This window comes from Larkinella sp. VNQ87 (genome assembly GCF_049445795.1).
Lineage (GTDB): Bacteria > Bacteroidota > Bacteroidia > Cytophagales > Spirosomataceae > Larkinella.
Genome location: NZ_JBMSDT010000006.1, coordinates 114,370 through 171,421, shown reverse-complemented (window position 1 = coordinate 171,421; position 57,052 = coordinate 114,370). Strand labels below are relative to the sequence as shown.

Below are 57,052 nucleotides of genomic sequence, written 5' to 3'. Positions count from 1 at the left end.
AACGTACACGCTCCTGACATTCCTTCTCGTAAGCGGTGCTCTGATCACAAAAGGGCAACCCAGCGGCTTGTCAGACCCTATCGTGATCACCGCCCAAAAAAAGAAAACCCGCGTATCCATCAATGGAACCGGAGACTTGCAGGTAAACGTCTCCCCAAAGGATATGGCGGCTTTTAAAACCGCCGGGCTCGTTCGGTATCGTGACTTCGGTGCCAAAGGCGATGGCAAAACCGATGATCTGGACGTTATCGCTGCGACCCACGCGTTTGCCAACCTGCACGGTCTTATGGTGAAAGCCGACGAGGGCGCCACCTACTACATTAGTGGCAAGGACCGCACAGCGATCATTCGCACGGACACGGATTTCGGCACAGCCGCCTTCCTGATTGACGACAGGGAGGTGCAAAACCGCAATGCGGCTGTTTTCACGGTCAGCTCCGATCTTAAACCGTTTAAGCTCGAACGGATTTCATCGCTTCGGCGAAACCAGGCGAAAATCGACGCGACCTTGCCGGGTCCCTGTCTGATCACGGTAACAAACTCGAACGTAAAGCACTACATCCGGTTTGGGCTCAACCAGAACAATGGATCGTCGCAGACCGATATTTTTGTCGTTGATAAAAACGGCAACGTCGATAGGAACGCTCCGATCATCTGGGATTTCGACCAGATCACGGACATCAACGCGCTGCCCATCGATGAAAAACCGCTGAAGATCACCGGGGGACGTTTTACGACGATTGCCAACAAAGCCGAATCGAAGTACACCTATTACAACCGAAACATCGCCATCCGACGATCTAATGTGCTGCTGGAAGGGCTCCAGCACCGCGTTACCGGCGAAGAAGACCACGGAGCACCCTACGGCGGCTTTATCAACATCGGTGACTGCTCCTATGTTACGGTCAAAAACACCCTGCTGACCGGCCACCGGACCTATAGCACCATTGGCGCGGCCGGTAAGCCGGTCACCATGGGCACCTACGACCTTTCTGTCAACCGTGCGCTGAACGTCTCTTTCGTGAATTGCAGCCAGACCAATGACATCAATGACAACACCTACTGGGGTATTCTGGGGTCTAACTTTTGTAAAAATCTTCTTTACGACCAGTGTACGCTCTCGCGGTTTGATGCCCACCAGGGCGTTGCCAATGCCACCATCCGCAATTCGACGCTGGGGCACATGGGGATCAACGCCATTGGCAGTGGCCTCCTACTCGTCGAGAACTCGACCATTCGGGGCAGGAGTATCGTCAACCTGCGTTCGGATTACGGAAGTACCTGGCAGGGCGAGTTGGTGATCCGCAACTGTGTTTTCGTACCGGCGGGTGGTAAACCGGTCAGCGCGGCCCTGATCGGCGGGTCTTACTCCGGGCAGCATGATTTCGGCTACACCTGCTACATGCCAGAGCGAATCACGATTGAGAATCTCCGCATCGACGACTCCCGGCACCCGGACAATTACCAAGGGCCCGCCATTTTCACTAACTTCAACCCGGAAAGGACGGACGATTCCTACCGGGAAAAATTCCCTTATGTCATTACGAAGGAAGTCATTCTCAGCAACGTAACGACGGCGAGCGGAAAACCGCTGCGAATCAGCGATAACCCGTACATGTTCCGGGAAGTAAAGGTGAAAACCGCCCCGTGACGAATTACAATCTGGCCGCCTGCTCTGTGCCTTCGGAGTTTGTCGGGTGTAAAGAGTGGTGAGGAAGGCTCTTACAAGTTGATTCAAAGCGGTGTTCCTCTTTCAGCTTAACAAACAATCGGTCTAGTATCCGGAGCCGAATTCCGATCGGCAGGAAACGCATTAACCGAACCAGCCACCGATTTGTACGTTTCGGAATGATCAATCCTTCGTTGTGAAACATGCCCTGAAGGCCAATCTGTGCGACCTCCCGGGTCGTCAGGGTAATGAAGCCCGCCCAAAAACCAAACAGTCGGGCACGTCGCCTGTGACGAGGATGATTCGTCAGGATCGGTCCGGGACACATGACACTCACAGCAACGTGCTTTTTCCACTCCCGGCGGAGTGCCAGCGAAAAACTGTACAGAAAATGCTTCGTTCCTGTATAAACCGCATAATAGGGCAACGGCAATGTGCCGGCCAAACTGCTCATATTAAGCACGTAAGAGGGCGAATTTCGAAACAAATCAGGCTGAAGCGCGTGGCAGAGTTCGCTGCTAAGCAGGGTATTTACGGCAATCAGGTTTCGAAGCTGGGCGGATGGCATGGCTTCAAACCGGCCGGTATAGCCAATGCCTGCGTTGTTAATCAAAATTCGAATAGCCAGACCCTGTTGGCGTACCCAGCCAACGATTGCCTGCCCAGCGCCAGCTTTCGTCAAATCAATTCCGAGGCAGAAACAACGAACCGGCGCAGCATGCTTAACGGCCTGAACGGTTACATCCAGTTGCGGATCAGGTAATGCAACGATGGCAATGTCATAGCCTTCGCGGGCGCAGGCAAGGGCAAATTCCCGCCCAATACCGTCGCTACCTCCTGTTATCAATGCACAATAGCGGCTCATACGTTGTTCATTTATGGTAATAATGACACCGCCCGGTGCTGGCAGCGATTTCAATCAACAGCCTCCGGTGCCGCAACGCACTGCTGGCAACAAAACCAGCGCGGTTGCGGCACCGGAGGCTGTCTGATGGAGGTTAGCGCGATGATGAATATTGATCCGCCCGATACGGATATTTCTCAAAAATCAGGTTAACCGCTTCTTTGATCTTGTTATCGGAGCGATCAAAACCGTTCGCATTGGTTAGACCCGACGCCAGCCCCCGCCAGACGACCTGCCCGGTTTTGGTATCCACCAGGTTGACGACGACCGATCCTGCTTTGACCTCAAAAGTGGTTACATCTTCCGGCTCGCGAACCTCTTTGGTGCCGAAATACGTAGTTCCGTAGCCGGTGTACCCCCGAATGGTCACGGGCTTTTCAAACACCCGAAAATTAACCAATAAATCCGGCGAGGTCCGGGTATAGGTGTAGCCCCGGCCATCCATGGCAAACTTAACCGCATTCCGAATACGGTCTTTCAAAACCAGGTCGTTCAGAAAATAGAACCCTTCATCCAGTTTGCTATCCACCTGCGAAGCCCAGGCGTAAGTTTTATACTTGCTAAAATCGGTGTTCAGCTTTTTATCGGCGTCCACCGTAATGTTCTGGGCCTGGGTCAGGCCAGCCACCAGCGCAAAGGCCGTGGCGATAATGAGCTTTTTCATAACGTGTTAAGTTGGTTAATGTGACAAAAATCCGGCAGCAAGCTAAAAATCAACTTAAGAGCAACTTAAAATTTCCTTAGTGTGGCAATTGCTCCCTTAGATGGCTATGGAGTTTCATCAGACAGGCCCCGAAACAGGCGAAATGCTGGTTTGTGCTTCTTATCATCTGAAAGGATTACGACGTAGCCGGGACGACTTCTGACCTGGCACCGGGTTGCCGGACGGGCTCCGGTTCGGTACGATCCTCGCTCTCTAAGCTATTTTTTACGTAGAGTTCATCGACGACAATCAACAGGACTGCTATCAGCGGTGAGGCAAACAATATACCTACCAGGCCGACTAAAAAGCCTAGTAATACCTGCCCAAAAAGCAATAACGCGGGCGGCAGCGAGACGAAGCGTTTATCGAGCAACGGGGTTAAAATGTAGCCTTCCAGTGCCTGGATACCCATGTACAGAGCAAACACATAAAGAGTCAGACTTGAGCTTTGTGGAAAAGCAACCAGCATGGCCGGGGCCACCGCTAAGTAGGGCCCCAGGTTAGGAATAAAGTTCAGGATGCCCGCCAGAATACCCAGCACAACAGCAAAGGGCACCCCCAGAATTGCCAGGCCCACACCTGTAGCAATACCGACCACGATCATGCTGATAGAACGGCTGATGAACCAGTTTTTGAGCGTTTCATAACACTGATCCAGGACATCCAGGATACGGCTGCGGAAGTCTGGCTTGAAGAGCCGGGTAAATCCATTGCGGTAAGTTTCCGGATCAGACGCCAGATAAATACCCGTGATGACGACGATCAGTACATTCACTAACGCACCCAGCGTCGAAGAAACAATTCCGGTCAGTTGTGATAAAACATTCTTTGTGGAGGAGGACGATAAAAACTTGGAGGGCTTTTGCGGAATGCCTTCCAGGAGCTGATTGCCCCACTCTGTCTGCATTAACCGGTCTCGAAGCCGGTTTAACGACTGCGGCAGCGACTGACTTAATTGGGTAGCCTGCTGACTGACAGTTGGTGCCAGCAGCCAGATAGCACCACCAATCAGCAGCAACAATGATACGGTCACCAGCGCTACGGAAGCCCGATACGACAAACGAGTCTTATCACTGACAACATGGCTTAGTGCACTGATAATGACCGCGAACAGGATGCCGCCAAACACCAGAAAGAAAAACTGAGCCGCGTACGCAGCCAACAGAAAGAAGGCGGTCAGGGTTAACCCAATAAACCAGAACAGGGTGGCCTTTGACGGATAAGAAGTGGCTTCTTTCATAAGTCAGATTGTTTTGTATCCGTTTGGCCGACTACCCTATCCAGGCTTGACCGCCCGACTGACGAACTGTTCCTGATCACGGAAAAGGAGCCATCGGTTTCCAAAACCACCGCTTGTACATCGGCTAATCGCTCAACATGCGCACTTCGAATGGCCGATAGCACTTCGCCTTCCACAATCCGTTGCTGACGCATCGTCTGCTTTAAAAACTCGCCCTGATAAAACAGAAGTGATGGTTCACTTTTAATTAATTGCCGGAACCTCTTCGACCGAACCGATAGCCAGGCAACGGCGTACTGCAAGCCGGTCAACGTCATGAATGCCATCAAGCCATCAGCCAGCCCCGTCTGACGCGATAACAGAATCGTCGCCAGTGTTGAACCCAACGCTACCGTGACCACCAGATCAAAAGCATTCATTTTCGAGAGCGTGCGTTTGCCCGAAATCCGTAAGGTGATAAGCAACCCCACGTAAGCCAGGGTACCGATCAGGGCCACCCGGGCGACGGCGTCCCATCCTTTAAAGAACCAGCTACTTATGTCATCCATACTTCTTTTGTTTTAAACATTGATAAGCGAGAGGTGACTCTAAATGCCAGGTTACTTAACATTTTGCCCTCATAATCTCACTGACGCGAAGTTTCCGACTCTTCGTGTCACGCCGAAGCCGACCTCTTTTATTGATTTTGACTAGTTAGTTGCGGCAGCACTTGAGCCGGCGTGTAAAGCATCACCAGCGTTCCTAATCGTTTGTTAGGCCCCGTAACCGGTGCCGAAAGTTCATAGGGCGTTTTGTCGTTGAAATAAACATCCTGCTGCTGAAGCAGGTAAGCCGGAAAGCGGTCTGTGAACAAGATACCCTGGTTCTTCTTGTTAGTCGAAATCGTTACCCGGCCAGCCGGATCAACCAGCAGCACCTCCTTGACACCTCGGTCTTTCACCAGCGTATTGAAGTACTCGCTGACCTCTCCCGGTTTGTTCTGTAACAGGGCATTACGAACAGCCCAGACAAATGTTTTCATACCAAACGTAAGCTGTTGGCGGTCATTGGCCAGTTGATTCTGTTGAATGGCCGATCGGAAAGTAGCTATTTCCTGCTCAAACCGGCTGTTGATCTGCCAGTTACGATAGGCTAGATAACCACCCCCGATTATCAGCAGGATAATGAGGCCATACAGCTTCACCATCGGGTTTAGGCCGGGCTTCAACCGTTGCCCCGTTCCCTGATCTTTTGAATTTTGTTCGGTAAGCATTGTCGTAAAGGATTAAAAGTTGAGTCGAACACCGGCCCGGCCTTGCGGTTCGGCGGCACCCGACCAGGCAGGATCGTCGCGTAAACCCAGCACATTGTGTCCAGTTAAGTAGCCACTAAACAACTATGCGGCAAGTCGCTACTACCTGTTCGAACCCCGGTAACCTTAACTAAAACTTAAATAGAACTTAGAATTTGGTTAGAGAAGTTTTTCTTCTGACAATACAACTGGCAGACCCATTTCAAGCATGAATCAGGTTTAAGAAGTGAGTTATCGGTTCCTGCCATTATCGTATGAAGGGTTGATCGTATTCAGTCCGCGTACCCAAGCCCCGGTGTAGTAGCAAGTTCGGTATCCCCGACAGTACCCGAATTGCCAGGCTACACCCGGAACGATCCGGAAAAGTTAGGAAACATCCCGATCTAACAGGTGGTTTAGACGACGGGAAGGCGCAGGAAAGTCTACTAGATGCCTCGTTCGCACCTGTCATTTGAAGATTGGCAAATACAAAATCCTTAAAATGGTAGTTATAAGGTAGAGTCTTGCTTTCAGGCTTGCTCACAAACTGCGAAAACCCTTTTACGTATGAACACCCGTATTCTCCGCGACGAAACCCCGAACACGATCAGAACCAGACCAGGTGTGAATTACCCCCGGGGCGCCCATTTTGATGGAGAAGGGGTCAATTTTGCGCTCTTTAGCGAAAACGCCACGGCGGTTTTTCTTTGTCTTTACGATTCGGCTAATCCCGAGCAGGAAATCACCCGGATTGAATTGATTGAGCGAACCGAGATGATCTGGCATATTTATGTGGAAGGACTAAAACCCGGCCAGTTGTACGGCTACCGCGTCGAGGGGCCACACGAACCCGCCAATGGCCATTATTTCAATAGCAGTAAGCTGTTGCTTGACCCCTACGCCCGGGCCATTCACGAACCCATTGTGCACGACAATGCCTTTTTAGGGTACGACTTTACCAGCCAGTCCGATGACCGGTATTTAATCCCCAACTACATCGACAGCGGTCCGGTTGTACCCAAAAGCGTGGTCGTCGACAACGAGTTCGATTGGGAAGACGATGCTCTCCTGGCAATCCCCTCCCATAAGTCCGTCATTTATGAACTACACGTCAAAGGTTTTACCCGGCAACACCCGGCTATTCCGCCCCATCTTCGCGGGTCTTATGCGGCTTTAGCCCATCCCGAAACTATTCGTTATTTCAAAAAACTGGGCATAACGGCCATTGAGCTAATGCCCGTTCACCAGTTTACCGGCGAAAGCTACTGGGGCTACAACTCCATCGGTTTCTTTGCGCCCCACAATGGCTATGCTTCTTCGGGAATGCGCGGGGAGCAGGTTATCGAATTCAAGCAGATGGTCAAAACCCTGCACCGGGCGGGCATTGAAGTCATTCTGGATGTCGTCTATAACCACACCGCCGAAGGAAACCGGTTTGGCCCAACGTTGATGTTCAAGGGAATCGACAGCCGCACCTATTACCGGGTCGTTGAGTCAAGACCGGAGTATTATCGGGACTACACGGGCACCGGCAATACGCTCGACCTGACCCACCCCCGGGTCCTGCAACTGGTGATGGACAGCCTGCGATACTGGGTGACCGAGATGCATGTAGACGGTTTTCGGTTTGATCTGGCCACCGCCCTGGCCCGCGACGAAGCGGAGGCTGGCCGGGTTTCGTCGTTTTTGGACACCGTGGCCCAGGACCCGATTCTGGCCCGGGTTAAACTGATTGCCGAACCCTGGGACATTCATGCGTATCAGGTGGGGCATTTCCCGGTTCGCTGGGGTGAGTGGAACGGGCGTTTCCGCGATACTGTCCGGTCGTTCTGGAAAAGCGACGAAGGTACGGCCCACGAAATGACCTACCGCTTGTTGGGAAGCCCCGATCTGTATGGCAACGACGGCCGCTCTCCGGCACACAGCATCAACCTCGTGACGGCCCATGATGGATTTACCCTGCATGACCTCGTAAGTTATAACGATAAACACAACGAAGCCAACGGCGAAGAGAACCGCGATGGCCACAACCACAATCTGAGTTGGAATCACGGGGTAGAAGGCCCGACTGACGACCCGGCGATTCTTGAACTGCGGGAACGACAGAAGCGTAACTTCCTGACTACCCTGTTTTTAAGCCAGGGGTTGCCTATGTTGCTGATGGGTGACGAATTTGGCCGGACCCAATCGGGTAACAACAACGCCTATTGCCAGGATAACGAGATTAGCTGGATGAACTGGCAGTGGGACAACCGTCAGCAGGCTTTGTTTGATTTCACCCGTCAGCTTATCGCCCTTCGCCAGGCGGTTCCGTTATTACACCGCCGTAAATTTTACCGGGCGGATGAAATTGTCTGGCTGCGAACCGATGGATTGCCGATGACTTCGGAGGATCACCACAACCCGCATACCCGTTGTATAGGCCTCCTCATGGATGGGGCGAAGGTTATAGAACACGCCAACGATGGTTCACTCATCGGCCGGCACAACGACAAACCGGAGTTGTTGCTCTGGATTTTGAACGCCTATTGGGAGGAAGTCTTGTTTCACCTTCCCCGCATAGCCTTTGCCGGTTGGGAGGTAATTGTCGACACGAGCACAGGGCGGATCCATCCTGAACAGGCGCTTCTGGCCGGAGGAAGCCATTTTAAACTGCCAGCTCGCTCCTCAGTTCTGTTGAGAGGCCATAGCTAACCCCTGAACTTTTCCTTTGTTTACTCTCCCATGAAAGCGACACCTCCTTTACCAACCATCATAGAGGAAATCTTACGGGTGGGTCAAAACCCGGCCGAAATCCTGAACCAGGTGGTGCAGGCCGTGGGAACGACTCTGAATGCCGACCGGTGTTTCCTGTACGTGCGACAACCCGATCAGGGGCGGGGACGAATCGCTTTTTGCTGGCGGAAAAACAAGGACATTCCCGATAAAAATACGATCCAGCCCAACTGGCAGCCCGACATTGATGACCTACCCACTAAAGAACCGTTGATTCGGGCCGGACTGGCAATGAAACCCTCGGTGTATGTCGATGATGTGGAAACCGCAGGCCCCGAGGTGCTCAACCGGCAGTTTGAACAGGAAACCTTCGGCCACCGGGCGCTGATTCATGCGCACATTCAGCGCGATCATCAATTGTGGGGCGTCCTGCAACCCTGCCTGTTTGGCCACCCCCGCCATTGGACCGACCAGGAAAAGGCGCAGATCGAGGCCATTCTCCCCCGTCTTCAGCCGGTGATAGCAGCCTTTGTAGGCCGTTGAACTCCGGTTCTGGCAGTTTTTCCGGAGGTAGCAGACGGAAACAGAACGTTCAATCGGTACGTGAAATTGGCCTTGGATTCGATCGGTCGGCTGTCCTGTAGTGCTGCCGCTGATTTGCAGCCAGGCGTAAAAAAAGTATATTTCGGGGACCGATTGCTTACTGGGAAACGTGCGCCGACCTGTCGACCACCGTTTTTGGGCGCTCCCGACGAAACCAGCTCATGAAGAAAAAAGAATTACAGGGCGTCAAGGAAATTGCCCGCCGGGCCAATGTTACCATCGCCACCGTCGACCGCGTGATTCACAACCGCCCCGGCGTTTCGGAAAAAACCCGCGAGAAAATCACCAAAATCATTGAGGAACTGAATTACCAGCCAAACCTGCTCGCCCGGCGGCTGGCGTCCGGCAAAATTATCAAACTGGCCGTGCTGATTCCCGCCGTGACGGCCGAAACTGAGTTCTGGGATGCGCCGTTACGCGGCATTCGTCGGGCCGAAACCGAAATCAGTCCGTACGGTTTGCAGGTCAGTATGTTCTTTTTTGATCTCAACGACAAATCGTCGTTTACGGCCCAGGCCCGGGCCATTCTGGCGTCGCCCGTCGACGGCGTGGTGCTGGCCCCGACGTTTGTTGCCGAAGCGCAGGCGTTTACCGAAGACTGCAACCGCCAACGGATTCCGTACGTCTTCATCGACACCACGATTCCCGGCCAGGCCAACCTTTCGTACATCGGTCCTCCGCTGTTTCAGAGCGGTTATCTGGCCGGAAAACTGAGTACGTATGCACTTCGGGAAGCGAGTCAGTTGCTGGTGGTCAATATTGCTACGGCCATCGAGAGTTATACCTACCAGCAAACCGAAGCCGGTTTTCGGGCTTACCTCGCCGATCATCACCTGCCGCACCCGGTTTTGCGGGTCGATATTCACCAGACTGACGAGCCTTCTGTTTTCCGCACCCTGCAACCTCTGTTCGGCGATTCGTCGACTATCGACGTGATTTTTGTGACCAACTCCCGCTCGTTTCTGGTCGCACGGTTTCTGGAAAAAACCGACCTCCCCCGCAAACCGCTGCTAATTGGCTACGATCTGGTGCAGGAAAACGCCGGGTACCTGACCAACGGCCTGATCGACTTTCTGATTTGCCACCAGCCCGAAGATCAGGGCTACCGGAGCATCATGACCCTGTACCAGTCGCTGGTTTTGGCGAAGCCCATCGACAAAGAGCAATACATGCCCATCGACATCGTGACGCGGGAAAATCAGGCTTTTTACCGCAACTGACGCCATTGCCCATCAATCCGGCTGGAAATTACGGTTGGTCAGAAACTCATAATCCGTCAGCGTGCGCAGAAAGGCGATGATGTCGGTTTTCTCGGCGGGCGTCAGCGCAATACCCGGTTTGCCGGTTTTCTTCAGCAACGGATCAAGTTGGGGCGTGTCCTGTACGTCGTTGATGTAATGCTCCATCACCTGCTCCAGCGTTAGAAACCGGCCGTCGTGCATGTAGGGCATGGTCCGTTCGACGTTCCGCAGGCTCGGTACCCGGAATTTGTTGTAATCGTCCAGGTTCAGCGTGATCTGGTAGCGGCCCAGGTCGTAGTCCTTGCTGTTGGCGAGTTGCATCCGCAGGCCGTTGTTGCGGAACGTCTGATCGGTAAACAGTTCTCCGCTGTGGCAACCCGCGCAATGCTGCTGAAACAGGGCCAGTCCCCGGGTTTCGGACTCGGTCAGGGTGCCGCCGGTTTCTTTCCGAACGTATTTGTCGTACTTTGAGTTGGCCGAAACCGCTGTCAGCATAAACTGCGAGAGGGCTTTTAAAAACCGCTCGGTCGTCACTTCGTAGGTACCAAAAGCGGCTTTGAACAAGGCCGGATACCGTCCGCTTTCCCGCACTTTCTTCAGTACATTCGCCAGCGAATCACCCATTTCGACGGGGTTTTGGATCGGCGCAATCGGCAGCAAATCCAGGTCGACAATGCCGCCGTCCCAGAAAAACGCTTTCTTCCAGGCCACATTCTGAATACCGGGCACATTGCGGGTACCGATTTTGTCGCCAATGCCGTGGCTCAGCGCGTGGTCGGTATGGGCGAAGGCTGCGGCTGGCTGATGGCAGAAAGCGCAACTAACGCTGCCGTCGCGCGACAGGATACCATCGTAAAATAGGGCTTTCCCGAGCGCAACGCCTTCGACGGTCAGCGGATTTTTGGAGAGATCATAATGCAACTCGCCAAAGTTGGCCGGTTTTTTCCAGTCATACGGCGTTGGTTTGAACTCAACGGGTTTGGGTTCCGGCTCCGTCGGATCGCCCTGGCCCGAATCGCTCTGACAGCCGACCGTAAAGCCATAAAAAACAATAGCCGCCAGTAAACCGGCATGTTGCCAGGATTTCATATCAATTCAACGGAATCTTTCTATCTCACTCAAACACAAACTTACGTCAATAAAACGAATGAGGTGCTGTAAACGTATGGCGATTCGATGTGCATCAGCAGGTTGACCTAGATCGCTTAATCGGTTTCTACAGACACAACCCGAAACATCCGCGCGTAATTATCAGCCACCCCTGTTGACAACGAAGATACCATGATGTCGGGATGGGCTGCAATGCTTACCTTCATGACCCCATCGAATACCTGTAGCACATCGGCCTGGATCAGAAGCCGGGGAATCGATCCGTTTTCCGAGACCCGAGCAATATTCGTACCCAAAGGAAGGTTGATCGTTCTAAGATTGTTTATGGTTTTGGTTCGATAGCCGCCAAACAATCCAATATGGTACAAAAAGACCCGGCCACTGGCCGTAGCAGGAGCCACCGGTGAGGTGCCTTCCAGTTTGAAATGGATATAGCCGGAATTCCAGTCCCAGTACATGCCACCGGTCATGCCGCCCGATGGGTCCAGAACGCCCGCTGAAGTCGGATATTGGTTACGTAATAGTTCAACGTATTTACGGTGAAATTTTCCCCGCTCCCATTCGTATACACACCGGTTCCCATTTGCAAATCCTGAGTACCAACCACGTTATCAAACGCCAATTGAAGCGATCCGGTTGGCCCGGTTGGCGACTCCAAATCCATGTTGTTACAGGCCCAGAAAATACCGATAAACAGGCCCGGCCAACCCAGCCCGTTCGCCAAAATTCGTTTTAGTGCTTTCATCGTTTTAAAGTTTGTTTATTCGTACTCCTGTTGAAGCGTTGCAATGTCGGCAACCAGCTTGCGAGTTCCTTCTTCGGTCGTTCCATCGTAGAGTCCCCGGATGTGCCGTTCCTTGTCCACCAGGATAAAATGTCCGCTGTGGATGTAACCACCCGGCGCCGTCGAGTCCTTTCCCACCGTAACCAGATAATGATGCTCGCCGATGTCGTAAATTTTTTCCCGGTCACCGGTTGCAAACTGCCACATCGGACCGGTTACGCCCATGTCGCGGGCATACCGTTTCAGAACGGCAGGCGTATCGTGATCCGGGTCGATCGAGTGCGACAGAATGCGAACATCCGGCGAGTTTCGGTAAGCCTGATACACCGTCAGCATGTTTTTTTTCATGATGGGGCATATCGTCGGGCAGCTCACAAAAAAGAAATCAGCTACGTAAATTTTTCCCGTAAAATCCTGTTCCGTAATGCGTTGTCCCTCCTGGTTGATCAACGAAAACGGGGGAATCACCGGATAAACCGTTTCCTGAACGTCTTTCCCGTTCACCCTTTTTTTCACAATTTCCGGCTCGCCGATGTAAGGCAATTTTTGGGTATCAACCCTGCAGCTCAGCGAGCCGAGTGTCATCCACATCAATAGCATCATTTGCAGTCCCGTTCTCATCTGTCCATGTAGTTTTCGGCGTCCGTGAGGCTTTTTCGCATCAATTGGCTCATCGTGCTTACCTTTTCCTGCTGCTGCTTCAGGTACTTCAAGGCCTGATCCTGATCCAGCACCTTGAGGGTATCGCCTTTGTACTGGTGCATCCAGTCCATCATCGCCCGGTCGGCCTCCTGTAGTTGCTGACTAATCCGCAACCCGGTTTGCCTGGCGGGGCCTTCGGTTTTTTCAATTTTCGCCGATACTTCTTTTTGAAGCCGCATGAGATCGCTTATGAGCGGCATGACGCTGTCATGAACCGCCAGCACCTGTTTTTCCAGAGCAGCTACGGGGCCGGTTGTTGCCTGAGCCGATGGCTCAGCCGGGTGGTGATGATGATGTTCTTCGGTCTTTTTGTTGGATTGACAGGCTCCATTAAGCAGGAGCCATAACGTCAAAAGCAAATAGTTGTACTTAGCCTTCATGGCTATTCGTTAGTTTAGTGTTCAAGTTATCATTCCTTAAAAGGTCCGCGCCAGGTGTATTCCGACCCGGCTGTGGGCCTGAACCAGTCCTTCGGAGCTTTGCAGGCTCAGCGGCACCTGCGCATTGACGCCCAGGATTCAGGAGCTCCGATACACATCCAGACCGAGCATCCCGGCCTGAAAGGTTGGGTTAGCCACCTGCGTTCCATCGTACTGATTATACCGGTATTCGCCGGTAGCGAGTTTGGCCCCTTCCCCAGCAGAAATGGCTGCCTGATGACCCGGCCACTGTCGGTACGTGTTGTCTTATCCAGCAATTTGTAGTTGAGTAAAACCGTCGCGTCGCCGATGCCCTGGTGCCGCCGAACATCCGCGCCCTGCGTTTGCCGGTTGACACCGACAGGGCAAGGGTAGCCGAAGACGGACACCACCGGCCACTCGGCCGCCGGGCTTCCGTCTTACAACAAAACCGATGGGGATTGACTCAACGAATTGGGGAAAACCGGGGCGGTTGTCGTAGTTTGGGTAAGTGGGCCGAATACCTGAGCAATTGGTAGAAGAAAATAGGCGGATTGGAAAGGACTGCCCCCTGTGGGTAAAAAGCAAACCGGGGAAGCGGTTGGGAAAAGAGTTGCATTACCGGGGTATTCTGTACCCGTTCGGTCGTTTGCTGATCTTGTTTTTGTTGCTGCGATTTAAGCCGTCGAGCCAGGTAACACTGCCCGTCGCAATGCAACTGGGGCCGATCCCGATTCTCGCAGAGAACCCGAGCAATATACTCCTTATTTAGCTGGAAATAGGCAATCGTCCCCCACTGACTAAACGTCGGCAGAAGGACGGTGCTTAACCAGACATAAAGAAATAAATTTCGGATCATGCGACCGGATTGCAGCGTTTATAAGAAAGAATTCCGATGGTGTGAAAGCAACAGGCAACATTCTGTAGCCAGGATTTCATGTTAATTCACCTTAACGTTACTAACACTAAACATCGTTGCGTAATTAGTCGCAATGTCGGCCGACAGGGGCGACACCATGATATTGGCGTTTTTGGCAATACTGAGCGGCTTGACCCCGTCAAAGACCTTCAACACGTCGGCCTTGATCGTAATGCGGGTGGTTCCGTCCATTACAACCCGGGCCGGTGTCGTGCTAAAGCTCAACGGAATCGTCCGCAGGTTATTGATGGTTTTGCTGCTGTAGCCGCCAAACAACCCGACATGGTACACGAAATTCCGCTTGCCGGTGGCATCAACTGGGGCCTGGGGCGATGTTCCTTCCAGTTTCAGAAAAATATAGCCCGAATTCCAGTCCCAGTACATCCCGGCCGCCGTGCCCGCCGGATCAAGGGCTCCGGTTCGTTTGTCGATGCCCATCGTATTCCGCAAACTATCCACGCCCAGCACAAAGGAAAGGCTGGTGTAATCGCCCGCCGGGATGTTCCGCAAGGCGAAGGTTTGGGAAGCCGGGTTGCTCTCTTCCACTAAAAAATAGCTGCTATCCTGCGGAATGACATACTCCGAACCGTCGGCTTTTTGCAACCTGATGTTACTGACAAAATAATTGAGTCGGCTGACCGAAAAACTTTCCCCGCTGCCGTTTTTATACACCGCGCTCGTATCCAGCCGTAAGTCCTGCGTACCGACTACATTATCGAACGTGAGGGAGACCGTGCCCTGCTCGGGTTCGAGCGGGTCGTTTTGGCAGGCAATCAGGATGGCGAGGAACAAAAACAGGCTCATGACGGAGAGAAAGAAGTAGTTTTTCATACCCAAACGTTGTTATCGTAGTTAAAGCGATTCGACCAGCCTACTTACTATAACGCGGTTTTGCTGGTCTTTCTGTTGTTCATAAGCCACCAAAACGCCTTTTTTTGTTGCCAGCACCACCGGATAAACCGCATTGACATCCGGGGGCGTCAGGTACCGAGTGGGCGTCGCGACCCCGTTGACCACCTTCCGCATCCCGATCCGGGAAATAAACCGGCTTTCACCGTTCGGATTTTTAATTTCCATCGACTCGTCCCAGACCCAGATCAACTGCCCGTCGACCGAGGTGATCTGCGGGTGTTTGGTCCGCTCCGACACCAGGCTGCTGACGAGTTGCCCGGCACCCAGCCGGGCCAGCTTGATCCCCGGCGTCTTGTCGCCCCCCGAAAACCAGGTTACAAACAGCTCATCGCCCACCTGCGCCACATCCGGACCGGTATGCGGACAGGCGTTGATTTTCCACTGATCGTTGTACACCAGGGCCGGTCGGCTAAACGTCCGCCCGCCATCGGTCGAAACGGCCTGGCTGATGTCGCGGGCACCGTTGTCGAGCAGATCCCGGTACGTTACATGAATGCGGTTTTGGGTATCCACAAACACGTTCGTGCGGCAGCATTGGCAGGCATTGTCGTCGACCAATACCTCGGGGCCAAAACCGCCCCCGGGCAGCGTTTGCGCAAACTTCACGGTCCGGCCCTCCCGGTTTGGCGCTTTTTCGTCCAGCCAGGCAATGCCCACTTCGCCGTTCGGCAGGCGGTTCAGGTTGCTGAACGAGTGCCCTTTGCCGGGCGTCGTATCCCGGTGGACGGCTTTGGGCTGGGTCCAGGTTTTGCCGCCATTGGTCGACAGCACGTAGAGCAGATCACTGGCGCGGGGAGCGTCGGGCGTTGGCTTCGACACCTCGAACGTAGCCAGCATAGTGCCATCTTTTTTAAAGGCGACCTTCGGCATTCCCTCGGCATGGACCGAAAACACCGCCGGGGTCGACACCCGGATTTTGGGGCCAAACGTCTGCCCGCCATCGCCCGAGACGGCCAGGTAAAAAGCCAGGGTTTCGTCCGCTTTTTCGGTCCAGCTCAACACCGGGCGGTTCCGGTGGTCGGTGGTCAGGCGCGGGGTGGCTCCCACAAACGCCGGGTTTGAAAGCCGCACGTCGGGGGCCGGTTTTTCACTGAAATTGAGAAGCAGCGCGGCTACGAGGATAATAATAGTTTTCATGGAAGTTGTCGTTTTTTTACCCCCACCCCGCTGAAGGGGGGTTAATGAATCCGGGTTTTTAAGCCCCCTTCAGGGGGGTGGGGGCAGAATCGATCACTTGGAAAAATTATATTGAATGCCCCCCACCAGCGTCCGGGGCGCAGCCGGGGTGTACGTGGTCCGGTCGGTCGGGTTGTTGCCCCGCGTTGCCGCCGTCGCGTAGAGTTCGTCAGTGGCATTCAGCAGATTTGCAAACACTTCAAACCGCCGGAACGTATAGCCGCCCCGCAGGTTGACGACGCTGATGCCCCGCCCGCCAAACGCGCCCCGGTCGCGGTACGAAACCGTGTTGATCTGGTTTTGGTACCAGGCGCTCACCCGCTGCCATTCGGCCGACAGCCGCAGGCCCTTCACCCAGCGTGGTTTGTAGGTCAGTTCGGTATTGGCCACCCAGCGGGGAGCCTGCGGCATGTCGAAGCCATTCACGTTTTTCACGGCATCCGAAGCACGCGTACTCAGGGCGAAATCAACAAACCGGTGAACGGCGTTGGTACCCCCAAACCGGAAAAACCATTCCCGGGTCGGGCGGTAGGTCAGGCTGTATTCGATGCCCCGGTGCAGCGTTTTTCCGGCCGACTGAAAATCCGTACTGTTGTCGGGCTGGCGGATGTTGAGCAGTTCGTTGCGGCCTTCCATCTGGTACAGAGCCACATCCAGGTACACCTTGCGGTTGAGCAGCGACGCCCAGCCGCCGATTTCGTAGTTGTTGAAATAGGCCGGTTGGAGGTTATAGTAAAACAGCGATTCACCCGGCGACACGTTGGTACGTTGGGTAAAAATGGACGTCAAACCGGGCGGAGAAAAGCCCCGGCTGTAGTTGGCATACAGCCCCCGGTCGCGACCCAGGTCATAGGTAACGCCCACTTTCGGCGTAAACTGGCGATAGGCTTTCCGGCCGCTGCTCTGGTCGAGGTAATTGTCGTACGAAAAACCCATCTGATCGAACCGCCCGCCCAGCGAAAGCCGGAGCGCCGACAGCGGATTCAGGTCGAGCTGGGCATAAACGGCCGAATTCAGGATGTTGGCGGCATAATCGGCCAGTTTCACATCCGGGCGCTCGCTGACCAGCCGGTACCGTTCCACCGATTTTTTATCGGGCCTCAACTGGGCTTCCAGGTCGATCTGGTAGGCGTTGTAATTCGTCGGCGAGGCATCGACCAGCAACCCGGCCATCAATCGGCCGTTCCAGAACGGCAACCGCTGGTTGTGCTGGGCCAGCAACCCGTAACTCCGAAACGCGTTGACGTTGATCTGGCCCGTTGCCTTCGTGGAACCGCTCGTCCAGCGAATGCCGTAACTCGGGTTCTGGCCGATGGAATTGTCCCGAAAAAAAGCCGTTACGTAGCTGTCGGAGCCGTTTTTCCACGCGTGATCGAGGGTCAACCGCGCCCGGACAGATTTCACCTTGCGGTACGTAAAATCGGTGGTGGAGGAATACTGTCGGTTGTAAAAGGCTACGCTGTCGACGCTGCCGCCGGTTTGGGAGTTGTAATCGTTGTACGAAACCGTGCCGGTCAGTCGGGTCTGGCCGGTAAAGGCGTACTCGGCCCGGGCATTGAACGACACTTTGTCGTAATCGGAGCGGGTTTGCCAGCTATTGCGCTGCCGGGCTACAAAACCGCCCGCGTAAACGCCCAATTTTTTGGTCAGCATCCCACCCCCTCCGAACTGAATCCGGCCATAATTCCACTGATCGCCCTGAAGGCCCAGCCGAAAAGTCGGCACGGCGGTCGGTCGCTGCGTGATGAAATTGAGCGCCCCCCCGACCGCTTCGGGGCCGTACAGCGACGAAGCCGGGCCTTTGACCACCTCCACCGAACTGATGGCGAAGACGTTCATCTCGATCAGCGCATTGTGATTGAATACGCCCATCGGCCGGATCGGTACGCCGTCTTCGAGGTATAGAAAATAGGCGCTTGTGCCGAACGGTTGCCGGATGCCCATGCCGTGCTGCTCGTTGTTGTAGTTGAGCATCACCACCCCTGGCGTTTTGTTGATCAGTTCAGCCAGCAGCGTCGGTTTGGTCTCGTCGATCAGCGTGGCCGACAAGCGGGAGATCGCCACAGGCGCTTCGGTCCGCTTTTGGGCCTCACGGTTGGCCGTCACGACAATCGTTTGCAGGCTTTCGACCACCGGTTCGAGTGCAACCCGCAGCGGCTGGTCGGTCGGTTTTACGGTTTGCGGTTTGTAGCCAACGGCCGAAATGAGCAGTGGGCCAGTGGTGGACGCCAGCGAAAACCGCCCGCTGGCATTGGTGGCGGTTCCCGTGGAACGGTCTTCGGTCGAGATCGTGACGCCTTCCAGCGGTTCTTTGGTCTGGGCGTCAAAAATGGTGCCCGAAACAGGCGATTGGGCCAACGCCCAAAGCGGGGCTATTGTTGCGAAAACCGCAACAGCCAGCCGGTATAGAAAATGCATTGTTTAGATACGTTTGATCACAAAGAATGGCGCGCTGGAACGAATCCAGCGGCTTTACGACGGGCACCTGCCGGGCAGGTGCAGCGGTGATCAAACCCTCGGGGGATGAAGCAAGGCTGCGAGCGAAGACGAATACGGTTTTAACACGTACCCGGGCAATTCCGTCACAGCGCAGACGACGGACGACGAAAAGGCGAAAACGGATGTAAATTCAAAAAACAGTTGAAAGTCAGGCGTTTTCTGTACGCGCTCGGTGGTGGCTTTATCCTGTTGTTCCTGCTGGGCGTGCAATTTTTTGGCTAAGTAGCATTGACCGTCGCAATGCAGCTCCGGTTTGGCGCGATTTTCGCACAGGACTTTCGCAATGTAGTCCTTGTTGGCATGGTAATACGCGATGGTTCCCCACTGACTGAACGTCGGCAGCAGGGTGGCAATCAACAGAACGTATGCCAGAACCGTGCGCATGGTTTTGAGAAGCTCGTGCAATAGTACAAAAAAATACCGAGACCCGACATAAGTTGCTTATTGACTAAATCGGTAATAATTTGTTAATTCGCATACCAGCCGTAGATTATATCGTAACTGCTTAACCAAACATGAAATTATTCCATAATGCACTAGTTCTTAGTGTGTTTTATTTTTCTTCGCTGATTGGTTATTCGCAGTTAGCCCCTGTTGAATCCAACGGGGAAGCATTGGCACGTTCTTCGACTTCCCCTTCATCGGTAACATCAGCCCGCGCAGCCCGTCAGCGGGTAGCGGTGATGGTTGGCATGGAGCAGCAATTGTTTCCCTCCTACCTGCTGGCCCGGGCCACGATGAAGCCCCAAAGCAACCACTACATGCTCGGCGATGGCGATGGCAACATCTCAGTGGTATTTCACAATCCAGGTCTGAACACCTCGGTTCGGGTGGAAGTAGCCCCGACCCCCTTCAGCGAAGCCGCCGTTTATGAAGGTGTTTTGCAGGAGCCCGACAAGGATTACGAGATCTCTCCCCGCATTCCCTGGAACTTTGAAAAACTGCGCGGTTTGCTGCAACCCACACCCGTTAATTTTACCGTAACGACGTATATCGATAATGTGAAGGTGAGTCACCGGACGGTGGTTGCCACGATGCGCTCGGTCAACGACTGCCCTTATTACTGGGAAGATGACGAGACCGGCACGGGCGACCTGGATCTGAATTACATGTACGTGGCCTACATCAACGAGGACGATCCGGTAGTGGATGAAGTCCTGACGCAGGCCCTTCAGAATGATATCGTCGACGGTTTCGACGGCTACCAGACCGGTGACAAGAAGCGCGTCGACGATCAGGTGTTTTCGATCTGGTACGCCCTGCAAAAACGCGGTATCAAGTACAGTTCCATTTCGACCAACTCCAGTACGGGCGTTTCGCAAAACCTCTACAGCCAGCGCATCCGGACCATCGACCAGACCTGGAACAACCGCCAGGCCAACTGCGTCGACGGTATGGTGCTGATGGCGTCGGTTTTGCGTTCGATTCACATCGACCCGGTTTTGGTGCTGATGGCCGATCACTGCGTGCTGGGCTATTACCGTGATGCCGAACACAAGGATTTGGCCTGTCTGGAAACGTCGATGATCGGCGATGTCGATTTGCGAAAAATGATGTCGATCCGGCGTCGGAAAGCCTCGCGCAAGCTGTTTGCTGAAGCCCGTCAACGCGCCCAGCGGCACTACCGCATTTCGAAAGAGCACTTCGACAAAGATCCCCGCTATCGGTTTATCGTCGTGGCCGATGTCCGGAAATCGGGCATCCGACCGATTGGGCGGTAGACAAATTCCCACTTGAAGTGGTTGGAACTCATTCGGCCATTATGTTCTCCCCGGCCCCTGGAACAAAAGCCTTTGATACCGGATTTCGGCCACGAGTTTGAGTCGATACTGGAGCCAAAACTTTTGCCAGCCTGTTGCCTGTTCCAAGGCAACTCCGTTTTCCTCAAACACCTGTCTCCGGATTTTCCGGCGAAGCAACACACCGGGCATACTTGCCAGAAAACCGGTTTTTATTGGCGTTTGTGTTGATTGATTAATTCGCATTGTTTGGGATAGTTTTCAACCGTAATCATCAACTCGGAATCTATGGATAAGATTGTTTCCGGAAGAAATCAAAAACCGGCCTGAAAAGAAGCAAGAATATCTCTTATTCCTTTCCAGACCGGTTTCTCATAAACCCTCAAGCGTCGCGGTACCGACGGAAAACCGTATACCGAAAACCGCCCCTACTGCACCGTAAATTGCTTATCGTCCAGACCAGTATTGACAACCAGCGACTGGGTTTCCATCTTCATCACCATCGGCCCGAAGTTCTGCGTCAGTGTATGCGGAAACTTTACGCCGTTTACGTCCTTGTAATCACTGAAATTGCTGGTAATCGCCATTTCCCCCTGGGGAGTCTGTTCCACCGTCATCATTTGGACTTTCAACCCGCTTTCCGCGTCATAGAAAACCGAGTACGACTTGCCGCCGAGCGCCACATCCACTTTGTAAGCATCTTTCCCGTTTACTTTCTCGGCACCCGCCAGCGTGGTTTTCGCGCCAAACTGACTGAACAGCAGTTCGGGAAAGAGCGAGCTTTTCAAAATTTCGAGCTTCGCTTCGTCGTTGGTCAGGCTTTTCGACTGCCCACCGCCTTCCTGTTTCACTTTCTCGCCGTCGGAGGTGATTTTCTGCACCACCTGCCCCATCGCCGTCACGGCCAGCGCAAACTTGGTCAGCCCTTTCTGCTTCGCTTCCACGTCGATCTTGGTACCCTGCACCTCGGTCGTCATTTTCTGGGTATAATCCGTGATTTTCGCCACGGCCTCTTTCCCGCCGATGGCCGTCAGGTATTTCCCGATCACCTGGTCGACCGTCACGCCAGCGGTGGCTGCGGTGGTGAGTTTGCCCGGCGCGGGGGCTTCCACTTTGTTGCCGTTTACGTCGTAGTACGTTACCTCACCAAACCGCTTCAGCTTGTCGGCTACTTCGGCGGCTTTCCCGACCACCACGATGTAGGCATGATCCGGGTCGATCAGCTTTCGGGCCGTCGTCTGAACCTGCTCATCGGTCACCGCATCCACATTTTTCAGGTAATTGGCAAAGAAGTCCGGCGGCAGGTTGTAGCGGGCCGTGTTGATCGCAAAATCCGCGATGGTTTCGGGATCTTCCAGCGTGAAAATGAAGTTTCCGGTGAAGGTGTTCTTCGTGCTGGCGAGTTCTTCCGGTGTCGGTTTCGAATCCCGGATGGCTTTCAGTTCGTTCAGGAATTCGGCCACGGCGCTGTCGGTCACGGCATTCCGGACGTTGGCATTGGCCCGGAAACGGCCCACCAGCCGGTCGCTCGTCAGCGACGAATACGCGCCGTAGGTGTAGCCGCGTTTCTCGCGCAGGTTGTTATACAGCCGGGCGTTGCCCCCACCCCCGCCAAGAATATCGTTGGTCAGGCTGGCCTGAATCGACTCCGAGGTATACGGTTTTAGCTGTACCGGATGCGTGATATACACCACCGACTGCACCGAACTCGGCCGGTCGACCAGCACAATCGTGGGCTTGGCGGGCGGTTTTGGCATCTCATAATTCGGCTTCGGCACCTCGCGCGGCTGCCATTTCCCGAAGTATTTTTCCACCATCGGCCGGGCTTCTTCCGGCGTAATGTCACCGACCACGGCCAGGTAACCGATATTCGGCCGGTAGTAGGTATCGTAGAATTTCTGGCAATCGGCCAGCGTAATCCGGTCGACGGTTTCTTCCGAATCCGGTTCGCCGTACGGGTGATCCTTGCCGTACACCAGAATGCTGCTCACGCGCGTCGCAATGGCCCCCGGATTGTCTTTCTGAGCCGCCAGCCCCGATTTAGTCTGTTTTTTCAGTTTATCGAGTTCTTCCTGCGTAAACTTCGGATTCAGTACCACGTCGGCCATCAGTTCCAGCATCTTCGGCGTGTGCTTTTTCAGCGACATCGCATACACGCCCGTCGGCGAGGTGTTCAGGCTTCCACCAATGAAGTCGACGGCTTCATCGATCTGGTCTTTCGTTCGGGTTTTCGTGCCGGTTTTGATCAACTGCCCGGCAATGCTGACGTACCCGGCCTTGTCGCCCTCGCGAATCGGCAGGTAGTCGAACAGCAGGCTAAACCCGACGCGGGGCAGCTTGTTGTTCTGGACGACAAACACTTTCAGGCCATTCGCCAGCGTAAAGGAAACCGGTTTGCCGACTTTAATGGTGGGTGCCGGGCCATCGGCCGGTAATTTCGACCGGTCCACCGTCTGGGCCTGGGTCGACAGGCCCAGAGCGATCAAGCCCGCAGCCAGAATATAGTTTGCTTTCATCATTCGCTTCAAAATTCGCTATTCGTTATTCAATATTCATTATTCAATGTCCCTTTAATCGCCTTTGCCTTCTTTCTTCGGCTCCATCGCTTTCGGCAGATAATACAGCACCACCCGGTTTTCTTTCGTGAGGTACTTGTTGGCCACCCGACGCAGGTCTTCCTTCGTCACTTTGTTGTAGCGTTCCAGCTCGGTGTTGATCAGGTTGGCGTCGCCCAAATACATCTTGTAGTTCGCCAGACTTTCGGCAATGCCAGCTACGCCCGCGTTCTGATTTACAAAGTTGGTTTCGATCTGGTTTTTCACTTTCTGAAACTCGGCATCGCTGACCAGTTCTTTCTTCACTTTCTCGATTTCGGCGTTCATTCCGGCCTCCAGGTCTTCGGCCTTCACGCCCATGTTGGCAATGCCGATGGCGATAAACAAACCAGGGTCTTCGGTCGACAGCGGGAACACGCCGGTTTGCACGGCTTTCTGCTGTTTATCAACGAGTTCCTTGTTCATCCGGGAGCTTTCGCCAGCCGCCAGCAGGGTTTGTAACACATCCAGCGCGTAATAATCCGGATCCCCTTGCGGGGGCATATGGTAGGCCTGGAATACGCCCGGCAGCGACACGTTATCGTAGATGATGTCGCGCACTTCGGCCTTCTGCTCCGGTTCTTTCACGTTCGGGCGATAGGGCGTTTTGGTGCCTTTCGGGATTTCGCCAAAGTATTTCTCGACCAGCTTTTTGGTTTCTTCGGGATTGATGTCTCCGGCAATCGACAGGATGGCGTTGCCCGGAATGTAAAACTCCTTGTAAAACGAGCGAAATTCATCGATTTTGGCTGCATTCAGGTCTTCCATCGAGCCGATGGGTGCCCATTTGTACGGATGAACCTTGTAGGCATGGCTCAAAACCTGCGGGAAGAATGTGCCGTAGGGCTGGTTTTCGTAGCGTTGCCGCCGTTCTTCCTTCACCACTTCGCGCTGGGTTTCCACGCCTTTCTCGTCTACTTTCGCGTGCAAAAGCCGCTCGGACTCCATGTACAGCCCCAGTTCCAGTTTGTTCGACGGCAGAATTTCGTAGTAGAACGTCCGGTCGTTGGAGGTGTTGGCGTTCAACTGCCCGCCCGCGCCTTTGATGATCTTCATGTACTCGCCCCGCTTGATGTTTTCGGAGCCTTCAAACATCAGGTGCTCGAAAAAGTGCGCGAAACCCGACCGGCCCGGTTGTTCGTTCTTCGACCCCACATGGTACATCATCGTGACGGCCACCAACGGCGTCGTATTGTCCTGATGCAGAATCACATGCAAGCCATTCGGCAGATCATACTCGGTAAACTTGATACGGGGCGCATTCTGATCCGTCATTGGTTTTTTCGGAGCCGTCGAAGCCGCCGGAGCAGGTTTAGGGGCGGCCGGTTTCTTCGGCGTTTGCGCCACCGCCGACCAGAGCAGGCATTGGCTCAACGCGACATAAAGCACGGTTCTTTTCATAGAAATGTTTACTAAAATGTAGAATAGGTGACTCCGGTGATCCGGTCTTTCTCAAATATACAATTGTTTTTTTTCGGCAAAACCGTCTTCTAAGATGGCGACCGACAAAGTTTGTCAAAAGGCTGAAAATGAAGGGTGAGCGGCAAATACACCTGATTTATTTCGCCAAATAGAAGCACAGACGCCCCTGCCGCGGTATTTTTGCAAAATAAGTGATTTTCATCGCCAACGTCCGGTTATGATTGTGGTTCGGGTTCCGTTTTTGTGGGTGAGTGGCATGGCCTTGTTTCCCTTCGTATTGGTACGAACCAGGCGGCCCGATGCGGTTTTGCTGCACCACGAACGCATTCATCTCCGACAGCAGCTTGAATTGGGCATTCTGCCGTTTTACGTCTGGTATTTGCTGGAATACGGGATCCGGCGCTGGCAGTACCGCGACCATTACACGGCCTACCGAAACATCAGCTTCGAGCGCGAAGCCTTTGAACATGAAGCCGATCTAACCTACTGGAAAAACCGCCCCCTGTACGGTTTCTGGCGGTATCGCTCCCGTAGTACCCACGGGCCGCCGGGCGGCCCCGTTTAGCCCGTGAGTGCCGCAACATTCCAGAAGATCGGTAAATTCTCCGGTTGCTTTTAACATCCAGACATTTCAGGCATTCAAGGACCGCCTGGCGGCCCCGTAAAGTCCGTGGGTACGTCTTCGCGGTAGCTAATCACACCGGCCATCATCACCAGGGCCGTCAGGAGCACCACGGCTGTCAGAATCCCGTCGCGAAAACCGACCAGTTTCAGATTGTCCGGAATGCTCAAATAGAGCAAAACCGTAACCAGCCCTCGGGGGGCAATGAACACAATCGGGTTGAGATCCCCCGGCAGCGCCAGCCGCAGCACACCCGCCCGAACGGTATACAGAATCAGCAGCAGGAAAGCACTGACAATCAGCGCATCCGGCTCAATGATGGCCTGAACATCGGATGCGTAACCGAACAGCAGAAAGAAAAATGTCCGGACGATGAAAGCCCCTTCGGCGGTCAGGTTCTTGAATTGATCAAGTTCTTTTTCGAACAGGTCATTCTTAAAAATCTGGTCGAGACGCCCCCGGATGAACAGTTCGGTATTGTTCAGAAACAAGCCGAACACCAGAATCAGCAACAGCGGAGAAAGCTGGTAAATCCGGCTCACGGCATACACCAGAAACAGCACCGAAATAATGGGCAGAAACTTGATGTGGTGGCTAATCTTACTGATCAGATAGAGTAGAAAAAAACAGCAGATCAGCGAGATCACGACCATGATCAGCGTGTCTTTGGCAAACGACAAAACCGAAAAGAGGCCTCCAGATGCGTTGTAAACCAAAAAGTTAAAAATCATAACGCCCAGAATATCGGACATCGACGATTCGTACACGATAAACTCCCGACTTCCCGAACTCAGGTTGCGCGCCCCTGGCACAGCCACGGCGCTGCTGATTACGGCAAACGGCATGGCGGCTACCAGACATTTGAAAAACGACGCTTCCATCAGCACGTAAAACAGGGCCGCCATGAGCAGCGACGTAATCAGAATGGATGAGAGCGACGCCCAGAACGCCCGGCGGATAATGCCTAGTTTTTCGTTGGTCAGCTCCAGTTCCAGCGCCCCTTCCAAAATGATTAAAATCAGTCCCAGCGTACCGAGTGTCGGCAGGATGGTATCGACGTACGGCAGTTGAAACGCGAAATAGTTGGTTCCCTGGCGAATCAGCATCCCCGACGCCAGCAGCAGAATCACCGACGGTGTTTTGTACCGGCTGCTGAGCAGGTCGAAGACGTACGAAATCAGAACCGATAGACTGAAGATAATAATCAGGTACGAGGTATCCATGCCGTCGGGTTTCGGTGCAAAAGCGCAATATACGGTTTTCAGCCGTTCGGGAGCCAGCCGACCCGATTACCAGACAGGCTAGATCAAGTCCGTGGCAATTTTGGCCGACAACAGGCACAGCGGAATACCGCCCCCCGGATGTACACTGCCGCCGACAAAGTAAAGATTCCGAAACTCGTGCGAAAAGTTGGCGTGTCGCAGAAAAGCCGCAAACCGGTTGTTGGAACTGTTACCGTACAACGCCCCCTGCGAACTGGAGGTCCGGGCTTCGATGCTGCGGGGGTCCAGAATGGATTCGCAGGCAATCAGCGGTTCTACATCCACGTCCAGGTTATGGCTCAGTTTCCGGATTACGTTCTGCCGGGTTTTCGCAATCAGTGCCTCCCAGTCCTGCCCCTCGTTGTTCGGCGCGTTGATCAGGATGAACCAGTTTTCGCAGCCGGGTGGCGCATCGTCCGGTTTGTGTTTGGAGGTGATGTTGAGGTAAACCGTCGGGTCGTCGAACAGCGTTTTCCGCTGAAACAGGGCGTCGAACTCAGCCCGGTAATCGTTGCTGAAAAAAATATTGTGCAGCCCCAATTCCGGAAATTCCCGGCGGATGCCCCAGTAAAAAATCAAACCCGAACTCGACTTCGGTTGCCGTAAAATCCGCTCCGGCTGCCGGGCGTTGGGCAACAGTTTCCGAAACGTACTCACCACGTCCATGTTCGACACAACGATGTCGTAGGGCAGAGGGCATGGGGCAGAGGGCAGAGGGGAATGAACAGCGGGCGAAGGGTCGGGAGAAAGAGATGCATCAGCCGCTCCAAACCCCAAATCCTCCGCCATCTGCCCTCCTCCCCCTGCCCTCTGCCCCCTGCCCTCTGCCACCACCCCCACCACCCGGTTTTTGTCCGTGACGATCTCGGTCACCCGCGCGTTGAAATGAAACCGCACGCCGAGGTCTTCGGCCAGCCGGACCAGGCTGTTGGTAATGCCGATCATGCCGGCTTTCGGGAAAAACGTACCGATGTTGTATTCCAGGTGGGGAATGATGTTCAGCGTCGCGGGCGTCTGGTACGGGTCGGAGCCGTTATAGGTGGCGTAGCGGTTGAACAACTGCACCAGCTTCGGGTGCCGAAACCGCTGTTCGTTGGCCCGGTTCATGGTTTTGAACACCTCCAGCTTCGGCAGGTTCAGGTAACCATGCAGGGCATCGCGATTGAACCAGGTCGACAGCTTGTGCAGCGATCGGTGCAGAAACAGTTTTTCGGTGATGCTGTATTTGGTGGCGCTGTCGTCCAGGTGGTCCAGCAGGTGGCTGGCCGATTCGCCGAGCTGCGTTTCCACCTCCCGGGCGAAACGCTGCCGATCGGCCCAGGCGGTTAGGCGCGTACCGTCGTCCCAGAAATACCGACAGGTTTCGTCCAGGCGGATGTATTCAAAATAATCCTGGGGGTTGCGCCCGGCCAGTCGAAACAGGTCTTCGACCAATTGTGGCATCGTAAACAGCGACGGCCCGGCATCAAACCGGAAGCCTTCCTGCTCAAAACCCGATAGCTTCCCGCCGGGGTAGGTGTTGGCTTCGAACACATCGACCTGAAACCCTTTGACCGCCAGCCGAATGGCGGTGGCAATACCGGCGATACCGGCTCCAATAACAGCAGCAGTTTTTGACACGGAAAAGATGGCTAACGAGCAAATCGGGAGCAACCCCTACTCCCGCAGCCCTATAACCGTTTGTAGTAATTCAAAGTTACCGACGACTGGTTCCCTTTTTCGGGCAGGGTGTAGTACCCGTTGTTGTTTCGATCAAAACAGATGGCTTCTCCCTGAATGCCCAGGGCTTCACTGGCCAACGTTTTCGCAGCGGTTTTCTGCATGGCGTCGGCAACGGATTGCCCGTCGTTCCGTCGCCAGTAATACGTTCCGAGGTACGATTTTAACAGAATGTCTTTGCCGTCGGACGACATACTTCCGCCCGTAATCAGGTTGAGCGGCAATTCGCCGTAGTAATCAGCGGTTTTCACGTCGGCAGTGCTTTGCGGATACGGTAACCGGTAGAGCCGCACTTTTTCTTCGCTTTTGCTCACAATCCACAGATCGCGGGTCTGGGCATCGAGCAGAATGGCTTCGGCGTCGCGCGGGCCGTCGGGATACCGGAAACTAATCCGTTCGATGCCGCTGATGGTTTCGTTGGTGTTTTTCGGTTCTGGAAACCGGTAAATATAACTTTCCTGATTTTGCTTGAAATTATCGCCGATGTCAGCCAGGTAGAGGTACGAAACGCCGTCCTGCGGGCCGGGGCCGATGGCCAGGTCTTCCCAGTCGCGGTTGTTGATGCCCGGCAGCGGAAACCGCTTTTCGAGCTTTCCATCGGTGGTCATGAGGTTGATCTGGGCGGGCGTTCCGCTGTCTTCCTGCACCCACAGGCGACCGTCCATCGTGCGGCTGGCCGCGATGCCCGAGGCTTCATCCACTTGTCCCGCTTGCACCGGGAATTTGTCCGGCGTGGTCGAAAACCGGTCGGAAGACGAACTGGGCGAAATTTCTCCGCAGGAAACAAGCGTCAGCAGGAGGCCGACCGCCAGATAACGATACTGCATGGTGTAGTTACAAGGTTGTACGCTACAAATAACGTCAAAACCGCGCCATATCGTTGTAGCCGCAACGGAATTTTAACGTACCCACGGACCGGGCCGCGCAGGCTTTAGTCCGGGTGAGCTTCGATAATCCATAAGTTAATACCAACTTAATGGTTATACTAACTCACACGGACTAAAGTCCGTGGGTACGTCAGGCAGTTTTGTATGAAAACTTCTCGCGGTAGAGTTGCAGAAAGGTTAACCCATACACCAAAAGGACGCAATTCAACCCCATGAATACAGCGGGATACGACTGATAAATGGCCGTTGACCGGGCTTCTTCATCTAACGAGGCACTGATTATGTTCGTCAACTGTATAAACATCATGGGCAAATTGGCACGGCTATTCATGTATTGCCACACAATTTTCCGAGCATCCGCATGGCGATGGTCTTTCTGAAAAACCGCATACAGCAGAATGAGTCCCGGCGTGACAAATAGCCCTGAGGTCATCAGATAGACGCCCAGGTAAGACAAGGTATGTGATAGCAGATAGACCAATCCGCACAGCAACAGAGTCGTGACGATGGCAGGCCAGCGGAAATAGCTTTTGACCAGTTCCCAATGCCGACGAGCAACTTGCTGCTGAATGTTTGCAACAAAATCTTCCTGAATCTTCTGCAAACCAGCGCCTTCACCTAAGGCTTTCCAGGCCAGATAACTAGCCTGCTCGAATGTTTGCCCGTCGGCCATTTTCTGCTCGGTGAGCGTGGCATAGTGGTCGAGCAATTCGTTCTCGACTTCTTCGTATTCGATATGCGCCAGCATGCGTAGGTCGTGGCGAAGCGTGTTCAGTTGGTGGGAAGTTAGCATGATGAGCAGGGATTAACTCAGACGAACCAGTTTCCGAAAATTTTGATCAGACCAGAGCAAATCCAGTGTGCAGATGAATTCCATGAGCCATACGGCTAAAAACAGGCATTGCCAAACCGCATTGCCCGATTCCAACCGGTTTAGCAGCATAAAATACCAGAACGACAATGCGTTGATATGCGAAATCTTCCGGACAAATGGGAGTTTGCTTTGTTTGCCCCAGGCATTTAGCCGGAAAAACAGATAAATGACGAAGCAGACCCTGATACCTGTCACAATCCCAACGGCCAGCATCAGCCTTTCCAGCAAAACCGGATGTCCATGTCCTTGAAAAACAAAGCCAAACACCAGGACGGGCACCAACACTTTCGGCCAGGCAGCGTATGTTTTCAGGTGCTTCCAGAAAGCGTCAATGGGAGCCTGAAAGGCTTGCGCGGCAAATTCTTCTTCCATTTTCAGCAGCCCCTTTCGGCCGCCAAAGCTCTGGTGTATGTCGCTCAACGCCAGCTCAAACGGCATGCCCGCAGCTAGACGCTCCTCAATGCCGTTGGCGTAATGATCGGTCAGTTCAGCAATCAGCGCTTCGTTGATCAGCCAGTTTTCTTTCCGCAAATGGCGGTCGATGGCGGTTAGTTGGTCGGTCGTCAGGGCCATGTTACAAAGCCGGTTTTAAAGTCAATAACCGTTGCAGATTTTCCAGCATCAGGCTCAGCTCCGAAATCCGTCCGGCGGCTTCGGTATGGCCGTCTTTAGTCAGCGAGTAATACTTCCGCGTCCGGCCTTCCACCACCTCGGTTTCGGTCGTCAGCAGGCCCTCGGCTTCGAGTTTGTGCAAAGCCGGGTAGAGCGCGCCCTCCGTAATGGTCATCTGCCCCTCCGTCAAGGCCTTCACTTTCTGCGTGATTTCGTAGCCGTACATGCGCTCCCGTTCCTCCAGCAGTTTCAGGATTATGACGGACAAACTGCCCTTAAGTAACTGTTGGTTGCTGTTCATACTGCAAGTATACACATAAAGACAATATACCTAAAATCGTTAGGCATCCAATTTCACCGAGGATACGGTGCCATAGTAATTGAATCATGGTTCATCATCCACATCACTGTAATCATAGTTATCTTTGCAACAGATGAAAACCTATTTTCGCTTACTTTCATACGCCCGGCCGCTCGGCAGCTTTCTGGCACCTTTTCTGGTTACATCGCTGTTAGCCAGCCTGTTTGGGGTATTGAACTTCACGTTGCTGATTCCACTGCTGAATGTTTTGTTCGACCAAATGGACCCGGCGAAGTTGCAGGCGGTTTTGAATCGGCCCGCGCCCACGCTCTCCCTCGACACCTCGCCCACGGACATTTTTCAGTACTATTTCGCGCTTTTTTTCCGGGAAAACGGCAAACTCGGCGCGTTGCAGTTTGTCTGCGCCGTCATCGTCGCGTCGGTGATGCTCAACAATCTGTTCAAATATTTGTCGGTCCGGCAACTCGAAGCCTTCAAGGCGCGGATGGTCGCCCGGTTGCGCGAGACGGTTTTTACGAAAGCCGTTCAGTTGCACCTCGGCTTTTTCTCGAACGAACGCAAGGGCAACCTCATCGCCCGCATCCTGACCGACGTGCAGGAGGTCGAAAATTCCATCGCCAACAGCCTGTCGGCGGCTTCTAAAGAGCTTTTTCTGCTCGTGGCCTACGTCATCACCTTGTTTACGCTCTCGGCCAATCTCACGTTTTTCGCCCTGCTGGTTATCCCGATTTCGGGCGGTTTTATTGCCATGCTCGTCCGGCGGATGAAGCGCGACGCGCAGGCCGGGCAACAACGTCTGAGCGGGATGCTGAGCTTGCTCGACGAAACGTTCGGCGGCATGCGGGTCGTGAAAGGCTTCAACGCCGAACCGTTTGTGACCGAAAAATTCCGGACCGAAAACGAAGGCTACCGACAGTCGGTACAGGCGCTGGCGAACCGGCGCGAACTGGCCTCGCCCTTCTCCGAATTCATGGGCGTCACGGTGGTCGCCATCATTCTGCTCTACGGCGGTTCGCTCGTGCTGACCAATCAATCGGATCTTTCGGCCTCGGACTTCATCACGTTTATTGCCATTTTCTCACAGGTGACGCGCCCGGCCAAGGAGATTTCCAACGCCTTCAGTGGTTCGCAGCGCGGCATTGCGTCGGGCGAGCGGGTGCTCGAACTGATCGACACCGTCCCGGCGGTTCAGGACAAACCGAACGCCCAGGCCCTACCCGGTTTTCACCAACATATTGAGGTTCAGAACGTTTCTTTTGCCTACCAGCCCGACCGACCGGTACTGAAAAATGTCAGTTTTACACTCCGGAAAGGCAAAACCATCGCGCTCGTCGGGTCGTCGGGGGGCGGCAAATCGACCATCGCCGACCTGATTCCGCGTTTCTACGACCCCACGGCGGGCCGGATTCTGATCGACGGCGTCGACCTGCGCGATTGCACGATGCAGTCGCTGCGGAACCTGATGGGCATTGTCACGCAGGAAAGCATTCTGTTCAACGACACGATTTTCAACAACATCGCCTTTGGCAGCCAGGCGACGGAAAAAGAGGTGATGCGGGCCGCCGAAATTGCCAACGCCCACGACTTCATCATGGCCCAGCCCGACGGCTACCAGACCGTCATCGGCGACCGGGGTGGTCGGTTGTCGGGTGGGCAGCGGCAACGGATCAGCATCGCCCGGGCGGTGTTGAAAAATCCGCCGATTCTGATTCTGGACGAAGCCACCTCGGCCCTGGATACCGAGTCGGAAAAGTTGGTGCAGGAAGCCCTGACCCGGCTCATGGCCAACCGCACGACGCTCGTGATCGCCCACCGACTCAGCACGATTCAACACGCCGACGAGATTCTGGTAGTGCAAAACGGCGAGATCGTCGAGCGCGGCACCCACCATGATCTGCTAGAGTTGGAAGAAGGCGTTTACCGGCGACTAACGGTGTAAATTACCTCCAACCCCCTGAAGGGGGCTTAAGCATCTGGATCAATAAGCCCCCTTTAGGGGGTTGGGGGTGAAAAAAGCTTGGAAACTGTCACTGTGTGATAATCATTACACAAGCACTTAACAGCCCTGCTCTTCAGGTTGTGGGGGCAGGAAATCACTTCCGCCGGGCTTCGTAACAGATTCGGTGGATAAAGCTCAGCTTTTCCATGACGCCGGGTGGAATGACGAATGGGTATAGATCGCGGTGGCCCATGCTGCGGTTCAGGTTGTTCATGGCAAACGACAACGGCCCCCACAAATCCATCAACGTCTTGAAATCTTCGGGGTCGTAGGGATCGATTTTTTCCTCGCGCACGACGCTCATCGCATCGACCACCGCCTGAAACTGCACACTCAGCCCAAAGGCGTAGGCGGTTTCGAGCGTATCCAGAATGTGCAGGTAGTGCGCCCAGGTTTCGGCCCAGTCTTCCCAAGGGTGGGCAGTGGCGTAGGCGCTGATGTAGTTGAGGTTCCAGCCCGCCGGTGGTCCCTGCTGGTAGTGGTGTTTCAGGGCGTCCTTGTAGCTCTGGCGTTCGTCGCCGAACAGCTCGCGGTAGGCGTCAATTCGTTCTGTGCCCCGAATCAGCCGATCCCAGTAATAATGCCCGATTTCGTGCCGAAAGTGGCCTAAAACCGTTCGGTAAGGCTCGTCCATCTTCTGGCGGGTCATTTCGCGCTCGATGTCGTCGGCTTCCACGATGTTGATCGTAATCAGACCCCGCATATGGCCCGTCCGGACCCGTCGCTGCGTGCCGTCGGCCAGAAAATCGAAGGAAAGGCCGTTGTCGGGATCGACCGCTTTGCCGATCAGTGGCAGATTCATGCGCCGGAGCGAGTAAATCAGCCGGTGTTTGGCGGTTTCGATGGCTTTCCAGCGTGCCAGGTACTCCGGTTTGCTCAGGTTCGGGATGGTGCGGTTTAGCTGGCAGGCATCGCAATACCGGGATTTCGCGCCGTCTTCCACCAGCCAGTTGCAGACCCCGTATTGGTGATTGGCGCAATACCGGTAACGCGTTTCGCCCTGTCCGTACACCTGAAAGATATCGGTTTCCAGCGCAACCAGCGGCAGCAGTTCCAGTTGGTCGGCCAGGAAACCGAGGGGATATTCACACGTCGGACACCGGCTTTGCTCAAAATAAACCGGTTCTCCGCAGTGTTTACAGGTAAAGTGCTTCATACTTTGACAGACCGGAGAAGCTCCTCGGTCCTGCTTCTAAAAACGAAACTCAATAACCTGTAGTAACGCCTTAGGGCCGAAATGGTTCAATGGTATGAGTAGGCCAAACTAAAAAAACCGGTAGAGAACAACGTGTCCCTACCGGTTTGGCATCTAAAATTTACCCCAAATTCTATCCAAATCAATACCAAACCCGCACGGCTTTCGCCAACGCATCGGGCCGGGAAGCTGTCACGTTTATTAACGCAAACGCCGGTTCGCCCCGGAGCATCCGCCAGCGGAAATCGAGCTGGCCGGTGGTGCGGTGTGCTCCGTTCGTAAACCACCATGCCGTGTACAACCGCTCACACCCCCGCTGCAACGAACCCATGTATACCCGCCGACCGCCGATCTTCTTTTCCTGGATCGCTCCGAACTCGTAGCCACTGCCCCGCCAGCAAACCGTCGGGCTGTGTTCGGCGCTGTAAGCCGTCCGCAGCGGTTTCACGTAGACCAGTAAACCCAGTTTGCTGTATTGCCGAAAACCGCCTTCCACTTGTTTTTCCGTGTACCCATCCGGAACAGACACCCGAACCGGTGCGTCGGGCTGGCTGCGGTGAACCACGCCAAACCCGGCCAGGGCCATAAAACCGTACAGCAAGGCCAGCCGTTGCCAGGCCAGCTCCGAATCCGGCGGCAACGGATTCCCGAACCTGGCGTACAGCCCGCGCAGGCCGAAACTGACCGGAGCCAGCAGATAAACCGCCAGACAGACCAGCCCGACCACATCGTGCAGCGGATCGTCGGGCGCAATCCGGAACAGCACCAGCGTCAGAATTCGCAGCAGATTGGTCAGCAGGATCAAGGCTGCGATTCCCACCGCCACCAGCAACAGCCAGCCCACGGCCAGGCGCGTCCGCGTCCGGTTTTCCAGGTGAATCACCAGGAACAAGCCCGCAAGCGCCGACATCCCGGTCATTTGCAGCCCCATGCAGGCCGGATCGACGGCGAAATCTGTTCCGTTCAGCCGAATCAGGTTCCCGTTAGCCTGCGCGTCAGTACGCAAGCATTGCAGCAAAGCCACCACCCAGGCACTCAGTTGCAGCCGGATCGGGAACCCGAAAACCGTCATAAGCCAGCGCAGACCCGGCGACGCCAGCAACAACCCGCCCAGCAAAACCGTCCACCGGCGACGGGCGGGCGTCAGCAGGACGTACCCCGCCAGCGCCAGCGCCAGTCCGAACGTCAGGTCAAAAGCCCACATACCGTCCTTTTCGCCAGCTATACAGGACCCAAATGGCAAACAGCCCCAACAACGCCCACTCGTGCGGTTCGGGAACGGCCCCGGTGTTTTTAAGCGTTGCGTTGTCCAGCCCCGACTGCGGTTTTTTGATCCCAAACCGGTCGTAATCTTTCTGCGTTTCCAACACCAGCAGGCTTGATACCGGCGACACAATATTGGCCTGAAGGGCTTCCGTGATGTGTTCTTCCCTGAACTGATCCTTCAAAAAATACTGTCGCCCGATCTGCTTCAGCAGATGGTTGTAGGCAAATAAGCGGAACACATGATCCGGGGCTGGTTTTTCGGACAGAACCGGTTGGCCGCCAGCCGCCGTGCGCGTAATCCGGACGCCCGACTGAGCCAGCAGAACCGACTGGTCTGTCATCGACGAAGCCACAAACCGCTGTTGCCGGACGAGCATTTCCAATTCCGCAACGGTGCCAACATCGGTTTGCAGAATCCCCAGTTCAGTCAGGGTTTTGGTCAAAGCCGACGGTTTTGCGAGGCAGAACGTCCGCAAGGCAGGTCCGTTGGTGAACTGATTGTCAATATACTGCGCGTACGAACTACCCACTAAATCCATCAGGTGCGGCCCGATTTCGGCATCTTTGGTAATCAACAAGGCCGAAGCCGGGTCGGGAATGCGATAGAACGGAAAGACGCTAAACCGCTGCTGCAGGAGTTTTTCCGTCAACTCGGTGCGGTTCGATTCAGTCAGCCGGACCAGGCCTTCGTCGTACACCCAGATCGGGCAGTTTCCGGCCAGGCTAAAAACCTGATCCAGTTCGGCTTCGGTCCAGGTTTGATTCAGATCCAGATAAAGCGCCTTCGGATTGAAGGGTTCCAGTTGTTGCCGGGCGGACTGGAGTTGGTACGTATTGCCATCGAATGAGAAGCCGCCTTTCGCCAGCGCCGGAGCCTCGAATCGGATCGCCCAGACCGGCTGGTAGGTCGACTCGCTGAGCACTTGCCGCTCGACCGGTTTTTCGAACCAGCCGGGTTTGAGAAATTCCGGCAAGTCGAGCCCCTGCGGTTTTTGGCTGAATTCGAGCTTGACGGTTTCAGTCGCACCCCGGCCATCGGGCCCTTCGAACCAGGGATTTTCGTACACAAGTTGCGAAGGCTTACCCAGACGGTTTTCGAGCCGCAGCGGTGATGTAATCCCGATTTTCACCTGCCGCTCTTCATTGGGCAAACAGGGAAACACCCGCAACGAGATGCGGTTTCCTTCGCGCCAGTGGACCACCGACGGATCGCGCCGTTCGACGCCCACAACCGTTCGGTAGGCCGTGTCAGCTTTGGCTTTCGTGGTCAGAATGCCTTTTTCCTCCCGTCCGTTGATCCACAACGACAGCGACGTGACCACCGACCCTTCCGGCAAATGAAAGGTGTACAACGCTTCTTCCTGAAGAGGCCCCCTGTTTTTGATGAACAGCGTTTTTTCGGTATACGCCAGGCGGTATTCAGGGTACAGTCGACTCTGTGTGAGCACGTTGCTCGTTCGCAGGTGCGTACCGGACCAAAGCCTTTCTTCGCCCACGTGCCGGGACCCGTAGAGCGTTGTCAGCAATTTGGTAGCATCTGCGCTGGTCGATTCCGCTGGTGTTCGGAAAAGGGTTGCGATAAACACCAGGGGATCATGCCGTTTCAGTTCTTCCTGCCGCCCGAAAACCCGGCTGCTGCTGAATCCTGCCTGGTCGTAAATCGCCCCGGTTTTCAGGTAACGCTCGGTTACCCAGTCGGTCGGAAGCTGTTGCGCCAGCAACACCCAGGTCGGGAGTTCGTCGTCTTTGCGGGTGATGACGGCGTTGGCCGTGTAGCGAATCTGGTTATCGACCTGCATCCATCGGTACACAAACCAGCCCGCGACGGCTAATGCTACGAAAATCCCGGCCACAATGGTCGGTCGCCGGTGTTCGTGTTCCCGCCAGCTTCGCCGGAGAATGCGGCCCAGGACGATGGTAAGCAACAGGGGAATGAAAAGATGACCACCGATGCCAAGCACAATGATTCCAAAAGCACCGATATGGTAAAACGGAGCTACATACAGGGTTTGGTAGAAAAACAGGCACCACACCAGCGCCAGGCCAAACGTCAATGCCTGCTGCCCCCGGACCGGCAGCGTATCGAGCCAGGCAACGCCAATCATAAGCAGCCCGGCCAACACCAGGAAACCTTTCAGCCACAGCACTGATTCCTGAAAAACCGGGATCATGCGGTTCAGCGCATAGGCGCTGATGAGCCACAAAACCAACAGGAGCATCCTGGCAGGGCGACCCTCTTCGGGTTGTGCTTTAGAAAAATTTAGCTCGTTCTTCATCCACAACCCAAGGGTACAGGCAATTGCCAGACCATAGTGAAACACAAACAGAGGCAGGTGCTGTTGAGCGCCGTGCCGGGCGATATACCAGTCATATCCCGCAAAAACCAGCGCGGAAAGTGCCACGGCCAGCAGCCCCCAGCGAAACGAGGGTTTCCTGAAAACCGCCCACGGGTCGGGGGTTACCGGTACATTGGTTAGGTGCCTGGCTGGCTGATTCGTCCGGGAGGACAAGGGCAATTTGCTTGTCGTCGCTGTGAAAGGTGTGTTCATTGTTTATTCATTTAAAAGAACTTTGTAAAACAAAGTAAAAGTAGCATTGCTGTCAATGATGCGGCTTAATTTATTTTTAACAGTAAACTTAATAAGCTGATAATCAGGGAATGGCAAAAGAATCCCTTTAGTTAACAAAGAGAAAAACCGATCGATCAGTCACCGGTCGAAGGAAAAACCGCCCAGAATAGGACTCAAAAAAACCGGTCGTTCAAGTTTATTTCCGCTGGAACTCCCGCAGCTTGGCATACTTCACCACCGGGTACATGGCCGAGAACAGCGACCAGACAAAACCGGGATAACCGTTCCGGAAATTTTGCTTGATCACGTACTCCTTCAAAAACGTCAGCGGAAGCCGGAAAACCACCTGCACGACCGAGCCGCGCTTGCCCCGGCTTTGCAGATCGCGGGCTCCGGCGGTGGTGTACCGGTTGAACTTCTCGAAGTATTCGTGCAGGCTGCCGTAACTGTCGTGCAGCATATGGTGCGTGAGCCTGCCAACCGGGGCGTTCAGCACCACGTCTTCGTGAACCCGGGCGGTGTTGTAGTTACCAAACCGCTTATCGAACAGCCGCAGGTGGGGCATTTTGTATTCGCCCCCGTACCGCATGAGTCGGCCCAGAAAAATGAGCGAAATGGGCACTTCAAACCCGCGAACGTTCAACTTCCCGGCTTCCACATCCGCCAGCCGCTGCTGGATTTCCGCGCGCAGTTCGTCGGTCACCACCTCGTCGGCATCCACCACCAGCACCCAGGGGTTACGGGCCTGACAGACGGCGTAGCCTTTCTGCGTACCAAACCCGTCGAAATCGCGGTGGAGCACCCGGCAACCAAACCGCTGGGCAATCGCCAGCGTCTGATCCGTACTGCCCGAATCGACCACGACAACCTCGTCGCACCACGTCAACGCTTTTAAAACGTCCGGCAGGATACGGGCAGAATTATACGTAATCATCACGGCACTCACCGGTGGGGAACTGGACACGCGCATTGGGGACATAAAACAATTCCAAAAATCGAGATGGCGCTACAAATGACTGTTTTTCAATGCAAAAATCAAATTTTAGCAGATTTCTAAGAACTTATTTTAGCTCAAATTCAACAACTGTTTGATAGCTATGTAGTTAATCGAGAAGCAGTTGAGCGGTCACTTTCATCCCGTAATTTTTCGGTTGCATTCCTGCCGAAAGCCGGTAACTTTGTTAATTCACTTTTTGTCAATCACACACGTTATTCGATACATCATGGCTCAAGCTGAAGCACTCGAACCCATTTTGCAGGAAGACCCGCTCCGGTTTGTTCTGTTTCCGATCCGGCACCACGACATCTGGAAAATGTACAAACAGCATGAAGCGTCGTTCTGGACCGCCGAAGAAATTGACCTTTCGCAGGACCAGCGCGACTGGGAAAACCTGAACGATGGCGAACGGCATTTTATCTCACACGTGCTGGCGTTTTTTGCCGCTTCCGACGGGATTGTTAACGAGAACCTGGCCGTCGGTTTTCTCTCGCAGGTGCAGTACGCCGAGGCCAAATGCTTTTACGGTTTCCAGATCATGATGGAAAATATCCACTCGGAAACCTATTCGTTGCTGATCGATACTTACATTAAAAACCCGACGGAGAAAGACAAAATGCTGCGGGCCATCGACACCATTCCGTGCGTGAAGCGGAAAGCCGACTGGGCCATGCGGTGGATCGAAAACGGTTCGTTTGTCGAGCGGCTGCTGGCGTTTGCGGCCGTGGAAGGCATTTTCTTCTCGGGTTCGTTCTGCTCGATTTTCTGGCTGAAAAAGCGCGGCCTGATGCCGGGGTTGTCGTTCTCGAACGAGCTGATTTCGCGCGACGAAGGGCTTCACCGCGACTTTGCCTGCCTGCTCTACACTGAGCACATCAAAAACAAGCTGCCGGAAGAAAGCGTCTACACGCTCATCCGGGACGCCGTCAGCATCGAGCAGGAATTTGTCACGGATGCGCTGCCGGTTTCGCTCATCGGGATGAACGCCGATCTGATGAACCAGTACATCGAGTTTGTGGCCGACCACCTGCTGGTGTCGCTTGGGTTGAACAAAATCTACAATTCGACGAACCCCTTCGACTTCATGGACATGATTTCGCTGCAAGGCAAAACGAACTTCTTCGAGAAGCGCGTCGGCGAATACCAGAAAGCGGGCGTGATGGGCTCCACGAAAGAAAAAGAAGAACAAAAAATCACATTCGACGCTGATTTTTAAGCGATTCCCTTGTCAAATGCTAACTAAAAGCCCGGCGGTTTTCGTCGGGCTTTTAGTTTTGGTAGCAAGAAAAACCGTATTTGCTCTTACTCCTCCGCGCCCAACACCGACCAGATCAAGTCGCTTTCGTAGCCTTTGCCGATAGCGTACCGAATGAGCTTCTGCTTTAGAACCAGCGGATTTTCTTCCTTCAAAGTCCGTCTTTTCTTTTCCAGCAAATCAATCAGCGTCTGGCGGTAGTCGTCCGTTTCGATTTCCTTCATGGCCTGGTCGAGGTTGTAACCAGTGATGCCGCGCTGTTTCAGGTGTTGCTTGATCTTCTGTTTTCCCCAGCGTTTGACCCGGAACTTGCTGCCCGCAAAGGTTTTGGCAAACCGCTCCTCGTTCAGGTAATTGTTTTCGATCAGCCAGGCGATGATTTCCTCGGCTTCGTCGCCGTACACGTCCCATTCGTTCAGCCGCTCACGCACTTCCCGCTGCGTCCGTTCCTGATAGGCACAAAACGAAGCCGCCCGGCGGAGAATTTCTTTGGTTTGGTCGGTCATGGGGCAGAGGGCAAGGGGCAGAGGGGTAAGGGCAGAGGGCTTGGTGTGGTAAGTATTGGTGGTAGGGCAAAAGAGCTTCTTTGAACCATTACCCTCTGCCCCATGCCCTTACCCCTATGCCATTTCACCACGTTCGTTTGCTCATTACTTTGTCCAGTTCCGCGCGGGTCATGGTGCCGAGTTCGGGGTGCTGGCCGAGCCATATCAGAAACTCGGTTTTGATGTCATCGGTCCACTGGCTGTCGATCTGGCCGGTCGTGTAGCGGTTGGACTTCACCATTTCAAAGCCAAACTGATCCTTGCGGGTCACAAATTCGCAGGTCGTGACGACCTGCTCGGCCATGTGCGCCGGAACAAACAGAACGCCTTCCCGCTGCGCAATCACCAAATCGCCGGGCAGCACCATCGTGTTGCCCATCCGAATCGGGCTGTTCAGGCCCATCAGCACCATTTCTTCCAGAAACGACGGGTGAAAATCCCGCACGAAGGCGTTGAAACCCTTGATGTTCTGCAACTCCTGCAAATCGCGAGCGGCTCCGTTGAAGACCACGCCGTTGCCGGTTTTGCTGAAAATGGCGTTGCCCAGCGTGGCCCCGACGAGTGTGCCGCCCCCGATTTTCCCGAAACCGTCGGCCACGTAGACATCGCCTTTCGTAAGGGTTTCGATCGGCCAGGTGTTCGTGTTGCCTTTGCGGCCCTGCTTGCTGATGCCCCGGTCTTTGATGTTTTTCTCCACATCGGGGCGGCTGGGCATGAACATGGCCGTTACGGCCCGCCCGGCAATCACCACGTCGTCGTGGATGTATTTCCAGCCGCCTTCAAACTGGTTCAGATAGCCTTCATTTTTCAAGACCGTCCAGGCGTCGTCGATCCCGATTTTTTTGGCCCGCTCGATGAGATTGTCCGGGATTTTAGGCCGTCCGTCAGGGAAGCGTTCACCTTTCCATTCGGAGGTCAGAAAAATCAGTTCCTCTTTCGGGATGGTTTGCGAAAAAGCTGAACCGGTAACCAGAACAAGGGCAAGAAGCGACAGGAAAAAAGTAACGCTAAATTTCATAGTGGTTGATTAATGGCCGTCTTTGGCTAAATACGCTTCAATGTCTTTTTGCGTAATGGCTAATTTTTTCGGGTACTTGCCCACCCAGGCGCGGAATTCGTCCTTGATCTTGGCCGACCAGTCGCCGTGAATCTCGCCCGAGGGGTATTTGCTTTGTTGCAATAAATAACGTTCAAATTCGTCGCGCAGGGCCGTCATTTCCGAAGCCGCCACCAGCCCCTCGACCAAATGGGCCGGAATAAACACTACGCCGTATTCATTGGCAAACACCACATCGCCCGGAAAAACCGTCACATCACCAATCCGGATCGGCGCGTTGATGGAGGTGGGCGTCATGTCCTTGATGTACGACGGATCGTGGCCTTTCACCCAGGCGTTGAAGCCTTTGGTATCTTTCAGTTCCTGCATGTCGCGGATCGATCCGTAGAAAATCACGCCCTTGCCGGTTTTTCCATAGATCGCATTGCCCAGGCTGGAGCCAATCAGCGTGCCGTCTTTGATTTTTCCGTAGCCGTCGGCCACGTACACATCGCCTTTCGTCAGGATGTCGATAGGCCAGATGTTGATCCCGCCTTTCTGCGAACGGCCTTCCTCCTTGCCTTTCCGCCGAACCAGGCTGTCGAGATCGGGGCGAGTGGGCATAAACTGTGCCGTCACGACACGGCCGGTCATGGTTTCGCCCGGTTTCAGGATAACCCAGTTTTTCTCGACCTGGTTGCGGTACCCTTTGTTGCCCAGGTAGCCCCAAATTTGCTCCAGGGTACAGTTTTGCAGACGTTCCAGCACCAGATCCGGTACTTTCGGGCGTCCGTCCGGGAAACGTTCACCTTTCCAGTTGCGGGTCAGTTCGGTGACGTATTCGGGCGACGACCCAATTCGCTGGGCCTGAGCGTCAAGACCTGCTGCGAGAGCAATGGTCAGGGCGAGTAAAGTTTTCTTGATCATGGTTTTTGTTTAGGAATAGAAAATGGCAAGGCAAACTGACAATTTTTTTACGAAGGCAAGCAGCGGATTGAACCAACGCTTTTCTCTCTTCGATAAAGGCCAAAAATAAATCGATTTCCTTAAAAGACCGAGGAACCGACAAAATACTGACTTTAGCCTGTTTTGGAAAAAAATAGGACTTTTGAAGCAGGAAAGTAAGCTTTTTCATTATTTTTCCCAATAAATTTGAACGATAACTCCGTAGATACCTATGCCATACCGGGTTATCACTTTCATGAAATAGTATTTCCTAAATCCAGTTAACCCATGAAAAAAGTTCAACACTTATTGGAGTGGCTGAAAAAGCATCCGGCCCCTTCATCTCTCTCCTCCCTGCCCGCAGCTTCGCCTTCCGGTGTCGACCGGCGCAACTTTCTGCGGAACTCAACACTGGGCGGGTTGTCGCTCGGTCTGCTATTCGATGGAAAGCACGAGCAGGAGATGGAATTTATTACTCAGAAAGTAAAGCGTGACTCAAAACCGTCTGAACTGAAAATCACGGATTTGCGCGTGGCGGTTTTGCAGGGCGTTCCGTTTTCGAGTCCCATTATCCGCATCGATACCAACCAGGGGTTAGTGGGCTGGGGCGAGGTCCGCGACGGTGCCAGCCCGAATTACGCGCTGATGCTGAAAAGTCGTCTGCTCGGCAAGAATCCGTGCAGTGTCGAGAAGATTTTTAAAGAAATTCGGCAGTTTGCCGGACATAGCCGGGCCGCCGGGGGTGTCTGTGGCGTTGAAATGGCCCTTTGGGACTTAGCCGGGAAAGCCTACAACGTACCCGCTTATCAGTTGCTGGGAGGCAAATACCGGGATCACGTCCGGCTGTATGCCGATACCCCCGAAGGCAAGGACTATACCGACTTTGCCAAAAACATGGAGCAACGTCGGAAACAGGGCTACACCTGGTTAAAGATGGACTTCGGTATCCAGATGCTGGTGGGCGAACCCGGTACGCTGGTGGGTGCCAACGGCTGGAATGTCCGGAACCAGTGGAGTGATAACGGGGCGCAGAAGTTAGGGAATTACGCCATGACCAAACACCCCTTTACCCGGATTCAGGTGACTTCGAAAGGGATTGACAAACTGGCGCAACACGTCAGCAAGGTCCGCGAAATTGTGGGCTACGATACGCCCCTGTGCGCCGACCACTTCGGACACTTCGACGTTAATACCGCCATTCAGATCGGCAAAGCCATGGACCCATTCCGGCTGGCGTGGCTGGAGGATCTGGTCCCCTGGTTTTACCACGACCAATGGAAACAGATTTCGGATGCCATCGACACGCCGACGCTGACCGGTGAAGACATTTTTGGGAAAACGGAGTTCATCAAACTCATTGATTCCAAGGCCGTTGACATGATCCACCCGGATCTGGCGTCATCGGGCGGTTTGCTCGAAACCAAGAAAATCGGCGATTATGCCGAAGAAAAAGGCATTCCGATGGCGATGCACTTTGCCGGATCGCCGATCTGCATGATGGCGAACGTCCACTGCGCGGCTGCTACCGAAAACTTCGTCGCTCTCGAACACCACGGCGTCGATGTAGAAGGCTGGGAGGACCTCATCACCGGCATGAAACCGATTGTCGAGAACGGATTCGTGAAAGTGCCCGAAAAACCGGGTCTGGGCGTGGAACTAAACGAAGAGGTTGCCAAGAAATTCCTCAAAAAAGGCGCGACCTGGTTTGCTCCCACCGACGCCTGGAACACCCGCGACTCCGCCGACCGCGAATGGAGCTAACAAGAGTTAAGAGTTGGCTCCGCCGTCTTTTGTAAAGTGGCGGAGCCAACTCTTAACTCTTAACTCATCACTCTTAATTTTTAACTCTTAACCGCGCGGGCGGCCCCGTCTTAACTCATAATTCTTTTCCCCGGCCGGAATGCGGACAGCCAGGTGGTTTTCTCTCGGCGGAATGGGGCAGGCATACCCGTCACTGTAGGCGCAGTACGGATTATAGGCCTTGTTAAAATCGAGTATGAGTTTCCCTTCTTTGATATCGCCCAGGCGCAAATCCATGTAGCGTCCTCCGCCGTAGGTTTCCCGGCCGTTGGTCAGGTCTTTAAAAGGGAGAAATAAATAGTCGCGGTATTGGGGTAAGCGGGCCAGTTGCAGGCTGCGGTAGATGGATAGCTGAATCGATTTGCCGTTTAGTTGAAAGGCCAGCACTGCGTATTGAACATACATCTTTTTCTGACCGTCGTAGGTGGGCAACTCGAAAGGTTGGGCGTCGGGCGTGCGCAGCACAGTGGCTTCAACCCGATACGTAGAGTCCGGTTCAAAAAAACGCAGGTATTGGAGGTCTTTTTTTTTGAGCGGGCTTTTCGCTGATTTCAGAAATTCCGCCTTGTATTCTTCCCGATGAACGGCAATTTCCCGGGTAAATTGAGATTGAGAATAGCCGGAAAGGCTTATCAATAAAACGAGCAACATTCCGGCTATTCGAAGTTTATTCATCCGATTCATCCGACCCACCTGTCCGGGGAGTTTGCTGATCCGAGACCAGTTCATACCCCCAAACTCCATCGCCGAAATCAAACGGTTTAATGGTGAATGTGTACTCCTGGTCCTGAAAATTGAGACCTATTTTCTGGAATACCCCTTTCAGTGGAATGGAATAACCACGACCAGTTTTAGCCAGCTCAAATGCTTCAGAATCACCGGCTTCCGTCGGCATCAAATACAAGGCTTTTACACCTTTCCGGCGGTTTACCGTCCCTACTTTATAATGCGGTTTTGACGGATCAATGCTTAGCCCTTCCATTAATTTTTGAGGAAATGCCAACCGTCCTGTCTTGGTTACCGATGTAGTGAATGTTGTCTCTTTCGGTGCCACTTTGGGCGCTTCATCCGAATTATCCACTGGTGAGAAAAAACGGATTTTGTTCGGTTTTATTTTCATTGGGTACGTTAAAAGATTGTTCGTGCACAAAGGTATATAATTCTGTATATAATTTGCGTAAGAGGATTTAAAATACTGCAATAAAAATCGTCCTTTTTAGGAGTAGATGGGCAATAGGATGAGTCGAATCCAGAGTATTATAGATGTTGGGCTAAATGGAATGTAGCCCGATGATCCGCTTTATTTTCTATTTATCTTCAGTAGTTAGTTCCTCTCTAGTTTTTATCCGGTCATATTTTTACCATTATCAAAAAAGGAAAAACCGGAAAATAATTCTGCAATCAGGGCATATAAAGCAATTAAAGAAAGGTCTTCCTGTTTATATACCTAATATGGTATGTAAAGATTGCCGGATTAGCAGAAGCTTGAAAAACCTTCAAAGCTGGTTTTCAGTTATGTAAAATAAGTCCTATGAATTGGATAACAACAATACCATTTAAGGTATCAACAAAACTCAACGACTATGAAAAAAGTTAGCGCAATTCTGCTGCTGCTCCTGAGTGCTTGGACCTTCCAATCATGTAATAGCAACAGTAACAAAGACAGTGCCGAACAGGCTGAGGAAGTGAATGAGGCAAAGAACAAGCCAGAAGATGACTCCGAATTTGCCGTGAAAGCGGCCAGTGGCGGCATGATGGAAGTAGAATTGGGCAAATTGGCTGCCCAAAAAGCCCAAAGCCCGCAGGTGAAAGATTTCGCTGCGATGATGGTTACCGAACATTCGAAGGCGAATGAGGAATTAAAGGCATTGACAGCCACTAAAAATATCACCATTCCGGCTACTTTGAGCGAAGATCACCAGAAACATGTGGATGATCTAAGCAAGCTTTCGGGCGCTGAGTTCGATAAGGAATATGTCAAATTAATGGTCGATGATCATAAAGAAGACATTGATTTATTCAAGGAAGCATCTTTTGGTGCCAAGGATGCGGATGTAAAAGCGTTTGCCGGTAAAACGCTGCCTACACTTCAGAAACATTACGACGCAGCAAAAGCTATTCAGGACGGCATGAAGTAATCTGTTTGTGCTTTTTCAACACCGGGAAGATTACTACATCGCAATCTTCCCGGTGTTGAAAAAGTATATTTTTTCAGGCTGGAAAGGCCCTCATTTCTAATAGGTTGAAAAGAAAATTTATTCTTAGTCTCTGCCCTTTAATTTGTTTGCTCGTTGGGGTAAAATCCGCTTCACAGCCTTCGTGATTCGCCTGGCTTGACCAGGGCATTCCTTTTTTCTTACCCGCCCTAGTTATCCATTATATATAAAATCTTATCAAAAATGAATCTGGTTTTATAAGAAATAGTCATCATTTTGAATTAATACGATAAGATTCGAGGTAGCTTACTTAAATACCATTTCGGCTGCGTTATTTAACTCTGTTCTCTTGTCTTCTTTTTGTTCACACTCACTATTCTTTTTCAAACCCGCTCTACTCCCCTACAAATCAGTACGTTAATAGATTACTTCTTCGTCTCACCATTCATTTGGTCTGGCCAAAACCGGTCAGATTGCATTGCAAATCATAAAGCAATAGGCTGTTGTTGTCGGCTTAACTGCATTGAAATAATGCGGACTTTCTCCAGAACTTCTCCTCGCCTATACCATCTCATTTCCTGGCAACTATCTGCGACTCGAGTACCTCTATCCCTTTTTTATGCAATTTAAGCAGGTGGTTTCCTTTGTTGAACGGCTGCCTTTTATATCTGAGGCCCTGCATTTTTTCGGAACTACCGGAGAAGCCGGTTTCTAAAGGTTCTCGCTCACTGACTTTTCCAGCCGGTTTGGCCCGGCTTTTGTCTTGTGTTTCTGTCAGAAAAAGTGTTATTTTGCGGTTCTAATTTTTGTGTAACTAACAATGGCTTTAATTAACAAGATCAGGGAAAAATCGGGCCTAGCGGTAGGTATTATTGCTGTCAGTTTGATTTTATTTATCGTAGGAGGGGATTTGCTCGGTTCGAGGAGCCTGTTTGGCGGCCAGGATCAGACAGTAGGTGAAATTGCCGGCCAAACCATTTCTTACCAGGAGTTTAACGCGAAAGTTGATGAAGCCCGGGCGGCCTATGAACAACAAACCGGACGCCCCGCGAGCGAGCAGGACCAGGTTCAACTCCGTGATCAGGCCTGGAACCAGTTCATTTTAGACATTGCCTACCAGAAAGAATACGAAGCCCTGGGGCTGGCGGTCACGTCGGACGAGTTGGTCGACATGGTGCAGGGAAATTACATCAGCCCAGCTATCCGGCAAACGTTTACAGACCCTAAAACCGGCGCGTTCGACAAGAATACGGTTATCAATTACCTCAAAAGCCTTAAAACCTTACCGGCCGAACAACAGCAAGCGTGGGCCAACTTTGAGAGGAATCTGAGCGCCGACCGCATGCGGACGAAATACGAAAACCTGCTCCGGTTGTCGTCGTTTGTCACTACCGCCGAAGCACAGAAAGAATACCAGGCGCAAAATACTCGTGCCGATGCCAAATTCCTGCTGGTTCCGTACTACTCCGTACCGGATACAACCGTTAAAGTAACTGACAGCCAGTTGCAGGACTACCTCGACAAGCACAAGGACGAATACAAAAGTTTCAATAGCCGCACTATCCAATATGTCACCTTCCCGGTGGCACCTTCGAAAGAAGACAGCACGGCGCTGTACGAGCAGATTAAGAACCTGGCGCGCGGTCTGGCCAGCGCAACCAACGACTCCTCCTACGCCCGGATGAATTCCGACGTGCAAGCCCCCTTGTACATGACGCTCGGTGAAATGCCCGAACAATTGCGGGCTACGGTCGGCACATTTGCACCCGGTGGCGTTTACGGGCCATATAAGGAAGGAAATACGTATTTTATTTACAAATACGGCGGGGTGAAGAAAGACACGAACTTTACGGTTCGGGCCAGCCACATCCTGATTCGGGCCGCTGGTGGAGACTCGGCCAAAGCCGCAGCCCGTACCCGTGCCGAAGGTATTCTGAAGCAGATCCAGGGCGGAGCAAGCTTTGAAGTTATGGCTCAAACCAACAGCGCCGATGGCTCGGCTCAGCAGGGCGGTGACCTGGGTTATTTTAAAAATAACAACCAGATGGTGAAGCCGTTCCAGGATGCGGTATTCGGTTTCAATGGGACAGGTTTGATTCCCCGCCTGGTCGAAACCGAATACGGTTTTCACATCATCAAAATAACCGAGCCGAAAACGAATACGCTGTACCGGATTTCGACGATCGGGAAAACCATCACCCCGAGCCAGGCCACCCGTGATGAGGTATACCGGAAAGCTGAGCAATTTGCGACGGAAAGCAAAACGAAAGCCGAGTTTGACGAAAATGCCAAGAAAGACAAGACGCTGGTTGTCGCCACGGCCGAACGCATTCCGGAAAATGCCACCAGCGTGAACGCCCTCGGCAGTGCCCGTGAACTGGTTCGCTGGGCCTTCAACGAGGATACGGACCTCAATGATGTATCCTCGGCCATTGAAGTGGATGACCAGTACGTAGTAGCGGTTTTGACCGGTGAAACCTCGGAAGACGAGGTTTCGATTGAAAACTTCCGGCCGGAACTGACAACGAAAGTACGCAACCAACTGAAAGCCGAGCAGATCATCGCGAAGCTGGGCAACGCATCGGGAACGCTCGAATCCATTGCGCAGAAATACGGTGCCGGTGCCCTGGTTGAAACCGTGTCGGACCTCAATCTGGCGAACGGTTTTCTGAAAACCGCTGGTGTCGACCCGGTAGCGGTGGGTAAAATCTTTGGACTGAAACCGGGCAAACGCTCGAAACCGTTTGCGGGTGATGCCGGTGTGTTAATTGTGGAAGCGGCCAAGGTAACCCCGGCTCCTCCCGTTGCAGACTATGCGATTTACAAAAATCAGTTGCAGCAAAACGCCAGCAGCCGAACCGGCTTTATGATTAATGAAGCCATTCGCGAAAACGCCAATATCAAAGACCGTCGGGCGAAGTTTTATTGATCACCCGATCCGATTGAATTCAAAAAGGCTCGCTGTCGGCGAGCCTTTTTGCTTGTGAGGGCGACAGCGTTGCCCTACGGCCCACTCGCCCCGGCTCAGGCCCCGGATTCAATCCGGGGTTATCCATGGGGCAGCCCTGCGGGCTTGGGGACTGCTAAGACGTTACTTCTTCAGGAAGGCGATCAGTTTTTCGAAGGCTTTTCGGCGGTGGCTGATGGCTCCTTTTTCGTCCAGGCTCATTTCGGCAAAGGTCCGGTCGTAGCCATCGGGCTGGAAAACCGGGTCGTAGCCAAAACCACCGGTGCCGCGTGGCTCGGTTAAAATAACGCCTTCAGCAACGCCTTCAAAGGCGTGGTATTGCCCATCGAGCACCAGCGTGATTACGGTCCGAAAGCGGGCTTTGCGGTCGGTTTTACCTTCCAGATTCGTCAATAGCAGGTTTACGTTTCGTTCGTAGCTGCGCGGGTGGCCGCCGTAATAGGCCGAATGAACACCGGGTGCGCCATCCAGCGCATCGACTTCCAGGCCCGAATCGTCGGCAAAACAATTGACGCGGAAATGCTCCCAGACGTACTGGGCTTTCTGGCGCGAGTTGCCGGCAATGGTATCCTGTGTTTCCGGAATTTCCTCGAAACAGCCGATCTCCTGCAAAGTTTTCAGGTCGAACTGATCGCCCAGCATCGCCGAGATTTCGGCCAGTTTGTTGGCATTGTTTGTCGCAAAACAAAGTGTCATCATAAAGGCTAAAAAAATAGGCTGCCTCGGTAAAGGCAGCCTAAAGTAATGAGAAAATCAACGTTATTTGGCACTTACAACCTCCATTTCAAACATCAGGGGCGAATAGGGCGGAATAGTATACACACCGGTGGTTTGGTTGCGGCTTCCCGTCGGGCCATATCCGATGGATGAAGGCAACACAATGGTCGCTTTTTCACCCACCCGCATTTTCACCAAGGCTTCATCCCAGGCGGCAATTCCCTGACTCGTTCCAACACTCCAATCCAGCCCCGTACTATTCATATCAAACTGATTACCGTTCAGCAACCGGCCGGTGTATTTCACTTTGGCGGTTTGCCCCGTTTTCACCTGCGCCGAATCCGGATAGGCTTTTGTCAGCAAAAACCGCAAACCGGAGGTTGTCTTCTCGGCAGCCGTCAGTTTATTCGCCACCAGATAATCCTGAATCTGCTCGTCTTCGGTCCGGACGCTCACCACCTCAATATCGTACCGAACGGGCGTAAAAGCCGGGAGCAGCAGGTTTCCGCTCTTGTTGTCGGTAATGTCGAAAGGGGCCAGTACGATGGCTTTCTCGCCTTCTTTCAGCAGTTGCAGACTGTTGTAAAGCCGGGCAGTAATCGCCTGGGGAGCGCCAATAGTCGCCACGCTCGGTTTCTGGGCTGCGATTTCGGAGCTATCCACGATCACGTCATCCAGCCGTTTCTGCACAAAGTAATACTTGACCTCATCGCCCTCGGTCGGAGCCTGCCCGGTCGGGACGGCTTTGGTTTTGATGATATACAAGCCGGTCGTAGGGTCTTTCTCCGCCGTCAGGTTATTCTGGCGAAGGTATGCTTCAATTTCGGCTTCGTTTTCGCGTCGTTTCCGGTCGTTCAGCGCTTCGCCCGGATCGGGTTGACAACCCAGTTGCGCCACAACAAGCCCAATCAGCGAAACGGCGAGGCTCCATTTCGGCCAATTTTTCATTCCTTTCATGTTGATAGATAAATCGGTTATTCGTACTGCTCAGGTCCGGGGACCTGTTTGTAAACAACGAACCCGATACCAGATTCTGTATCGGGTTCATCGACAGATTTTCATTTTTCCTTATCGCCCACCCTGCGGCATCTGGGGAGGAGTTGGGGCAGCGCCTTTTTTCACGTCGACCAGCTCTACATCAAACATAATCACGGAGTTAGGCGGAATGGCCCCCGGAGCACCTTCCGAACCATAAGCCAGCCCCGACGGAATGATCAGAATTCCTTTGCTGCCCTTCCGCAACTGCCGGATGCCTTCATCCCAACCCGGAATGACTGCGCCCTGGCCCAGCGGAAATTCAATACCAGCCTGTGACCTTGGGTCTTTATCCGAGCTATCAAACACCTTGCCGTTCATTAGCTTACCGGTATACTTCACCTTCACCACATCGCCGGATGCCGGTTGCGGCCCAGCGCCGGGTTGTGTGATAACATAGTACAGACCAGATGCGGTTTTTTGCCCGGCCAGCTTATTTTTCGCGACATAATCGGCGATGGTTTTATCATCCACACCTTTCTGTTTTTCCCGCAGTGACACCTGAGCCTTCTGGAAATCTTCCATCGACTGCACATCGATCATTTTGATCGTGTAGGCGATCTCGGAGCCTTTCGGAATAAACGGCGGCAGTTGCTGACCCGACCGGGCAGCAATCGAATCCGCGTTGACGTAGATCGTGGCGCTGTCGCCTTTGCTCAACAGGGCCAGTCCTTCTTCCAGACTTCCTTTAAACGTCGATGCCTGCAAAGGTTGTTTCACCGGCCCGCCATTGATGTAGCTGCTGCCCAGCACCGAATCTTTACTGTTTTTAACGGTTATGTTAAAGGTCATCACATCGCCGACTTTCGCCTTCCGGGAGTCCTCGACATCTTCGTGAAACTTGTACTTCAAGCCGTTTTCGGTCACCTGCACCCGGTTGTTGTCGCAGGACGCCAGTACTGCGACCAGCAAAGAGAGTGAACTAATGGATTTGAGATTCATGAAAGTAATGTTTGTAGTTCGTCCGTTTTGGTTTCAATCTGTGGTCAACTACCCACCACAAACCGTTTTGAGTAATGGTATTCGGTTTACGGTTTTCAGTATCCGGTTTCCCGTCTTCGTTATTCGCTATTCAATATTCGTTATTAATCACGGACAACCGAAAACCGTATACACTTTCAAACCACTTCCAGCAATTGCCCCTGGTACGCGGGCAACACATTCAGCAGTTTTTCTTCTGTCTTTTTTAGCCCCAGCGTGGTGCGTCCGCCAGCGGCATTTTTGTGGCCTCCGCCGTTGAAATGCTGACTGGCCAGATCGCGCACCGAAAAATCACCCACCGAACGGAACGACATTTTTACTTCATCACCCCGATCGATCAGAATGGCTGCCATCACAACGCCTTCTACGGCCAGCGCCTGGTTGACCAGACCCTCGGTATCGCCCATCTTCGACCGAAACCGCTTCAGTTCGGCGTCGGTGATGGTGATGTAAGCAAACCGGTATTCGGGCAACACCACCAGCTTTTCAGATAACGCATAGCCCGTAAACCGCATTTTATCCAGCGAGATATTGTCGTAAATCCGCCGGTGAATCGGACTAACTTCAATGCCAATATCGATCAGCTCGGCTACGACCCGGTGTACAGCCCCCGTCGTGCTGGCGTGCCGAAACGACCCGGTGTCGGTCATGATTCCGGCGTACAGACACTCGGCCATCGGTATGTCGATCAGCGATTGATCGCCCAATTGGGCGATCAATTGAAAAATCAACTGTGCCGTAGCGGCAGCGGTTGTATCCCAATAAACAAAATCCGCGAATGCTTCAGGTTCCAGGTGATGATCGATCATTACCTTCTTCGCCCTCGACTGCCGCACCAGGGGCTCCAAATCCCGAATGCGGTTCAGAACCGAGAAATCCAGGCAAAAAATAACGTCGGCCTGCTCGAACAACTTCGTAATCTCGACCCGTTTCTTTTCGTCGAACACCAGTACCTCATCGTTGCCGCTCAACCAGTTGAGGTTTTCGGGATAATCCGTCGGAGCTACCACCGTAACGCGATGGTTGCGCTTTTTAAGGTAACCTGCCAATCCCAGCGACGACCCCATCGCATCGGCGTCGGGGTTCAGGTGGGTAGTTATCAGCACCGTCTGGGGCTTTTCAATCAGGTCACGGATGGCGTCGAAGTCGTGCATTCTAAGAATTATTCCCGGAAAAACGGGCCCTGTCAATTCGCAAAATTACAAAGAATTGTTGGCTAATCTTTATACCTTTGAAGCCAAATAATATTTTGTTTAACTTCCTCATGACGACCAACCGTACGTTCACGATGATCAAGCCCGACGCTGTTGCCGAGGGTCATTCCGGGGCAATCATTAAAATGATTGAAGAAGCCGGGTTTCGGATTGTAGCCATCAAAAAAGTCCTTCTGACCAAAGAACGCGCCGGACAGTTTTACGCGGTTCACCGCGAGCGGCCGTTTTATGATGGCTTAACCAGCTATATGTCGTCCAGTCCCATTATTCCGATGATTCTGGAGAAAGATAACGCCGTGGCCGACTTCCGCAAGCTCATCGGGGCTACGAACCCGGCGCAGGCCGAGGAAGGTACCATCCGGAAACTATTCGCCAAATCGGTGGAGTCGAATGCCATTCATGGTTCGGATTCCGACGAAAATGCTAAAATCGAGGGCGATTTCTTCTTCGCGGGGATTGAACAGTTCTGAACCTGGATTACGCGGATTCAAGGATTAAACAGGATGTAAAAGATTGCGGTAGCCATCCCAGTTAATCCTTGAATCCGTGTAATCCAGGTTCAAGACGCTGATAGTATTTACAAAAATGCGTCAGGGCGCATTCGTTGCATTTCGGAGCGCGGGCGACACACACATACCGGCCGTGTAAGATGAGCCAATGGTGCGCTTTCGGAACGTATTCTTTCGGAATGTACGGCATCAGCGCCTTCTCGACGGCCAGGGGCGTCGTGGCGGTTTTCGGGACCAGCCCCAGCCGATGCGACACCCGGAAAACGTGCGTATCGACGGCCATCGTCGGCTGGTTAAAAATCAGGGAGGTAATGACATGGGCGGTTTTTCGGCCGACGCCTGGCATCTTCTGCAAATCGTCTACCCGCGCCGGGACTTCCGAGCCAAATTCCTCCGTCAAAACCTTCGCCATCCCGACCAGGTGTTTCGCTTTGTTGTTCGGATACGAGACACTGCGAATATAGCTGAACACCTCCTCGACCGACGCGGCCGCCAGCGATTCGGGTTCTGGAAACCGCGCGAACAGAGCAGGCGTCACCTGGTTGATGCGCTTGTCGGTGCATTGGGCCGACAGGATCACGGCCACCAGCAACTCGTACGGATTGCTGTAATTCAGTTCGGTTTTCGGCTCCGGGAAGTGGGTAATGAAGTACTCAAGAAACAGGCGAAAGCGTTCTTTCTTTTGCATATGAACTAAACTTTCTCCGATAAACTCTGATATTTTCTGATCAACCCTGTGTAATAGCTTTCTAAACGTTACACAGGGTTAATCAGAGAACATCAGAGTTTATCGGAGAAAACGAAAAACCCGTCGAGCCGGTCAGTCAGGCGGACGGGTTTGGCGTATAATTCTTCGAGAAATTCAGGATGTTCTGGATGCTGGCATTGGAAGGAGTACGTTCGATTTTATTCATCAAACACTTGATTTCCAGCGTATCCAGATAGAAACTCATCAGCTCCGGTTCGGCCATTAAGGCATCTTCAATCAGAAGATTTTCCTCGGCGGAGGTTTCTTCGTAAACATAACGAATTACGTCATCGTTGGTAAAGATTTGTATCATAATATGGGGAACGTTTGCTTAGTTGCTTCCGCAAATTAATTAAAGCATAACGCATCCTCCCCAATGCCGTATTGATACTGACTCCGGTTGCATCGGCAATTTCCTGGAAACTCATTTCCTCGTAATGCCGCATAATCAGAACCTGACGTTGCTGCTCGGGCAGCCGTTGAATCAGCTCACGCAGATGTTCGTGTGTTTCCTGCCGAATCTGCACCGACTCAATCGAATCCTCGGCAAACTCCAGCGTATTGAAAACATTACTCCCATCCTCAAACACTACATTGGGGTAGCGTTTTTCCTTTCTAAAAAAATCAATAGCCAGGTTGTGAGCGATCCGAATAATCCAGGGCAGAAATTTACCCTCTTCGTTGTACTTGCCTGATTTCAATGTTTCGACCGCCTTAATAAAGGTGTCCTGCATGAGATCCTCGGCAACGTACTGGTCTTTAACTATCAGATAAATTGTAGTATAAACTTTCGATTTGTGGCGCTGTACCAACTTCTCGAACGCTTTTTCACTACCTCGGATGTACAGGGATATCAGCTCACTGTCGCTAACCTGCAATTTGTCCATTTTCAGTAATCAGTTAGGTAACGTAGAGCTTTGTATCGATAGTGTGTCAGCGTTGGGATTTTTAGTGAAAGACCGGTTTGTTTGTCTCAAAGTAAAATATTTTCATGATACTTTGCAATAGCCGGAAAAATAATTTTCATAAAATTGGGTCAAAATGCAACACTTTATTGTGCAAATCGCAAAAAAAAGTTCTTTTCTTACCCAAACCACATTTGTAGACTTATTCAAGGAACTAATTATCTTTTTTCGACCCCTTCCCTGGATAGACCCAATATGTCACCGAAAGGTTCAAAGTGCCTGAAATTATTTTGGAAAAAATTCAGGCTAGCACTCCTGAGAATTTTAACTCACCTTTGTAGACAAAAAGTATATACGAAATTCGCCAAACCGGCGATTGCCTGAACGACTATGAAATTCAAGAAACACGTTTTCATTTGCACCAACCAGAAACCCGCTCCTAAAAAAAGTTGCGGAGAAGCCCACGGCCTGGCCCTCGTCGATGCTTTTAAGGATGCGCTGAAACAACGCGGTTTGCAAATCGAAATCCGCGCCCAGAAAGCCGGTTGCCTCGATACCTGCGCCCTGGGGCCTTCGGTCGTGGTATATCCGGAAGGCATCAACTACGGCAATGTACAGCTTTCAGACGTCGAAGAAATTGTGGAAAGCCATCTGGTTAACGACCAGCCGGTAGAGCGTTTGGTGTTGCCGTTTTAACTTGCTTCCCTTCATGGCTGAAAACCACGCTTGCCGCCGTGAGGGGCAGCCTCCTTTACTATGTATAAGCATCTTTTTTTCGATCTCGATCATACGCTCTGGGATTTCGACCGAAATTCGATGGAATCGATCTGCGAACTCTACGAACGGTTTCGGCTGGTGGAGTTAGGCATCGAGTCGGCGGAGGTGTTCAACCACCACTTCATCACCATCAACCGGCAATTGTGGTCCGATTATGACAACAACCGATTGAGCCACAGCGACATTCGGTATAAGCGGTTTCGGATGGTGATGGAAGCCATCGGCGTGCTCGACCACTCGGTTTGTGATGAAATGAACGAAGCCTATTTGCAGTTGCTGCCCCGCAAATCGCACCTGATGGAATCGGCGGTGGAGGTACTCGACTATCTGAAAGATCGGTACGTCCTGCATATTATTACGAACGGTTTCGACGAAATTCAGGCGCTGAAAATGGCGAGTTCGGGTCTGACGGATTATTTTCACCACGTCATCACGAACAACAAAGCCGAAGCGAAAAAACCGGACCCGCGTATTTTTGAATTTGCGCTGAACGTATCGGGTGCTTCGGTGCAGGGAAGCCTGATGATTGGCGACAA

At 53.1% G+C, this 57,052-nt stretch carries 53 protein-coding genes (2 of these 53 running past the window's edge); 15 read left to right on the top strand and 38 right to left on the bottom strand.

Annotation, left to right across the window (positions count from 1 at the left end; genetic code table 11):
* Positions 1-1,651 carry the 3' portion of a hypothetical protein gene (locus ACO2Q8_RS12010; protein WP_423345054.1) on the top strand. 26 nt of this gene lie to the left of the window's left edge, so the window shows 1,651 of its 1,677 coding nt (coding positions 27-1,677); its start codon lies off the left edge, out of view; it ends in the stop codon at positions 1,649-1,651.
* Between the two features lie 4 nt (positions 1,652-1,655).
* Here the strand turns inward: ACO2Q8_RS12010 and ACO2Q8_RS12005 are convergent, their stop codons facing one another.
* The 5 genes from ACO2Q8_RS12005 to ACO2Q8_RS11985 all read right to left on the bottom strand — a co-directional run bounded on the left by ACO2Q8_RS12005 (position 1,656) and on the right by ACO2Q8_RS11985 (position 5,768).
* The gene (locus tag ACO2Q8_RS12005) at positions 1,656-2,534 is read right to left on the bottom strand and encodes an SDR family NAD(P)-dependent oxidoreductase (RefSeq protein WP_423345053.1); all 879 of its coding nucleotides are present in this window, start codon (positions 2,532-2,534) and stop codon (positions 1,656-1,658) included.
* Between the two features lie 133 nt (positions 2,535-2,667).
* Positions 2,668-3,237 (bottom strand): DUF4136 domain-containing protein, encoded by a 570-nt coding sequence (locus ACO2Q8_RS12000; RefSeq protein ID WP_423345052.1) that lies wholly within the window; start codon positions 3,235-3,237, stop codon positions 2,668-2,670.
* Positions 3,238-3,412: 175 nt separating this feature from the next.
* On the bottom strand, positions 3,413-4,516 hold the full coding sequence (locus tag ACO2Q8_RS11995) for an AI-2E family transporter (RefSeq protein ID WP_423345051.1): 1,104 nt from the start codon (positions 4,514-4,516) through the stop codon (positions 3,413-3,415).
* Positions 4,513-5,064 (bottom strand): DUF421 domain-containing protein, encoded by a 552-nt coding sequence (locus ACO2Q8_RS11990; RefSeq protein WP_423345050.1) that lies wholly within the window; start codon positions 5,062-5,064, stop codon positions 4,513-4,515. The genes ACO2Q8_RS11995 and ACO2Q8_RS11990 overlap by 4 nt, the downstream gene beginning before the upstream one ends.
* Before the next feature lie 128 nt (positions 5,065-5,192).
* Complete coding sequence (locus ACO2Q8_RS11985; RefSeq protein ID WP_423345049.1) at positions 5,193-5,768, bottom strand: hypothetical protein; 576 nt, start codon at positions 5,766-5,768, stop codon at positions 5,193-5,195.
* Between the two features lie 585 nt (positions 5,769-6,353).
* Between ACO2Q8_RS11985 and glgX the strand changes: the two genes are divergently transcribed.
* The 3 genes from glgX to ACO2Q8_RS11970 all read left to right on the top strand — a co-directional run bounded on the left by glgX (position 6,354) and on the right by ACO2Q8_RS11970 (position 10,324).
* Complete coding sequence (gene glgX, locus ACO2Q8_RS11980) at positions 6,354-8,480, top strand: glycogen debranching protein GlgX (RefSeq protein ID WP_423345048.1); 2,127 nt, start codon at positions 6,354-6,356, stop codon at positions 8,478-8,480.
* A gap of 30 nt (positions 8,481-8,510) precedes the next feature.
* A complete protein-coding gene (locus ACO2Q8_RS11975; RefSeq protein WP_423345047.1) occupies positions 8,511-9,044 on the top strand; it encodes a GAF domain-containing protein in 534 nt (177 codons plus the stop codon).
* A gap of 221 nt (positions 9,045-9,265) precedes the next feature.
* The gene (locus ACO2Q8_RS11970) at positions 9,266-10,324 is read left to right on the top strand and encodes a LacI family DNA-binding transcriptional regulator (RefSeq protein ID WP_423345046.1); all 1,059 of its coding nucleotides are present in this window, start codon (positions 9,266-9,268) and stop codon (positions 10,322-10,324) included.
* A 12-nt stretch (positions 10,325-10,336) separates the two neighbouring features.
* Here the strand turns inward: ACO2Q8_RS11970 and ACO2Q8_RS11965 are convergent, their stop codons facing one another.
* The 5 genes from ACO2Q8_RS11965 to ACO2Q8_RS11945 form a co-directional block, all read right to left on the bottom strand.
* A complete protein-coding gene (locus ACO2Q8_RS11965; RefSeq protein ID WP_423345045.1) occupies positions 10,337-11,434 on the bottom strand; it encodes a cytochrome-c peroxidase in 1,098 nt (365 codons plus the stop codon).
* A gap of 116 nt (positions 11,435-11,550) precedes the next feature.
* Positions 11,551-11,925 (bottom strand): MbnP family protein, encoded by a 375-nt coding sequence (locus ACO2Q8_RS11960; protein ID WP_423345044.1) that lies wholly within the window; start codon positions 11,923-11,925, stop codon positions 11,551-11,553.
* The gene (locus tag ACO2Q8_RS11955) at positions 11,922-12,200 is read right to left on the bottom strand and encodes an MbnP family protein (protein ID WP_423345043.1); all 279 of its coding nucleotides are present in this window, start codon (positions 12,198-12,200) and stop codon (positions 11,922-11,924) included. The genes ACO2Q8_RS11960 and ACO2Q8_RS11955 overlap by 4 nt, the downstream gene beginning before the upstream one ends.
* Before the next feature lie 15 nt (positions 12,201-12,215).
* Positions 12,216-12,860, bottom strand: coding sequence for an SCO family protein (locus ACO2Q8_RS11950; protein WP_423345042.1), 645 nt, complete (start codon positions 12,858-12,860; stop codon positions 12,216-12,218).
* Positions 12,857-13,321 (bottom strand): hypothetical protein, encoded by a 465-nt coding sequence (locus ACO2Q8_RS11945; RefSeq protein WP_423345041.1) that lies wholly within the window; start codon positions 13,319-13,321, stop codon positions 12,857-12,859. The genes ACO2Q8_RS11950 and ACO2Q8_RS11945 overlap by 4 nt, the downstream gene beginning before the upstream one ends.
* Positions 13,322-13,375: 54 nt before the next feature.
* On the opposite strand from ACO2Q8_RS11945, the gene ACO2Q8_RS11940 reads away from it, so the two are divergent.
* A complete protein-coding gene (locus tag ACO2Q8_RS11940) occupies positions 13,376-13,645 on the top strand; it encodes a hypothetical protein (RefSeq protein ID WP_423345040.1) in 270 nt (89 codons plus the stop codon).
* Between the two features lie 634 nt (positions 13,646-14,279).
* Here ACO2Q8_RS11940 and ACO2Q8_RS11935 read toward each other — a convergent pair.
* The 4 genes from ACO2Q8_RS11935 to ACO2Q8_RS11920 form a co-directional block, all read right to left on the bottom strand.
* Complete coding sequence (locus ACO2Q8_RS11935) at positions 14,280-15,089, bottom strand: MbnP family protein (protein WP_423345039.1); 810 nt, start codon at positions 15,087-15,089, stop codon at positions 14,280-14,282.
* A gap of 21 nt (positions 15,090-15,110) precedes the next feature.
* Positions 15,111-16,307 (bottom strand): exo-alpha-sialidase, encoded by a 1,197-nt coding sequence (locus ACO2Q8_RS11930; protein WP_423345038.1) that lies wholly within the window; start codon positions 16,305-16,307, stop codon positions 15,111-15,113.
* 93 nt (positions 16,308-16,400) lie between these two features.
* Entirely contained in the window at positions 16,401-18,764 is a 2,364-nt protein-coding gene (locus ACO2Q8_RS11925; RefSeq protein ID WP_423345037.1) for a TonB-dependent receptor, read from the bottom strand.
* Between the two features lie 90 nt (positions 18,765-18,854).
* Positions 18,855-19,229 (bottom strand): hypothetical protein, encoded by a 375-nt coding sequence (locus ACO2Q8_RS11920; protein WP_423345036.1) that lies wholly within the window; start codon positions 19,227-19,229, stop codon positions 18,855-18,857.
* Between the two features lie 131 nt (positions 19,230-19,360).
* Between ACO2Q8_RS11920 and ACO2Q8_RS11915 the strand changes: the two genes are divergently transcribed.
* A complete protein-coding gene (locus ACO2Q8_RS11915; RefSeq protein WP_423345035.1) occupies positions 19,361-20,566 on the top strand; it encodes a hypothetical protein in 1,206 nt (401 codons plus the stop codon).
* Between the two features lie 446 nt (positions 20,567-21,012).
* Here ACO2Q8_RS11915 and ACO2Q8_RS11910 read toward each other — a convergent pair whose 3' ends face one another.
* A complete protein-coding gene (locus tag ACO2Q8_RS11910) occupies positions 21,013-23,103 on the bottom strand; it encodes an insulinase family protein (protein ID WP_423345034.1) in 2,091 nt (696 codons plus the stop codon).
* 51 nt (positions 23,104-23,154) lie between these two features.
* Positions 23,155-24,579: a M16 family metallopeptidase gene (locus tag ACO2Q8_RS11905; RefSeq protein ID WP_423345033.1), complete on the bottom strand. Its 1,425-nt coding sequence runs from the start codon at positions 24,577-24,579 to the stop codon at positions 23,155-23,157.
* Positions 24,580-24,817: 238 nt separating this feature from the next.
* Here ACO2Q8_RS11905 and ACO2Q8_RS11900 point away from each other — a divergent pair, with 238 nt between their 5' ends.
* Positions 24,818-25,165 (top strand): hypothetical protein, encoded by a 348-nt coding sequence (locus tag ACO2Q8_RS11900; RefSeq protein WP_423345032.1) that lies wholly within the window; start codon positions 24,818-24,820, stop codon positions 25,163-25,165.
* 74 nt (positions 25,166-25,239) lie between these two features.
* Here the strand turns inward: ACO2Q8_RS11900 and ACO2Q8_RS11895 are convergent, their stop codons facing one another.
* The 6 genes from ACO2Q8_RS11895 to ACO2Q8_RS11870 all read right to left on the bottom strand — a co-directional run bounded on the left by ACO2Q8_RS11895 (position 25,240) and on the right by ACO2Q8_RS11870 (position 30,877).
* Complete coding sequence (locus tag ACO2Q8_RS11895; RefSeq protein ID WP_423345031.1) at positions 25,240-26,445, bottom strand: sodium:proton exchanger; 1,206 nt, start codon at positions 26,443-26,445, stop codon at positions 25,240-25,242.
* A 78-nt stretch (positions 26,446-26,523) separates the two neighbouring features.
* The gene (locus ACO2Q8_RS11890) at positions 26,524-28,104 is read right to left on the bottom strand and encodes a phytoene desaturase family protein (RefSeq protein WP_423345030.1); all 1,581 of its coding nucleotides are present in this window, start codon (positions 28,102-28,104) and stop codon (positions 26,524-26,526) included.
* A gap of 50 nt (positions 28,105-28,154) precedes the next feature.
* Entirely contained in the window at positions 28,155-29,030 is an 876-nt protein-coding gene (locus tag ACO2Q8_RS11885) for a PE-PGRS family protein (RefSeq protein ID WP_423345029.1), read from the bottom strand.
* 190 nt (positions 29,031-29,220) lie between these two features.
* A complete protein-coding gene (locus ACO2Q8_RS11880) occupies positions 29,221-29,883 on the bottom strand; it encodes a hypothetical protein (RefSeq protein ID WP_423345028.1) in 663 nt (220 codons plus the stop codon).
* A 12-nt stretch (positions 29,884-29,895) separates the two neighbouring features.
* The gene (locus ACO2Q8_RS11875; protein WP_423345027.1) at positions 29,896-30,537 is read right to left on the bottom strand and encodes a hypothetical protein; all 642 of its coding nucleotides are present in this window, start codon (positions 30,535-30,537) and stop codon (positions 29,896-29,898) included.
* Position 30,538: 1 nt separating this feature from the next.
* Complete coding sequence (locus ACO2Q8_RS11870) at positions 30,539-30,877, bottom strand: PadR family transcriptional regulator (RefSeq protein ID WP_423345026.1); 339 nt, start codon at positions 30,875-30,877, stop codon at positions 30,539-30,541.
* Positions 30,878-31,010: 133 nt separating this feature from the next.
* Between ACO2Q8_RS11870 and ACO2Q8_RS11865 the strand changes: the two genes are divergently transcribed.
* Entirely contained in the window at positions 31,011-32,837 is a 1,827-nt protein-coding gene (locus ACO2Q8_RS11865; RefSeq protein WP_423345025.1) for an ABC transporter ATP-binding protein, read from the top strand.
* A gap of 154 nt (positions 32,838-32,991) precedes the next feature.
* Here ACO2Q8_RS11865 and ACO2Q8_RS11860 read toward each other — a convergent pair whose 3' ends face one another.
* The 4 genes from ACO2Q8_RS11860 to ACO2Q8_RS11845 all read right to left on the bottom strand — a co-directional run bounded on the left by ACO2Q8_RS11860 (position 32,992) and on the right by ACO2Q8_RS11845 (position 38,898).
* Positions 32,992-34,053 carry a zinc-binding metallopeptidase family protein gene (locus ACO2Q8_RS11860; RefSeq protein WP_423345024.1) on the bottom strand — a complete coding sequence of 354 codons (1,062 nt, stop codon included), beginning with the start codon at positions 34,051-34,053 and terminating at the stop codon, positions 32,992-32,994.
* 181 nt (positions 34,054-34,234) lie between these two features.
* Positions 34,235-35,296 (bottom strand): exosortase N, encoded by a 1,062-nt coding sequence (xrtN, locus tag ACO2Q8_RS11855; protein WP_423345023.1) that lies wholly within the window; start codon positions 35,294-35,296, stop codon positions 34,235-34,237.
* Entirely contained in the window at positions 35,283-37,907 is a 2,625-nt protein-coding gene (locus ACO2Q8_RS11850) for an XrtN system VIT domain-containing protein (RefSeq protein ID WP_423345022.1), read from the bottom strand. Before ACO2Q8_RS11850 ends, xrtN begins: the two co-directional genes overlap by 14 nt.
* Positions 37,908-38,124: 217 nt before the next feature.
* Entirely contained in the window at positions 38,125-38,898 is a 774-nt protein-coding gene (locus ACO2Q8_RS11845; RefSeq protein ID WP_423345021.1) for a glycosyltransferase family 2 protein, read from the bottom strand.
* A gap of 253 nt (positions 38,899-39,151) precedes the next feature.
* Here ACO2Q8_RS11845 and ACO2Q8_RS11840 point away from each other — a divergent pair, with 253 nt between their 5' ends.
* Positions 39,152-40,141 (top strand): ribonucleoside-diphosphate reductase small subunit, encoded by a 990-nt coding sequence (locus ACO2Q8_RS11840; protein WP_423345020.1) that lies wholly within the window; start codon positions 39,152-39,154, stop codon positions 40,139-40,141.
* A gap of 86 nt (positions 40,142-40,227) precedes the next feature.
* On the opposite strand, the gene ACO2Q8_RS11835 is transcribed toward ACO2Q8_RS11840, so the two are convergent.
* From ACO2Q8_RS11835 to ACO2Q8_RS11825, 3 genes are all read right to left on the bottom strand, one after another.
* On the bottom strand, positions 40,228-40,686 hold the full coding sequence (locus tag ACO2Q8_RS11835) for a regulatory protein RecX (RefSeq protein ID WP_423345019.1): 459 nt from the start codon (positions 40,684-40,686) through the stop codon (positions 40,228-40,230).
* Positions 40,687-40,810: 124 nt separating this feature from the next.
* Positions 40,811-41,743 carry an RraA family protein gene (locus tag ACO2Q8_RS11830; RefSeq protein WP_423345018.1) on the bottom strand — a complete coding sequence of 311 codons (933 nt, stop codon included), beginning with the start codon at positions 41,741-41,743 and terminating at the stop codon, positions 40,811-40,813.
* A 9-nt stretch (positions 41,744-41,752) separates the two neighbouring features.
* Positions 41,753-42,688, bottom strand: coding sequence for an RraA family protein (locus ACO2Q8_RS11825; RefSeq protein WP_423345017.1), 936 nt, complete (start codon positions 42,686-42,688; stop codon positions 41,753-41,755).
* Between the two features lie 306 nt (positions 42,689-42,994).
* On the opposite strand from ACO2Q8_RS11825, the gene ACO2Q8_RS11820 reads away from it, so the two are divergent.
* Positions 42,995-44,467 (top strand): mandelate racemase/muconate lactonizing enzyme family protein, encoded by a 1,473-nt coding sequence (locus tag ACO2Q8_RS11820; protein ID WP_423345016.1) that lies wholly within the window; start codon positions 42,995-42,997, stop codon positions 44,465-44,467.
* A gap of 87 nt (positions 44,468-44,554) precedes the next feature.
* Here the strand turns inward: ACO2Q8_RS11820 and ACO2Q8_RS11815 are convergent, their stop codons facing one another.
* Both ACO2Q8_RS11815 and ACO2Q8_RS11810 read right to left on the bottom strand, forming a co-directional pair.
* The gene (locus ACO2Q8_RS11815) at positions 44,555-45,157 is read right to left on the bottom strand and encodes a DUF1684 domain-containing protein (protein ID WP_423345015.1); all 603 of its coding nucleotides are present in this window, start codon (positions 45,155-45,157) and stop codon (positions 44,555-44,557) included.
* A gap of 16 nt (positions 45,158-45,173) precedes the next feature.
* Positions 45,174-45,626, bottom strand: coding sequence for a hypothetical protein (locus ACO2Q8_RS11810; RefSeq protein ID WP_423345014.1), 453 nt, complete (start codon positions 45,624-45,626; stop codon positions 45,174-45,176).
* A gap of 463 nt (positions 45,627-46,089) precedes the next feature.
* Here ACO2Q8_RS11810 and ACO2Q8_RS11805 point away from each other — a divergent pair, with 463 nt between their 5' ends.
* Together ACO2Q8_RS11805 and ACO2Q8_RS11800 are read left to right on the top strand one after the other, a co-directional pair.
* Positions 46,090-46,644: a DUF4142 domain-containing protein gene (locus ACO2Q8_RS11805; RefSeq protein WP_423345013.1), complete on the top strand. Its 555-nt coding sequence runs from the start codon at positions 46,090-46,092 to the stop codon at positions 46,642-46,644.
* Between the two features lie 838 nt (positions 46,645-47,482).
* Positions 47,483-49,591 carry a peptidylprolyl isomerase gene (locus ACO2Q8_RS11800; RefSeq protein WP_423345012.1) on the top strand — a complete coding sequence of 703 codons (2,109 nt, stop codon included), beginning with the start codon at positions 47,483-47,485 and terminating at the stop codon, positions 49,589-49,591.
* A 162-nt stretch (positions 49,592-49,753) separates the two neighbouring features.
* On the opposite strand, the gene rdgB is transcribed toward ACO2Q8_RS11800, so the two are convergent.
* The 4 genes from rdgB to ACO2Q8_RS11780 all read right to left on the bottom strand — a co-directional run bounded on the left by rdgB (position 49,754) and on the right by ACO2Q8_RS11780 (position 53,517).
* The gene (gene rdgB, locus ACO2Q8_RS11795; RefSeq protein ID WP_423345276.1) at positions 49,754-50,326 is read right to left on the bottom strand and encodes an RdgB/HAM1 family non-canonical purine NTP pyrophosphatase; all 573 of its coding nucleotides are present in this window, start codon (positions 50,324-50,326) and stop codon (positions 49,754-49,756) included.
* A 63-nt stretch (positions 50,327-50,389) separates the two neighbouring features.
* Positions 50,390-51,295, bottom strand: a complete 906-nt coding sequence (locus ACO2Q8_RS11790) for an FKBP-type peptidyl-prolyl cis-trans isomerase (RefSeq protein ID WP_423345011.1) — start codon at positions 51,293-51,295, stop codon at positions 50,390-50,392.
* 120 nt (positions 51,296-51,415) lie between these two features.
* On the bottom strand, positions 51,416-52,324 hold the full coding sequence (locus tag ACO2Q8_RS11785) for an FKBP-type peptidyl-prolyl cis-trans isomerase (protein WP_423345010.1): 909 nt from the start codon (positions 52,322-52,324) through the stop codon (positions 51,416-51,418).
* Between the two features lie 176 nt (positions 52,325-52,500).
* Complete coding sequence (locus tag ACO2Q8_RS11780; protein WP_423345009.1) at positions 52,501-53,517, bottom strand: DHH family phosphoesterase; 1,017 nt, start codon at positions 53,515-53,517, stop codon at positions 52,501-52,503.
* Between the two features lie 110 nt (positions 53,518-53,627).
* Between ACO2Q8_RS11780 and ACO2Q8_RS11775 the strand changes: the two genes are divergently transcribed.
* A complete protein-coding gene (locus ACO2Q8_RS11775; RefSeq protein ID WP_423345008.1) occupies positions 53,628-54,047 on the top strand; it encodes a nucleoside-diphosphate kinase in 420 nt (139 codons plus the stop codon).
* A gap of 61 nt (positions 54,048-54,108) precedes the next feature.
* On the opposite strand, the gene nth is transcribed toward ACO2Q8_RS11775, so the two are convergent.
* From nth to ACO2Q8_RS11760, 3 genes are all read right to left on the bottom strand, one after another.
* On the bottom strand, positions 54,109-54,774 hold the full coding sequence (gene nth, locus ACO2Q8_RS11770; protein WP_423345007.1) for an endonuclease III: 666 nt from the start codon (positions 54,772-54,774) through the stop codon (positions 54,109-54,111).
* Positions 54,775-54,910: 136 nt separating this feature from the next.
* Complete coding sequence (locus ACO2Q8_RS11765; protein ID WP_423345006.1) at positions 54,911-55,147, bottom strand: hypothetical protein; 237 nt, start codon at positions 55,145-55,147, stop codon at positions 54,911-54,913.
* On the bottom strand, positions 55,122-55,721 hold the full coding sequence (locus tag ACO2Q8_RS11760; RefSeq protein WP_423345005.1) for an RNA polymerase sigma factor: 600 nt from the start codon (positions 55,719-55,721) through the stop codon (positions 55,122-55,124). The genes ACO2Q8_RS11765 and ACO2Q8_RS11760 overlap by 26 nt, the downstream gene beginning before the upstream one ends.
* Before the next feature lie 408 nt (positions 55,722-56,129).
* Between ACO2Q8_RS11760 and ACO2Q8_RS11755 the strand changes: the two genes are divergently transcribed.
* A complete protein-coding gene (locus ACO2Q8_RS11755; protein WP_423345004.1) occupies positions 56,130-56,435 on the top strand; it encodes a (2Fe-2S) ferredoxin domain-containing protein in 306 nt (101 codons plus the stop codon).
* Between the two features lie 60 nt (positions 56,436-56,495).
* On the top strand, positions 56,496-57,052 hold the 5' portion of the coding sequence (locus ACO2Q8_RS11750) for a YjjG family noncanonical pyrimidine nucleotidase (RefSeq protein ID WP_423345003.1). 136 nt of this gene lie beyond the right edge of the window; the window shows 557 of its 693 coding nt (coding positions 1-557); the start codon lies at positions 56,496-56,498; its stop codon lies off the right edge, out of view.

Coding starts and splice junctions, on each gene's coding strand:
- ACO2Q8_RS11865 (WP_423345025.1), top strand. CDS start 31,011: ATGAAAACCTATTTTCGCTTACTTTCATACGCCCGGCCGCTCGGCAGC.
- ACO2Q8_RS11930 (WP_423345038.1), bottom strand. CDS start 16,307: ATGAAAACTATTATTATCCTCGTAGCCGCGCTGCTTCTCAATTTCAGT.
- ACO2Q8_RS11950 (WP_423345042.1), bottom strand. CDS start 12,860: ATGAGAACGGGACTGCAAATGATGCTATTGATGTGGATGACACTCGGC.
- ACO2Q8_RS11875 (WP_423345027.1), bottom strand. CDS start 30,537: ATGGCCCTGACGACCGACCAACTAACCGCCATCGACCGCCATTTGCGG.
- ACO2Q8_RS11755 (WP_423345004.1), top strand. CDS start 56,130: ATGAAATTCAAGAAACACGTTTTCATTTGCACCAACCAGAAACCCGCT.
- ACO2Q8_RS11910 (WP_423345034.1), bottom strand. CDS start 23,103: ATGATGAAAGCAAACTATATTCTGGCTGCGGGCTTGATCGCTCTGGGC.
- ACO2Q8_RS12005 (WP_423345053.1), bottom strand. CDS start 2,534: ATGAGCCGCTATTGTGCATTGATAACAGGAGGTAGCGACGGTATTGGG.
- ACO2Q8_RS11895 (WP_423345031.1), bottom strand. CDS start 26,445: ATGGATACCTCGTACCTGATTATTATCTTCAGTCTATCGGTTCTGATT.
- ACO2Q8_RS11915 (WP_423345035.1), top strand. CDS start 19,361: ATGAAATTATTCCATAATGCACTAGTTCTTAGTGTGTTTTATTTTTCT.
- ACO2Q8_RS11790 (WP_423345011.1), bottom strand. CDS start 51,295: ATGAAAAATTGGCCGAAATGGAGCCTCGCCGTTTCGCTGATTGGGCTT.
- ACO2Q8_RS11815 (WP_423345015.1), bottom strand. CDS start 45,157: ATGTTGCTCGTTTTATTGATAAGCCTTTCCGGCTATTCTCAATCTCAA.
- ACO2Q8_RS11845 (WP_423345021.1), bottom strand. CDS start 38,898: ATGCGCGTGTCCAGTTCCCCACCGGTGAGTGCCGTGATGATTACGTAT.
- ACO2Q8_RS11975 (WP_423345047.1), top strand. CDS start 8,511: ATGAAAGCGACACCTCCTTTACCAACCATCATAGAGGAAATCTTACGG.
- ACO2Q8_RS12000 (WP_423345052.1), bottom strand. CDS start 3,237: ATGAAAAAGCTCATTATCGCCACGGCCTTTGCGCTGGTGGCTGGCCTG.
- rdgB (WP_423345276.1), bottom strand. CDS start 50,326: ATGACACTTTGTTTTGCGACAAACAATGCCAACAAACTGGCCGAAATC.
- ACO2Q8_RS11970 (WP_423345046.1), top strand. CDS start 9,266: ATGAAGAAAAAAGAATTACAGGGCGTCAAGGAAATTGCCCGCCGGGCC.
- ACO2Q8_RS11825 (WP_423345017.1), bottom strand. CDS start 42,688: ATGATCAAGAAAACTTTACTCGCCCTGACCATTGCTCTCGCAGCAGGT.
- ACO2Q8_RS11775 (WP_423345008.1), top strand. CDS start 53,628: ATGACGACCAACCGTACGTTCACGATGATCAAGCCCGACGCTGTTGCC.
- glgX (WP_423345048.1), top strand. CDS start 6,354: ATGAACACCCGTATTCTCCGCGACGAAACCCCGAACACGATCAGAACC.
- ACO2Q8_RS11780 (WP_423345009.1), bottom strand. CDS start 53,517: ATGCACGACTTCGACGCCATCCGTGACCTGATTGAAAAGCCCCAGACG.
- ACO2Q8_RS11955 (WP_423345043.1), bottom strand. CDS start 12,200: ATGAAAGCACTAAAACGAATTTTGGCGAACGGGCTGGGTTGGCCGGGC.
- ACO2Q8_RS11785 (WP_423345010.1), bottom strand. CDS start 52,324: ATGAATCTCAAATCCATTAGTTCACTCTCTTTGCTGGTCGCAGTACTG.
- ACO2Q8_RS11925 (WP_423345037.1), bottom strand. CDS start 18,764: ATGCATTTTCTATACCGGCTGGCTGTTGCGGTTTTCGCAACAATAGCC.
- ACO2Q8_RS11900 (WP_423345032.1), top strand. CDS start 24,818: ATGATTGTGGTTCGGGTTCCGTTTTTGTGGGTGAGTGGCATGGCCTTG.
- ACO2Q8_RS11805 (WP_423345013.1), top strand. CDS start 46,090: ATGAAAAAAGTTAGCGCAATTCTGCTGCTGCTCCTGAGTGCTTGGACC.
- ACO2Q8_RS11985 (WP_423345049.1), bottom strand. CDS start 5,768: ATGCTTACCGAACAAAATTCAAAAGATCAGGGAACGGGGCAACGGTTG.
- ACO2Q8_RS11835 (WP_423345019.1), bottom strand. CDS start 40,686: ATGACCGACCAAACCAAAGAAATTCTCCGCCGGGCGGCTTCGTTTTGT.
- xrtN (WP_423345023.1), bottom strand. CDS start 35,296: ATGTGGGCTTTTGACCTGACGTTCGGACTGGCGCTGGCGCTGGCGGGG.
- ACO2Q8_RS11885 (WP_423345029.1), bottom strand. CDS start 29,030: ATGCAGTATCGTTATCTGGCGGTCGGCCTCCTGCTGACGCTTGTTTCC.
- nth (WP_423345007.1), bottom strand. CDS start 54,774: ATGCAAAAGAAAGAACGCTTTCGCCTGTTTCTTGAGTACTTCATTACC.
- ACO2Q8_RS11840 (WP_423345020.1), top strand. CDS start 39,152: ATGGCTCAAGCTGAAGCACTCGAACCCATTTTGCAGGAAGACCCGCTC.
- ACO2Q8_RS11960 (WP_423345044.1), bottom strand. CDS start 11,925: ATGACCGGTGGCATGTACTGGGACTGGAATTCCGGCTATATCCATTTC.
- ACO2Q8_RS11945 (WP_423345041.1), bottom strand. CDS start 13,321: ATGAAGGCTAAGTACAACTATTTGCTTTTGACGTTATGGCTCCTGCTT.
- ACO2Q8_RS11995 (WP_423345051.1), bottom strand. CDS start 4,516: ATGAAAGAAGCCACTTCTTATCCGTCAAAGGCCACCCTGTTCTGGTTT.
- ACO2Q8_RS11965 (WP_423345045.1), bottom strand. CDS start 11,434: ATGAAATCCTGGCAACATGCCGGTTTACTGGCGGCTATTGTTTTTTAT.
- ACO2Q8_RS11990 (WP_423345050.1), bottom strand. CDS start 5,064: ATGGATGACATAAGTAGCTGGTTCTTTAAAGGATGGGACGCCGTCGCC.
- ACO2Q8_RS11870 (WP_423345026.1), bottom strand. CDS start 30,877: ATGAACAGCAACCAACAGTTACTTAAGGGCAGTTTGTCCGTCATAATC.
- ACO2Q8_RS11920 (WP_423345036.1), bottom strand. CDS start 19,229: ATGCGCACGGTTCTGGCATACGTTCTGTTGATTGCCACCCTGCTGCCG.
- ACO2Q8_RS11860 (WP_423345024.1), bottom strand. CDS start 34,053: ATGAAGCACTTTACCTGTAAACACTGCGGAGAACCGGTTTATTTTGAG.
- ACO2Q8_RS11935 (WP_423345039.1), bottom strand. CDS start 15,089: ATGAAAAACTACTTCTTTCTCTCCGTCATGAGCCTGTTTTTGTTCCTC.
- ACO2Q8_RS11905 (WP_423345033.1), bottom strand. CDS start 24,579: ATGAAAAGAACCGTGCTTTATGTCGCGTTGAGCCAATGCCTGCTCTGG.
- ACO2Q8_RS11830 (WP_423345018.1), bottom strand. CDS start 41,743: ATGAAATTTAGCGTTACTTTTTTCCTGTCGCTTCTTGCCCTTGTTCTG.
- ACO2Q8_RS11760 (WP_423345005.1), bottom strand. CDS start 55,721: ATGGACAAATTGCAGGTTAGCGACAGTGAGCTGATATCCCTGTACATC.
- ACO2Q8_RS11800 (WP_423345012.1), top strand. CDS start 47,483: ATGGCTTTAATTAACAAGATCAGGGAAAAATCGGGCCTAGCGGTAGGT.
- ACO2Q8_RS11810 (WP_423345014.1), bottom strand. CDS start 45,626: ATGAAAATAAAACCGAACAAAATCCGTTTTTTCTCACCAGTGGATAAT.
- ACO2Q8_RS11880 (WP_423345028.1), bottom strand. CDS start 29,883: ATGCTAACTTCCCACCAACTGAACACGCTTCGCCACGACCTACGCATG.
- ACO2Q8_RS11820 (WP_423345016.1), top strand. CDS start 42,995: ATGAAAAAAGTTCAACACTTATTGGAGTGGCTGAAAAAGCATCCGGCC.
- ACO2Q8_RS11850 (WP_423345022.1), bottom strand. CDS start 37,907: ATGAACACACCTTTCACAGCGACGACAAGCAAATTGCCCTTGTCCTCC.
- ACO2Q8_RS11765 (WP_423345006.1), bottom strand. CDS start 55,147: ATGATACAAATCTTTACCAACGATGACGTAATTCGTTATGTTTACGAA.